Source organism: Mesorhizobium ciceri WSM4083 (assembly GCF_000519305.1).
Classification (GTDB): Bacteria; Pseudomonadota; Alphaproteobacteria; order Rhizobiales; family Rhizobiaceae; genus Mesorhizobium; species Mesorhizobium ciceri_B.
In genome coordinates, this window is sequence record NZ_JAFG01000018.1 from 1 (window position 1) to 47,708 (window position 47,708).

The 47,708-nt window shown below is 59.2% G+C and carries 39 protein-coding genes and 5 pseudogenes; 16 read left to right on the plus strand and 28 right to left on the minus strand.

Annotation, left to right across the window (positions count from 1 at the left end; translation table 11 throughout):
• The 4 genes from MESCI2_RS0123840 to MESCI2_RS0123855 all read right to left on the minus strand — a co-directional run.
• Window positions 1-857: recombinase family protein (locus MESCI2_RS0123840; RefSeq protein WP_027038736.1), on the minus strand; the 857-nt coding region annotated here is incomplete at its 3' end.
• Window positions 847-1,119 (minus strand): hypothetical protein, encoded by a 273-nt coding sequence (locus MESCI2_RS1000000138940; protein ID WP_027038737.1) that lies wholly within the window; start codon window positions 1,117-1,119, stop codon window positions 847-849. The genes MESCI2_RS1000000138940 and MESCI2_RS0123840, both read right to left, overlap by 11 nt.
• Before the next feature lie 19 nt (window positions 1,120-1,138).
• Entirely contained in the window at window positions 1,139-1,588 is a 450-nt protein-coding gene (locus MESCI2_RS1000000138945; RefSeq protein ID WP_027038738.1) for a helix-turn-helix domain-containing protein, read from the minus strand.
• 191 nt (window positions 1,589-1,779) lie between these two features.
• Window positions 1,780-2,031: a DUF5372 family protein gene (locus tag MESCI2_RS0123855; RefSeq protein WP_197031591.1), complete on the minus strand. Its 252-nt coding sequence runs from the start codon at window positions 2,029-2,031 to the stop codon at window positions 1,780-1,782.
• A 56-nt stretch (window positions 2,032-2,087) separates the two neighbouring features.
• On the opposite strand from MESCI2_RS0123855, the pseudogene MESCI2_RS01000000135265 reads away from it, so the two are divergent.
• A pseudogene (locus MESCI2_RS01000000135265) lies at window positions 2,088-2,864 on the plus strand (Mu transposase domain-containing protein); the annotation flags it as partial.
• 16 nt (window positions 2,865-2,880) lie between these two features.
• Window positions 2,881-3,663, plus strand: a complete 783-nt coding sequence (gene istB / locus MESCI2_RS0123865) for an IS21-like element helper ATPase IstB (protein ID WP_027038740.1) — start codon at window positions 2,881-2,883, stop codon at window positions 3,661-3,663.
• Window positions 3,664-3,911: 248 nt separating this feature from the next.
• On the opposite strand, the gene istB (MESCI2_RS01000000135270) is transcribed toward istB (MESCI2_RS0123865), so the two are convergent.
• From istB (MESCI2_RS01000000135270) to MESCI2_RS0123935, 13 genes and pseudogenes are all read right to left on the minus strand, one after another.
• Complete coding sequence (gene istB, locus MESCI2_RS01000000135270; protein ID WP_050596651.1) at window positions 3,912-4,733, minus strand: IS21-like element helper ATPase IstB; 822 nt, start codon at window positions 4,731-4,733, stop codon at window positions 3,912-3,914.
• A pseudogene (gene istA / locus MESCI2_RS0123875) lies at window positions 4,733-6,237 on the minus strand (IS21 family transposase). The gene istB (MESCI2_RS01000000135270) and the pseudogene istA overlap by 1 nt, the downstream one beginning before the upstream one ends.
• Window positions 6,238-6,398: 161 nt before the next feature.
• Window positions 6,399-6,617 (minus strand): hypothetical protein, encoded by a 219-nt coding sequence (locus MESCI2_RS0123880; RefSeq protein ID WP_027038742.1) that lies wholly within the window; start codon window positions 6,615-6,617, stop codon window positions 6,399-6,401.
• Window positions 6,618-7,499: 882 nt separating this feature from the next.
• Window positions 7,500-8,225, minus strand: a complete 726-nt coding sequence (locus MESCI2_RS0123890; RefSeq protein ID WP_032901261.1) for a LuxR family transcriptional regulator — start codon at window positions 8,223-8,225, stop codon at window positions 7,500-7,502.
• 656 nt (window positions 8,226-8,881) lie between these two features.
• Entirely contained in the window at window positions 8,882-10,288 is a 1,407-nt protein-coding gene (locus MESCI2_RS0123895) for an aminotransferase (protein WP_027038745.1), read from the minus strand.
• A gap of 161 nt (window positions 10,289-10,449) precedes the next feature.
• Window positions 10,450-10,947, minus strand: a complete 498-nt coding sequence (locus MESCI2_RS0123900; RefSeq protein WP_027038746.1) for an Lrp/AsnC family transcriptional regulator — start codon at window positions 10,945-10,947, stop codon at window positions 10,450-10,452.
• A gap of 68 nt (window positions 10,948-11,015) precedes the next feature.
• Window positions 11,016-12,560: a fumarate hydratase gene (locus MESCI2_RS0123905; protein ID WP_027038747.1), complete on the minus strand. Its 1,545-nt coding sequence runs from the start codon at window positions 12,558-12,560 to the stop codon at window positions 11,016-11,018.
• A 6-nt stretch (window positions 12,561-12,566) separates the two neighbouring features.
• Window positions 12,567-14,000 carry an NAD-dependent succinate-semialdehyde dehydrogenase gene (locus MESCI2_RS0123910; protein ID WP_027038748.1) on the minus strand — a complete coding sequence of 478 codons (1,434 nt, stop codon included), beginning with the start codon at window positions 13,998-14,000 and terminating at the stop codon, window positions 12,567-12,569.
• A gap of 187 nt (window positions 14,001-14,187) precedes the next feature.
• Window positions 14,188-15,114 (minus strand): LysR family transcriptional regulator, encoded by a 927-nt coding sequence (locus MESCI2_RS0123915; protein ID WP_027038749.1) that lies wholly within the window; start codon window positions 15,112-15,114, stop codon window positions 14,188-14,190.
• A 166-nt stretch (window positions 15,115-15,280) separates the two neighbouring features.
• Window positions 15,281-16,195, minus strand: a complete 915-nt coding sequence (locus MESCI2_RS0123920) for an HpcH/HpaI aldolase/citrate lyase family protein (protein ID WP_155936657.1) — start codon at window positions 16,193-16,195, stop codon at window positions 15,281-15,283.
• Between the two features lie 132 nt (window positions 16,196-16,327).
• A complete protein-coding gene (locus MESCI2_RS0123925) occupies window positions 16,328-17,479 on the minus strand; it encodes a CaiB/BaiF CoA transferase family protein (protein WP_027038751.1) in 1,152 nt (383 codons plus the stop codon).
• 15 nt (window positions 17,480-17,494) lie between these two features.
• A complete protein-coding gene (locus MESCI2_RS0123930) occupies window positions 17,495-18,748 on the minus strand; it encodes a methylaspartate ammonia-lyase (protein WP_027038752.1) in 1,254 nt (417 codons plus the stop codon).
• Window positions 18,749-18,824: 76 nt separating this feature from the next.
• The gene (locus tag MESCI2_RS0123935) at window positions 18,825-19,820 is read right to left on the minus strand and encodes a succinylglutamate desuccinylase/aspartoacylase domain-containing protein (protein ID WP_027038753.1); all 996 of its coding nucleotides are present in this window, start codon (window positions 19,818-19,820) and stop codon (window positions 18,825-18,827) included.
• A 1,177-nt stretch (window positions 19,821-20,997) separates the two neighbouring features.
• Between MESCI2_RS0123935 and MESCI2_RS0123940 the strand changes: the two genes are divergently transcribed.
• The 10 genes from MESCI2_RS0123940 (at window position 20,998) to MESCI2_RS1000000138955 (ending at window position 30,097) form a co-directional block, all read left to right on the plus strand.
• Complete coding sequence (locus tag MESCI2_RS0123940) at window positions 20,998-21,747, plus strand: electron transfer flavoprotein subunit beta/FixA family protein (RefSeq protein ID WP_027038754.1); 750 nt, start codon at window positions 20,998-21,000, stop codon at window positions 21,745-21,747.
• A 23-nt stretch (window positions 21,748-21,770) separates the two neighbouring features.
• Window positions 21,771-22,700 carry an electron transfer flavoprotein subunit alpha/FixB family protein gene (locus tag MESCI2_RS0123945; RefSeq protein ID WP_027038755.1) on the plus strand — a complete coding sequence of 310 codons (930 nt, stop codon included), beginning with the start codon at window positions 21,771-21,773 and terminating at the stop codon, window positions 22,698-22,700.
• Window positions 22,701-23,345: 645 nt separating this feature from the next.
• Window positions 23,346-24,965 carry an FAD-dependent oxidoreductase gene (locus MESCI2_RS01000000135275; RefSeq protein ID WP_050596652.1) on the plus strand — a complete coding sequence of 540 codons (1,620 nt, stop codon included), beginning with the start codon at window positions 23,346-23,348 and terminating at the stop codon, window positions 24,963-24,965.
• Window positions 24,958-26,118: an NAD(P)/FAD-dependent oxidoreductase gene (locus MESCI2_RS0123955; RefSeq protein ID WP_197031590.1), complete on the plus strand. Its 1,161-nt coding sequence runs from the start codon at window positions 24,958-24,960 to the stop codon at window positions 26,116-26,118. Before MESCI2_RS01000000135275 ends, MESCI2_RS0123955 begins: the two co-directional genes overlap by 8 nt.
• 170 nt (window positions 26,119-26,288) lie before the next feature.
• On the plus strand, window positions 26,289-26,828 hold the full coding sequence (locus tag MESCI2_RS1000000138950; RefSeq protein ID WP_155936658.1) for a transposase: 540 nt from the start codon (window positions 26,289-26,291) through the stop codon (window positions 26,826-26,828).
• Between the two features lie 13 nt (window positions 26,829-26,841).
• A complete protein-coding gene (gene tnpA, locus MESCI2_RS0123965; protein ID WP_027038757.1) occupies window positions 26,842-27,195 on the plus strand; it encodes an IS66-like element accessory protein TnpA in 354 nt (117 codons plus the stop codon).
• The gene (tnpB, locus tag MESCI2_RS0123970; protein WP_027038758.1) at window positions 27,192-27,539 is read left to right on the plus strand and encodes an IS66 family insertion sequence element accessory protein TnpB; all 348 of its coding nucleotides are present in this window, start codon (window positions 27,192-27,194) and stop codon (window positions 27,537-27,539) included. The genes tnpA and tnpB overlap by 4 nt, the downstream gene beginning before the upstream one ends.
• Before the next feature lie 66 nt (window positions 27,540-27,605).
• A complete protein-coding gene (tnpC, locus tag MESCI2_RS0123975) occupies window positions 27,606-29,282 on the plus strand; it encodes an IS66 family transposase (protein ID WP_027038759.1) in 1,677 nt (558 codons plus the stop codon).
• A 2-nt stretch (window positions 29,283-29,284) separates the two neighbouring features.
• Complete coding sequence (locus tag MESCI2_RS0123980; RefSeq protein ID WP_032901266.1) at window positions 29,285-29,518, plus strand: hypothetical protein; 234 nt, start codon at window positions 29,285-29,287, stop codon at window positions 29,516-29,518.
• Window positions 29,519-29,617: 99 nt separating this feature from the next.
• Complete coding sequence (locus tag MESCI2_RS1000000138955; RefSeq protein WP_245270446.1) at window positions 29,618-30,097, plus strand: transposase; 480 nt, start codon at window positions 29,618-29,620, stop codon at window positions 30,095-30,097.
• Between the two features lie 155 nt (window positions 30,098-30,252).
• On the opposite strand, the gene MESCI2_RS0123985 is transcribed toward MESCI2_RS1000000138955, so the two are convergent.
• Both MESCI2_RS0123985 and MESCI2_RS1000000138070 read right to left on the minus strand, forming a co-directional pair.
• Complete coding sequence (locus tag MESCI2_RS0123985; RefSeq protein WP_050596653.1) at window positions 30,253-32,739, minus strand: GcvT family protein; 2,487 nt, start codon at window positions 32,737-32,739, stop codon at window positions 30,253-30,255.
• Window positions 32,740-32,939: 200 nt separating this feature from the next.
• On the minus strand, window positions 32,940-33,230 hold the full coding sequence (locus tag MESCI2_RS1000000138070; protein WP_155936659.1) for a hypothetical protein: 291 nt from the start codon (window positions 33,228-33,230) through the stop codon (window positions 32,940-32,942).
• 262 nt (window positions 33,231-33,492) lie between these two features.
• Between MESCI2_RS1000000138070 and MESCI2_RS1000000138075 the strand changes: the two are divergent.
• Window positions 33,493-33,627, plus strand: a pseudogene (locus MESCI2_RS1000000138075) (IS481 family transposase); the annotation flags it as partial.
• 29 nt (window positions 33,628-33,656) lie between these two features.
• Here MESCI2_RS1000000138075 and MESCI2_RS0123990 read toward each other — a convergent pair.
• The 7 genes and pseudogenes from MESCI2_RS0123990 to MESCI2_RS01000000135290 form a co-directional block, all read right to left on the minus strand.
• Entirely contained in the window at window positions 33,657-35,057 is a 1,401-nt protein-coding gene (locus tag MESCI2_RS0123990; RefSeq protein ID WP_050596654.1) for a CapA family protein, read from the minus strand.
• A gap of 50 nt (window positions 35,058-35,107) precedes the next feature.
• A complete protein-coding gene (locus tag MESCI2_RS01000000135285; protein WP_050596655.1) occupies window positions 35,108-36,181 on the minus strand; it encodes an ABC transporter ATP-binding protein in 1,074 nt (357 codons plus the stop codon).
• Window positions 36,178-37,179 (minus strand): ABC transporter ATP-binding protein, encoded by a 1,002-nt coding sequence (locus MESCI2_RS0124000; RefSeq protein WP_430981682.1) that lies wholly within the window; start codon window positions 37,177-37,179, stop codon window positions 36,178-36,180. Before MESCI2_RS0124000 ends, MESCI2_RS01000000135285 begins: the two co-directional genes overlap by 4 nt.
• Window positions 37,180-37,186: 7 nt before the next feature.
• Complete coding sequence (locus tag MESCI2_RS0124005) at window positions 37,187-38,068, minus strand: ABC transporter permease (RefSeq protein ID WP_027038764.1); 882 nt, start codon at window positions 38,066-38,068, stop codon at window positions 37,187-37,189.
• A gap of 2 nt (window positions 38,069-38,070) precedes the next feature.
• Window positions 38,071-39,012: an ABC transporter permease gene (locus MESCI2_RS0124010; protein WP_027038765.1), complete on the minus strand. Its 942-nt coding sequence runs from the start codon at window positions 39,010-39,012 to the stop codon at window positions 38,071-38,073.
• Window positions 39,012-40,598 (minus strand): ABC transporter substrate-binding protein, encoded by a 1,587-nt coding sequence (locus MESCI2_RS0124015; RefSeq protein WP_027038766.1) that lies wholly within the window; start codon window positions 40,596-40,598, stop codon window positions 39,012-39,014. The genes MESCI2_RS0124010 and MESCI2_RS0124015 overlap by 1 nt, the downstream gene beginning before the upstream one ends.
• A gap of 531 nt (window positions 40,599-41,129) precedes the next feature.
• Window positions 41,130-41,762: pseudogene (locus tag MESCI2_RS01000000135290) on the minus strand (IS3 family transposase); the annotation flags it as partial.
• 309 nt (window positions 41,763-42,071) lie between these two features.
• Between MESCI2_RS01000000135290 and MESCI2_RS1000000136255 the strand changes: the two are divergent.
• Window positions 42,072-43,616, plus strand: coding sequence for a serine hydrolase domain-containing protein (locus MESCI2_RS1000000136255; RefSeq protein WP_081738871.1), 1,545 nt, complete (start codon window positions 42,072-42,074; stop codon window positions 43,614-43,616).
• 447 nt (window positions 43,617-44,063) lie between these two features.
• On the opposite strand, the gene MESCI2_RS01000000135300 is transcribed toward MESCI2_RS1000000136255, so the two are convergent.
• The gene (locus tag MESCI2_RS01000000135300; protein ID WP_245270447.1) at window positions 44,064-44,810 is read right to left on the minus strand and encodes a class I SAM-dependent methyltransferase; all 747 of its coding nucleotides are present in this window, start codon (window positions 44,808-44,810) and stop codon (window positions 44,064-44,066) included.
• Between the two features lie 973 nt (window positions 44,811-45,783).
• Between MESCI2_RS01000000135300 and MESCI2_RS1000000137290 the strand changes: the two genes are divergently transcribed.
• Window positions 45,784-47,010, plus strand: coding sequence for an ATP-grasp domain-containing protein (locus tag MESCI2_RS1000000137290; RefSeq protein WP_081738873.1), 1,227 nt, complete (start codon window positions 45,784-45,786; stop codon window positions 47,008-47,010).
• Between the two features lie 161 nt (window positions 47,011-47,171).
• Window positions 47,172-47,442, plus strand: a pseudogene (locus MESCI2_RS1000000137295) (sigma factor-like helix-turn-helix DNA-binding protein); the annotation flags it as partial.
• A gap of 77 nt (window positions 47,443-47,519) precedes the next feature.
• On the opposite strand, the gene MESCI2_RS0124050 reads toward MESCI2_RS1000000137295, so the two are convergent.
• The coding region (locus MESCI2_RS0124050; protein ID WP_027038768.1) for a transposase domain-containing protein at window positions 47,520-47,708 on the minus strand (189 nt) is incomplete at its 5' end.

Genomic DNA, 47,708 nt, shown 5'->3' on the forward strand with positions numbered 1-47,708 from the left:
CAGTCGGATCTCGCCACGCGCAGCTGCACGGACTTGAGCTTGGCATTGTAGGCTTTGCGCGTGCGTCCATAGGCGAACGCGCCGGCATAACGCGGGTTGTGCAGGATCTGCAGCACGCGGGAATGGTCGATCTCGCTCCACAGGACGTCGCCCTTGCCGATGCCGCGGCGGATACGCCGGGGAAAGAGGATCTTCTCGCCGCGCAGGCGGCGCACGACGGCGCAGGCCGAGCCGGTCTGGCGGAAGGTATCGAACAGGAGCCGCACCGTGTCCTGGATCTGTCGGTCCGGATCGAGCACGACCCGCGCGTCAGGGGTGTAGACCAGTCCGATCGGCAACGGCATCTCGAGCTCGCCGCGGCGCGCCTTGTTGAGAATGCCGCCTTGCAGCCGCGACTTCAAAATGTGCAGCTCGGCCTCGCTCATCGTGCCCTTCAGCCCGAGCAGCATGCGATCGTTGAAATAGGCCGGATCGTAGACGCCGTCCTCGTCCATGATGAGCGTGCGCGACAGGGCGGCCAGCTCAAGGAGACGGTGCCAGTCGGCATTGTTGCGTGCCAGGCGCGACACTTCCAGCCCCAGCACGATCCCTGCATGCCCCATCGCCACTTCACTCACCAGGTGCTGGAAGCCGTCGCGGTCCTGCGACTGCGCGCCGGAGAGGCCGAGGTCGCTATCGATGACGTGGACACGTTCGATCGGCCAGCCCAGCGCCACTGCGCGATCGCGCAGGGCGTATTGCCGCTTGGTGCTCTCGGTGTTCTCGAACACCTGACGAAGAGAGGACTGACGCACGTAGAGGAATGCATCACGCCGAAGATGGTCGGCGCCAACCTTCATGGCGATATCAGTAGACATGATTGCCTCGCGTCTCTGCTGCCAGCACCATGTTGGCGAGCATGTGCACGAGCTGGCGATCGTGCACGGCCGCCGAAGCCGTGGGCGGCGGTTCGGGCCGCCGATGCATCGACGGGGAAGGCTGAGGGGCCGCGATCAGCACCGCCAGCCCTTGCCAAAAGCCATGAAAAACGATGGCGCCCATGTCCTTGACGCAGGCCTGACCGCATAGGACGGCGGCGCGCAGCGTCTCGTAGAAATCCTTGCAGCCGTGCGGCAGCATCGGGGTGCGCGCATGGGGTTCACCGTTTTTTTTTACGCGCCATCGCGCGTTCGATGCTGCGGGGATGGACGCTGATACCGAGTGTCGAATGCAGCAGCTGCGCCAGGGATCGCGCCTGCAGCGGAGCACCCGTGTGCTGGTTCTGCTCGATGAGCTGCATAACTTCGTCAGTGAGCTTGTGGGCCGACTTTGGCCCACGCGTGCGCGGCAGCAGGCCGGCAATGCCCTCGCGTTCAAACGCGGCCTCGGCCTGATAGTAGGTGGGCCGCGACAGACCGAAAAGCGCGGCGGCATCGGCTTTGTTGACGCCATCCTCATGGACGTGACGCAGCATCTCGTACTTCACCTGCACGAGGTCGAGAGGATCGAAGAAGCTGGATTCACGGAACCAGGGTGCGCGGACGGCTTCGGGGCGCGTGTTGAGCGCTCCGAGCTGGCGCAGTCGATCGCGTTTGGTCTGGTTGGGCATGGTATATCCCCCTGCTTGTGTGTAAATCAAATTACGCCTCGATAGAGAGCGTGTCAATCTAATGGAGGCAGCTGCCATACCGATAGGACCCCGGACAATGCGAGTGAAGCCGGCGACTGGAACGACGGTGAATCCGGCATCCGGCGGCATAATTAGGTTGACATATGCGGCATAAATTGCCTGACACGTGTTCAGCCGCCATGGCTGCGCTCGATTTGCTCGATCAACGCCGCCAGGGTTGCCAGATCATCTGGACGCACGAACGACCGACCGGCCGCGACCTGAATGAAAACATCGGGTTCAGCGACGTCCGTCCATGACGCAAGCAGCGAGCGAAGTCGTCCCGCCGCGTCGTAGAACATGACGCGGTCCTCGCCCCAGTTCTGCTTGCGGGTCGACAGCACGAAGCGCTGGCCGCGCCACGGGTGGAACGGGTGCGTGATCTCGAACTCTATACGCGCTCGAGTGTCAGCACGAACTGCAGTCCTGGACTTGAAAGAAGGGCAAGGTCGAGGGCGCAGTTCTCATCGTCGAACGCTGGATTCTGGCGCGACTGCGCAACCGCCAATTCTTCTCGCTAGCCCTGCTCAATGCGGCGATCGCCGAGCTGCTCGAGGAGCTGAACAACCGGCCGATGCGCCATATCGGCAAAAGCCGGCGCGAACTGTTCGAGGAGATCGAGCGGGCGGCGCTCGGCACCCTGCCGGCGACGCCGTTTGAATACGCCGAGTGGAAATCGGCGAAGGTGCATCCCGACTACCATGTCGAGATCGACAAGACGTTCTACTCGGTGCCGCACCGACTGATCGGCCGCACCGTCGAGGTCCGGCTCACCCACCGGGTGATCGAGATCTTCCATGATCACCAGCGCGTCGCCTGCCATGTTCGCCGATCGCAGCGCTGCGGCCATGTCACCATCGACGTTCACATGCCCAAGGCGCATCAGCGCTACGCCAACACCACGCCCGCCAACCTGATCGGCCGGGCGGCTGTCATCGGCCCGAACACCGCGATCCTGGTCGAACGCATGATGCGCGACAGGCCCCATCCCGAGCAGGGCTATCGTTCGGCCATGGGCATCTTGTCGCTATCGCCCCGCTATGGACCCACGCGCCTGGACGCCGCTTGCGAGCGCGCGCTTACCATCAACGCGATCACCTATTCCTCCGTCAACGCCATCCTCAAAGCCGGCCTCGATCTCATGGGATCGCAGGCCGAACCGGCGAAGCCGACACCAGCCCACGCCAATATCCGCGGCCGCACCTACTATCAGTGAAGCAAAGGACGAAAGAATGCTGACAAACCCAACCCTCGATCAAATGCAGGCCCTCGGGCTCCCTGGCATGGCTACCGCCTGGCGCGAACTGGCCGCAGCTGAACAGAGCAGCGCCAATGAGTTGAGCCGCGACGAATGGCTCGGCCTGATCCTCGACCGGGAGATCGCCATGCGGGCCGACAAGCGTGTCAGGAACAAGCTCGCCTCGGCCAAGCTGCGCTTCCCCGAAGCATGCATCGAAGACATCGACTTCGCGCCCGCGCGCGGCCTCGACCGCCGCAACACCATGGCGCTCGCCCAAGGCCATTGGCTCAAGGCCCAGGAGAATTTGATCCTCACCGGCCAGACCGGAACTGGAAAATCATGGTTGGCCTGCGCCTTCGGACGGCAGGCGGCCCGGCTCGACCATTCCGTTCTCTATGTGCGCGTACCGCGCATGTTCGAGGATCTGGCGCTCGCCCGCCTCGACGGGCGCTTCCCCCGGCTCATCGAAAAACTTACCCGAGTGCATTTGCTCATCCTCGACGATTTTGGCTCCCACAGCCTCTCGGACCAGCAGCGCTTCCATCTCTTCGAAATCGTCGAGGAGAGATATCGCCGCCGCTCAACCATCATCGCCGCTCAGACCACCGTGGACAAATGGCATGACCTGATCAATGACCCCACCGTCGCCGACGCCATTCTTGACAGGATCGTTCACAATGCTCACCGCATTGCCCTGCAAGGCGACAGTCTGCGAAAGCAAAAAACGAGGCCCCTCTTGACCGGCGCCGAAAACACCGAAATCAATCAATCCTGAACTCAACGAGGCTATCGAGAACCAGCGACCCCAGGCTGTCCCGACATTACCGGAACGCCTGTCCCGTATTTAGCGGAATCGCTGTCCTGAGTTGGCGAATGCGCAGCGTGGTGTGATTTGGCTATCACGAGGGCTGTGGATCTGGCAACGGCTCAGCGACAATTACGGGAGTTGTAATTGTCGCTGAGCGGTGTGTTGGCGTGGTTTGACTCGGTCGAGTGGTGATGGGTAATTGTCGCCAGCGACAACTACACCAACGCCGCGCAGTTGTTCGGCGCGTCTGGTGTGTCGGCCGCGCTTTCCATGGCGGAGATGCGAGCGACGGCGGACCGCTTGCGGTAACTTTCTCCGTTCATTTCAAGGATGGTGGCGTGGTGAACGAGGCGGTCGATCGCGGCGACAGTCATGGCGGGATCTGGAAAAACGTCAGACCAGGCGGAAAAAGGCTGATTGGCGGTGATCGCGATGGAGTGACGCTCATATCGGTGCGCGATGAGCTCGAACAGAGCGCTGGTTTCGACCTGGTCCTTCCGGACATAGGACATGTCGTCGAGGACGATGAGATCATATTTGTCGAGCTTGTCGAGCATCGAAGAAAGGCTGAGCTCGCGCCGCGCGACCTGGAGTCTCTGGACCATATCGGTAGTGTTGCAGAACAGGACACGGCGCCCAGCGTCGATAAGAGCATGGCCGATAGCGGCGATAGCGTGGGTCTTGCCGGTGCCGGACTGGCCGAAGAGGAGAAGGTTGCCACCGCTTCCGATCCAGCCTTCGCCGGCTGCGAGCGACAGCAGGTGAGGCTTGCGGATGCCCACGGCGGCGTCGAAGTCGAACGTACCGAAGGTCTTTCCGGCTGGCAGGCCGGACTGGTCGCGATGGCGCTGGATACGCCGTGAGGTGCGCTCGGCCATCTCGATCTCGAGCAACGAGGCGAGCAGGTGGGCAGCGGGCCAGCCATCGCGGTCGGCGGTGTCGGTGAGACGCTTCCAGTTGCGGTTGACGCTGGGCAGGCGCAGTGCCGTCATCAGGGTGGGCAGGACGGCGGCAGCTTGATCCTTAGTCCTGCTCATCACAGCACCTGTCCGCTGGCCAGAAGGCGGTTGTATCCGACGAAATCGGGCGGTGGGATGGTGACGTGGTCACGGGCACGCACAGCGGGCAGGAACTCGCTCTTCAGTGCTGCGATATCGGGGAGCTCGTTGGCATCGAGGAAAGCCTCGATGCGCTGGGCCAGGGCCTCGACGCAGTTGCCGTTGGCGGCGATATCGAGGAGAGCGACCATGGTGCGGCAGGCCTGCCGGGCATCGAGGGCCGCATCGAGTGCCTGCCATGCGCGGGCATAGGCGTGGGTGGGAAACAAGGCATCTCGGTAGACCATGTAGCGCAGCGCCTGCGGCTTGCGCTTCAGGTTCGCGATGAAGTGCCGGAAATCGATACTGTGCCCCCGGCCGGGATGCCTGACGCGGATCCGGTTGGTGGTCATCACCCGGTCCGGCCCGAGGAAGAGGTCGATACGATCGTCAAACAGATGAGCGTGGAGGCGGCGGCCGATGAGGCGCGACGGTACCGAATAGATGACTCGGTCGATGCTGATCGTACTGTTGCGCGTGACGTCCGCGCTGACCAAGGTGAAATCGGTCGTTCGCCGCGGCGGCAGCGGCTTGAGAAGACGGCGCTCTTCCTCCAAAAGCTTAGCCCGGCGCCGATTCTGCTTGGCAACCTCCCTCTCGACGAAGCAGCGGTAGTCCTCGATGCTGGCGAAATCGCGGCTGCCCCGGCGACGCAGAGCTTGGTCGAGGCGCCGCTTCAGGTGGCCATGAGGGGCTTCGATCGATCCGTTCTCATGGGCTTCGCGGCGGTTGTTGCGGGTGGCGCACATTCCGTAATGGCGACACAGAGCCTCGTAGCTTCGGGTGAAATCGCACTGGGCGTCGGCATCGAGGTTCTTGTAGGCGGCCGAGAGCGAGTCGCTGCGGTGTTCCGCCGGCACACCACCCAGCTTCCACAGGGCATCCTGCAAATGTTCCGACAAGGCGGTGAAGCTCTCTCCGCCGAGCACGACCGCTGCATGTTCCCAACCGCTGCAGGCGAGACGGAAATGGAAGAGGCGATGGCCGAAGCGCTCGCCGCCGATGGTGATGCGCAGATCGTCACAGACGGTGAAGTCCGACAGCCCCTGTCGGCCGATCGCGTGATGCTGCGCGAAGATGATCTCCTTCTCGCCCCCGTTCAGCGCCCGCCACCGGGCAATCCGGCGCTCAAGGGTTCGCCTCACGCCGTCGGGAACGGTATCCTCCCCGAACTCGTCCTGCACGGTCTCGAAGATGGTAACGGACAGGATGCCATCGATCTTGAGCAGCTCTTCTACGCGCGGCCACACCTGTTCGAGAGGGTCTGGCCGGGTTCGCCAGTGGCGCTTGCGGTTCTGTTGGGATGGCAGGCGCGGATCCTTGTCGATCCGACGTGCACTCCGTTCGCTGATACCGGCCTTGGCGGCTGCAACGGCCTGGGTGTGGTGACGACGCTGAGACATGTACGATGTACCTGTTGATCGGTGATGTGGAGGCCAGGCATCGGTACCTATCGCTGCTATGTTCGATAGGTGTTCCGATACCACCACCCGGCACCGCCTGATCAGAGTCCCCCGCTGGGGGTTCTCTCATCGCCGCCGCGCGTCAAGTCCGCTCTCCGGTCGGGGCTACGCCCCTCCCTGCAAGCGGACCTGACGCGCGACCCTACCGGCCATCATAGTTGTCGCTCAACCGGCCAACATAATTGTCGCCGCGCAGGTGAGCATTTCGCAGCACGACGTGCTGCCGACCGTCAGCCGTCGTCAGGATTGCCGCCCAAGGTGGCAATGCAGCGAGATCAAACGAAAGTCTTTCCGGCGGCAATGCCTGTTGCGCAATGATGGGCATGACCTGCGGATGATTGCCTTGATTGGCGGGGGGCATCAGAACATAGCCGCATCACGCTCAAAGGAGCTGGCGAAACAGGCCTGCTCAAGGGAGCGTCAGACCGAGCTGAAAGGCTGCATTACGCCGCTGACGCTCCCGGGCCCAGCCGCGTCGGGTCAGGTGGCAGTATAGCGGTAGGATTTCTCATCCTGCCAGTCCGGCCAGTGGGCGCCGTTACCTACGAAAACCATGTCAGCCGGCCGTACAGGAAAGGCGCCCACTGGACCGCCGAGGCCATTGTGAAGGATCACAGCAAGGTTCTCGTAGGAGACACCTCAAAGGCCGGCAACGGTGCGGGTGGTACCGATTGCCTGGGGTTGACCGATCCGGGCCAGCGGCCATCCGGCGCGATGACGATATGGCGGAGCCGCCACGAGACTGAACTCGATCATGCCAGCGAGCATTTATAGGTGCCGACAGCAATGCTCCCACGCCCCTTCGGCGCAGACGATGGGAGATCAAGGGCGAAACGGCTGCCTTGCCAGAAACTCGGTTCCTCAGGTTCAGACCTCCTTCTAGCAGCCTTGAAAAGATATCTCGCGTCATCGTCGGCCCTGTCGAGGGCAGAAGGCGAACGCCGCCCCCGACGCGACCGGCGGAATCGCGCGACAAAAAAGGGCGCTTTCAGAGAATCGAATGAAACCATCTCGAAGCCGCCGGTCGTGCGCACGAGCCCTCCTTGAAGACGCGGTAGCGCAGGCGGTGCATTTCGTGCAACGCGACAATTTCCTGAAGTCCGTCGGCCAAGGCCCGTACCAGCCGGGGGCAATAAGCTCAATCACATGGTCTCCTCGCATGTATGACCCTGCCAGGAGGCCAACGTTCAACGTCGCGACTACCTGTGAGCACGCACAGGTGGATCAAAGAGGGATTCAGTTCTCAGAGAATTGATGACCGAGAAGAGCCCAGCAGCGTCACTGCTTGATTTTTGGTGCGCACGCCGAGCTTCTTCTTGGCATTTTCCAGATGGAAGGCGGCCGTGCGCTCCGTGATCCCCAAGATGCAGCCGATCTCCCAGGCGGACTTGCCCTGCGCCGTCCATTCCAGGCACTCGTACTCACGGGGCGTGAGCGAAACACCGTCCACTGCCAGGTCACCCGAAAGCTTGCGGCGAACGGCAATGTGAAAGGACATGGCCATAATTTCGAGCGCCTGTTCATATCGCTCAGCGATGCGCAGGAAGGTCGGATCGAGCCTGTCTGCCCCGAAGGTCATCGCAGCAACTCCGCCGCGGCGATCGACAAGTGGAATCGTCAGTCCGCAGCAGATGCCGAATTCGGCAGCCTCATCGAAAAGCTGTTGCTGTCGCTTTGAGATGCAGGCATGGCCGAAACCCGGTCCCCACTGAAACGGACATCCGCTGCACCTTGCCCATCCTACGACCGGGTCGATCCTTTCATATTGGTGGCGCAAGTAGTGCGACGTCCAGCCAGAATGATAATTCGATATCAGCCTGGGTTTTGTGACGCCGCCAGACACCAGAGATAGATAAGCGAATGCGCGAATGTCGAGGGCGCCGGCAGCGTTGGCCAGTGCGTTATGGAAATCGACTTCATCAACGCTCAAAGACAACTGTTCAACCAAAGTTTCGAAGACGATCTGCATTTTCTCCTGCAGCTGTTCTAATTAACCTAGGACGTTCTTGCTTCTAGCCAGCTATCACGGCGAGGAGATTCGCCCGCAACATATCGACGCTGGAGAAATTTACCGCGATGATTGCTCTCCCGACATTAGATCATGTGAAGGGAGAAGTGTGTGACCTCCACGCCGGCTGTCGTCAGCTACGCGTCTAGAGTTGCGATGGTAGGCGGTTGGCATGCGCAAAAGAAATGTCGAAGCTCGATGTACCATCGGGATGCAGATGACCTCCTTCTCAAACTCTCGATTGCTGACGCGCTACAATCACCCAAATCCAGCGGGCCAAAAAGGCGCCCTGCCAGCGGGGAGGTACACCGGCAGGGCGCGCCGCACAAACGCCCTGGTCGTTGGGCAACAGGACAGCGGCGGCAGAACTGGGTTCGGTTGGTTACCGGTTGCGATCAAAGTATCCGAAGCATGCTTGAGATCAGACGGCTTGAAATTCAGCAGGTTCGGCAGGCTCGGCGTGACAAAACGCTGTCAAACCCACCGTCACCAAGGAGCTTAACGACAGCCAGAGGTCAAAGCGTCTGGTCCCCGGGAGAGTTCTTCATAATGGGAACCACCGCATTGGTTATCCGCATATGATCGAACTCGGGCCTCGCTCTCGTTCGCTCTCAGGTTCATACCGCGCCCTCGGCCTTCAGCGCGCGACAGGTCGTATCGATTGATTTCGCGGTTGCGTCGACGATAATGTCGATCTCCTTCCGGGTGATGATCAAAGGCGGGGCAAACCCTAGGATATCGCCGTGCGGCATCGCGCGGCCGATGACACCGTTCTCGAACAGAGCAGCGGCGGCGCGAACGCCGACCTGAAGGTCGGATTCAAACGGTATCCTCTGCTTTGGATCTCGCATGAGCTCTACGGCGGAGAGGATTCCGACGCCACGAACCTCCCCGACGATGGGGTGTCCCGCCAGTTCGGCATTCATGCGGGCATGCCAATACGGTCCGACATCGCGGACATGCTCCAGGATATTTCTTTCCTTTAGGAGTCGAATATTGGCGAGCGCTGCCGCAGCGCAAAGCGTGTGACCCGAATATGTCCAGCCATGGCCGAGGGCGCCGTGCTTCTCTGTTCCTTGTTCCAAGACCGACCAGACGCGGTCGCCAATGATTGACCCGGAGATGGGCAGGTAGGCGGAACTCAAACCCTTGGCGATGGTCACGAAATCCGGCCGCATGCCATAGAGGTGGGAACCGAATTTCTCACCGGTTCGTCCAAACCCGCAGACCACTTCGTCGGCGATGAGAAGGATCTCGTACTTGTCGAGCACCCCTTGGATAGCGGCCCAGTATCCTTTTGGGGGCGGAACGATACCGCCTGTCCCAAGCACCGGCTCTCCAATAAAAGCTGCGACGGTCTCCGGGCCCTCAGCGAGAATAAGGGCTTCAAGTTCATCCGCGCAGCGTTTCGCGAACGCTTGCTCGCTTTCGCCCTCATGCGCCTGGCGATAGTGGTGCGGCGTCGTGGTATGGCGTACCAAGTCCAGCGGCAGGTCGAAGAAATTGTGGAAGAAAGCAAGGCCGGTCAGGCTGCCGGTGACCAGCCCAGACCCGTGATAACCGCGATGTCGCGAGATTATCTTTTTCTTTTCGGGGCGGCCCAGAATGTTGTTGTAGTACCAGACTAGCTTGATGTTGGTTTCGTTGGCGTCGGAACCGGAAAGGCCGAAAAAGACCCTTCGCATGTTCTGACCAAAATACTCGACCACGGCCTCTGCTAACAGGGCGACTGGCTCTGTTCCTTGACTTGCATAGACATGGGCGAACGGCAATTCGTGTGCTTGCCTGGCGATGGCCTCGGCAATTTCCGTGCAGCCATATCCCATGTTGACGCAGTAGAGCCCACCGAAACCGTCGAGGCTCTTTCGGCCTTCGGTATCCCAGATGTACACGCCTTCCGCACCGGCCATGATCCGATTTGGGGTCTCTCCTCGGCTGTGCTTGGCCAGATGCGTAGACGGATGAAAGACGAAGCTTCGATCCTTCTCTTTGAGTTGCTCGGTTCCCAGATTGCTCAACCGCATAGTCCTCTCCTCGCGATGGATTGGCGGATGGCACTCAGCCGGCCGCGTCTTTGGCAATTACCATACCGCAAACGCCTCTCCAGTTTCGCGGGAATGCACGTCCTTCGCCGACGAATTCACGGAATCGGGACCAAAAGCCGTGGAAACTAAGGCCTCGGCGTTTACCGTCCCCTTAGCGCGAACAAAGGGATTGGTGAATTGGATTTGATTGGTTTGGTCACGACAAGACTGTAATATTGATCGATCCCCAAGCCGGCCTGCAGCAGTCCCTCCATGAAATCCTGATACGCAGCCATGGAAGGAGATGCGACGCGCATCAGATAATCGATCCGCCCGCCGATCGCCCAGCAATCCAGGATTTCCGGAAATTCTCTGATCGCAGTCTCGAAGTGTCTTTGGTCCTCGAGGCGATGTCGTTCCAGCACGACCTCCACCATGACAAAGACCATGCCCCCGACGAGGGCCGGACTCAGCCGCGCGTAAAATCCCTCAATAATCCCTGCGATCTCGAGTGCACGGAGCCGCTCCGAGCAGGCAGACGCCGAAAGATGAACGCGTTTTGCCAGATCGCTTTTTGAAATCCGGCCGTCTGACTGAATCTCCGAGAGAATCCGGAAGTCCCAAGCGTCCAAGCGCGCAGGATCGGGTTTCGACTTCATGACCTTGTGCTCTTAACCCGTTGTTGACAATGGAATTGGCGCCTATCAACCGAGCCTGGCCGGAAGGCTCAAACGCCGATGTTGCGTGCGATGCTGTCCGCCGCCATGCGCTTGCGCCACTCAAGAGGCCCGGAATTGTGAACGGAGTTTCCCCCAACATCGACAGCCATGATGACAGGCATATCCTGTACCTCGAATTCATAGACTGCTTCCATGCCTAGGTCTTCGAAGGCAATGAGCCGCGCTGACTTGATCGATTTTGATATCAGGTAGGCAGCCCCACCCACTGCGATGAGATATGGTGTTTTGTGTCTCACAATCGACTCGATGGCCGCCCGTCCCCTTTCCGCTTTGCCCACCATTGCGAAAAGCCCGGTTTCGGCGAGCACCTTGTCCGTAAAATCGTCCAAGCGGCCGGAGGTCGTTGGGCCAGCCGGTCCGACGACCTCATCTCTCACGGCGCGGACGGGTCCAACGTAGTAGATAACGCGTCCCTTCAGATCGAACGGAAGCGGCTTACCGGCGTCGATCAACTCGACCATCCGCTTGTGGGCGGCGTCACGGCCTGTCAGCATCTTTCCGGAAAGAAGGAGCGTTTCGCCGCAGCGCCACGATGCCGTCTCTTCCTTGGTCAAGGCATCGAGGTTGACCCTTCGTACACCGGCTGGATTCAGTTCGTCGGTGCCAATATCGGGCCATTCGCGCAAGTCGGGCGGCTGAAGCCTGATTGGTCCAGAACCGTCCAAGGTAAACTTCAGGTGCCGGTTGGCGGCGCATTGCGGAATGAGTGCCACGGGCTTAGACGCCGCATGGGTAGGATAGGTCGCAACCTTGACATCGACGACTGTCGTTAGGCCACCAAGGCCTTGGGCGCCGATGCCCAGCGCGTTAATCCGTTCATAAAGTTCAATCCGCAGTGCCTCTTCCGCGCCTGAAGGCCCCCTGGCAATCAATTCCGCCATATCGATCGGCTGATTCATGGCCTCCTTGGCCACCAGCATCGCCTTTTCAGCGCTACCACCGATTCCAACGGAGATCAGTCCGGGCGGACACCACCCACTGCCAAGCGTCGATACTGTGTCAACCACCCAGTCCGAAACGGAGGCGCTGGGGTTCAAGGTGGTAAAACGTGCTTTGTTTTCTGACCCGCCGCCTTTTGCGGCAATGGTGATCTCAATCTGGTTACCTTGTACAAGGTCGACGTGGACGACCGCCGGCGTGTTGTCACGGGTGTTGACGCGTCCGGCGAGCGGATCGGCAACGATCGATGCCCGAAGGGGATTGTCCGGATCGAGATAGGCCTGACGGACGCCCTCATTCACGAGGTCTGCGAAACTGACCGTTGATTTGATGCGGGTGTCCATGCCCACTTTTGCGAAGACCACCACAAGGCCGGTATCTTGGCAGATCGGCCGCCGCCCGAAGGCCGCCATGCGGGAGTTCAGCAGAATCTGCCCTATGGCGTTCTTTGCCGCTGGGCTCTGTTCGCGCGCGTATGCCTGCGAAAGAGACCGGATATAATCTGGAGGATGGTAGTACGAGATGTACTGAAGGGCGTCGGCGACGCTCCTTGTGATGTCCTTGCCGGCTATGGTCCGTGTTCTTCTACCCACGAAAACTTATCCAAATGATCCGAGGCCATTTACCATCTTGAGGATTTGAAAGCTTCGCACCCCCTGCTCACCGCCCTCATATCCATAGCCGCTTTGCTTGACGCCTCCATAAGGCGCGTCCGCGGAAACCCCTTTCAGGTAATTCACACTGACGGCGCCTGCAGAAAGACTGCTGGTCAGCTTTCGTTGCGTATCGGCAGCGTCCGTGAAGAAGTAGGCGGCCAAACCATACTCGGTGGCGTTGGCCTCCTCGATGGCCTCCTCTAGTGTGTCGAAGGGCGCAATCGTAAGGATCGGTCCGAACGGCTCTTCATGCAGCACTCTCGCTTCCTTCGGCACGCCCGTCAGGATGGTTGGCGGCCAGTAGAAGCCCGGTCGGTTGAGCCGGGTGCCACCGGTTTCGATGCGGGCGCCGCGTTCGACCGCATCCTTGGTCAGGCGTTGCATGGCTTCGATTCGCCGCGCGTTCGCCATCGGACCCATGTCCGTTGCAGCGTCGTCTGGTAGCCCGATCCTAATCTTGCGAGCCGCATCCGTCATCCGGGACAAGAATTCCTTATAGAGAGACCGAGCGACAAGAATCCTGCTGGGCGCATTGCAGCTCTGGCCCGCGCACTCGAACTTGTATTCCGAAATAGCCGGTACGGCTTTTGCCAGGTCGGCATCCTCGCACACAATAACCGGGGAGTGCCCACCGAGTTCAAGGATGCAGCGCTGCAAATTGTTCGTTGCGAGCGTGGCCAGCTGTTTTCCAACGGCCGTGGAGCCCGTGAAAGTCAAGACCTTCACGATTGGCGAACTGAGCAGATGCCGCGATATATGCACCGGCAAGCCGAACACCAGATTGAGCACGCCCTCCGGGATGCCTGCTTGGCGCAACGATTCAACGATGTGGACAGCCACGCTCGGGGTCTCTTCAGCCCCTTTGAGGATCACCGGGCAGCCTGCCGCCAGCGCGGGGGCGAGCTTGCGGGCGATGAGAACGGCCGGATAGTTCCACGGCGTAAAGGCAGCCACCACACCGAGCGACTCCGGGACGATCATCCGGTTCGGCCCCAACGGTATCGGGGCCGACAGCTCTTCGGCGTGCGTGCCGTTCCACTCCAGTGTTTCGACGGCGCGCGCGTACTCGCCTGTCGCTTCGGCAATCGTCTTTCCCTGTTCGGCTGACAGGTCCCTGGCTGCTGCTTCAATCTTCGTTGCCAAGATTCTTGCGGCTGCTACCAGGATCTCGCCACGTTCTTTTGCAGGCCGTGAACACCAAGCCTTGCGGCTGCGTTCTGCCGAAGCGAGGGCCTCATCCAGATCCGACACCGTCGCCGAGGCCACCGAGGCACATACCTTCTCCGTCGCCGGATTAATCACCGGCAATGTGGCTCTACTACCACCGGCTCGCCATTTGCCGTCTATAAAGAGCTCGTTGCTCCTAGCGTCGGACATGCGCGCTCCACTGCTCTGATTTGCTAGGCGAGCACCTTTCGATGTCGAAACCGCTGAACTCTCGCCTGAGCCAGTTTCATCGCGACGGTCGCGGCGGGTCAAATATCGATTAGTGCCGAAATCCATCTGGAATCCAGATCGATCCAAACCGATGGCAAAAAGGGCGTGTTTTATAGATCGACGGCTGTCAGGCCGCGTCAGGACCGGATGCTGCCCAGCGGCGGCTGTCTATTAACTCTCTGGCGACCTTCGGAATGAGCTTGCGTATCGCGGAAACGGCCGCAGAACGCTCATCTTTCGGATTTACCGCAAGCACAACGGAGCGGGTAATCACCGGATCGACGATCTTGACCGTCCGGACCAGCCCTTGAGAGGCTTCTTTCTGAACCGCAGACGGGGCGAGAATAGAATGGGCTTTCCCCTCTATGACCATGTTGATGATCGTTGAAAGCGAGTCCACTTCAAACTTGACGTCCAGCGCGCAACCGTGTTGTGCGACGACGTCAGCCACAGAACGCCTGACATTGTTGTTGCGCATGGGAACAGCCAGCGGGAATGCATGCAGGTCAGCCAGAGATATCGCATCTTCGAAAGGCGGCTCACCGGACGGGACCACCAGACAAAGGTTTTCGCGCGCTAGCACCGTCATGCGCCCTACACTGTCTGCGGTGCGGTAGAGAACCGCCAGATTGAAGCGTCCAGCAGCCATCCACTCCTCTAGCGGTCCAGTCATACCCTCGACCATTTTGAGGGACACCTTGGGCAGTTCGTTTCTTACCGACTCAAGCAGCGGGCCGCTTAGGACTCGAGCAGCTCCAGACGGAATGCCAATAGTCACCTCTCCCGCCGGGGAAGCAGTTGTGTTGGTCAATTCCACCTCGGTAAGTCGAATTTCCCTGAGAATCGCCCGCGCCCGCTCGAGGAGCTTGGCTCCCGACGCCGTGACACTCACGCCGGTCCTATCGCGTACTAGCAACTGGGTGCCGAAACCTTCCTCCAGTTGGCGCACATGTAGGCTCAGCGCACTCTGGGCGACATTGAGGAAGCCGGCGGCCTTCGTAAAACTGCCTGCTTCGACCACGCCAACGAAATATCTTAACTGCCTGATTTCCACCGGTACTCTTCCGAGAGCCAACTCCAATTTATGTAATCTATCTCGAAATGCGATGGCGCGACAGCAATAATTGTGCCACGCTGCAGAGACCCTCTGGCGCGAGGCAAATTGGAGGGTCGTGGCTTTTTTGTGATGTCTCGTCCGGTCTCATCAATTGGCGGAGGTCTCAAACCACCAGCTCGGCTTGCGGGCCCAAGGCAATGATTTCACGGGCCCTTCGAATGACCGGTGCATCGACCATCTTTCCGTCCAAGGCAAAAGCACCTCTGCCCCGCGCCGCGGAATCGGTTTGCGCCGCGACGACACGATGAGCCCACTCGAGTTCTTGTGCGCTTGGCGAGAAAGCCTCATTGAATATGGCCACTTGTGTCGGATGGATAGCCAAAGCTCCAACAAAGCCAAGCCGCCGCGCACGCGTCGCGGCTTCACGAAGTTTGTGAGTGTCCGAAAACTCGCCGATGCTCCCTACGAAGCCCAGTGGAAGCAAGCCGGCCGCACGGGCGGCAAACAGAACCGAGAGGTTCGGTGTCAGCAGAAGGTCGAATTCCGGTGAGCCACCAACAGCGGCGCTGAAGTCTTCTGCACCAAGTGCCATTGCGACCATCCTGGGATGAGCCGAAGCAATAGCCGCGAGTTTTTGCAAGGCGCTCGGGGTCTCGATCTGGGCAAGGAACCGGATGCGTCCCAGCGGAAGATTTCTTTCCCCTTCAAGTTCTGAAACTGCATTCGCGATCTCTAGAACCCACTCCGCCGAATCCGTCTTCGGAAGAACAAGTGCATCGACGCCTGCCATGACGGCTGCATCGAGATCGGCCGCCAGCGCGCGGAAACCACGGTTCACGCGGACCAAAACAGAGGTGCCCTCGCCCGCGACCTTTGCCACCGAATCGGGCAGCTTCCTCCGTGCCTCGCCCTTCTGATCCTGAGGAACGGAATCCTCCAAGTCGAGAATGACGCCATCTGGACCCCGCTTACGCGCCGTCTCCACATATCGCTGAACGTGAGCGGGGACGAAGAGCAGCGATCTCCAGCGTGGTACAGATATCTCGCTCCCAACGGCTTCCCAGGTGTCCTTGATCATAAAGTCACTCTGCGCCCGGTTTTAGCGAGGGCGGTGCCAATGAGTACTGTTGGCGGCCGATACGCTGAGACGACCGGAGGGACACAGGCTCTTTGGGAATCGCGTGCGCACTCACCTTGCCGGGACGCGCTCTCATGCTGATGCGGCTCTGTCTCGCAGAAGCCCCAGGACCTCCTCGCGGACAGCCTGGGTATGAGCGCCGAGAGCCGGAACAGGGCGTAGCGAGGGCTGCTCATAATTGAAAATTGCCGCCGGCGCGATCGTCTCGACGCTTCCTTCAGGCGTGCCAATCTCGACTCTGCGGACATGTGGATGTTTTGAAACGTCCGCCACTTCGCTCAGTCGGCCATATGCCAGTCCGGCCGCCTCAAGTTCCTGCATTGCTCCCTGGCAGGATAGTTCAGAGAACCGCCGTTCAATGATCTTATCAAGTTGCGCACGGTGACTGAGGCGCTCCATATTATCAGCAAAACCAAGTGCACGTGTAAGTTCCGGCTGCTTGAGGAACTTCTCGCAAAAACTCACCCATTCGCGGTCATTCTGAACCGAAAAGACGATGTCCTTGCCATCGGCACAACGATAGGCGCCATATGGCGCCAGTGACGGGTGTTTCACACCGGCGCGTTCCGTGTGGTAGTCGCTATAGTCGTTTTGCAGAACCGGAACATTCATCCAGTCAGCGACAGCATCGAACAGTGACACCTGAATGCTGGTCCCTTCGCCAGTGACCTCGCGGTGATACATCGCCTGAAGAATGGCGCTGTGCGCTGTCATGCCCGCTGAGATGTCACAGACCGAGACCCCGACACGCGCGGGTCCTTGTTGATTGCCGGTGATCGCACATAGACCTGTTTCGGCCTGGACGATGAGATCATAAGCCTTCAAATGTGAATAAGGCCCTTTGTCACCGAAACCCGAGATGTCACAGGTTATCAGGCGCGGAAATCGGCGACGCAGGTCAGCAGATCCAAAACCCAGTTTTTCGATGCTGCCCGGCTTCAGATTCTGGATAAAGACGTCAGCAGCGGCAATGAGCGTGTCGAGGACCTCGCGGTCCGCCTCCAACCTCAGGTCCAGACACACCGATTCCTTACCCCGATTTAGCCAGACGAAGTAAGCACTCTGCCCTCGGACCAACTTGTCATAGCTTCGGGCAAAGTCCCCTTCAGGCCGTTCGATCTTGATCACCCGGGCACCGGCATCCGCGAGCCGAGACGACGCGTAAGGTGCGGCCACGGCCTGCTCCACGGCTACGACAGTGATCCCCTCAAGAGAGTTCTGCATGCGACACCGCGCCTCTCATCCAACGTTTTTGGCTCGAACTCGACGACGGTTCAGCATCGCCAGCAATCGGTTCTGCTCGTTCCCGACGATGGAATATGCCTCGTCGACACCCATTCCGGGCTTCGCAAGCATCATGTCGGCCTGGGTTGCCACCGAGACGTGGACAGAGGCCTGGGCAGAGAGATCTGTCTCGGTACAGCTTCCGCCGACATACGCCCCTACCTTATTCGCCTTGCAGATGAGAACGGCGCGCGCCGTGTCGGCAATTGAGCCGACGTCGGGGGTCTTGATTTGAACGAGGTGGGCGGCCTTCGTTTCGGCGAAGAGCCGAATATCCTCAAGCGTATTGCATCTCTCGTCCACGGCAATGCGTGCGCTCGAACCTCGGTCGTCCAAAATCGACACGATCTTGGCGTAGTTCTCAATCTGAGCTTGCGTCGAACCGAAATCCGCCGGGGACTCGATGTTGAGCAAGAAATCCGGGACGGTATCTGCAACCTTGCAGATAAAATCGGCAATGCTTTGCGGATCCAGGCCGATTTCCTGGCCGATCCAGCCGTATACATCGAAATGAAGCACCGGATGATACCCCGGGTGGCCGAGTTCGCGCGTGCGCGTTGCAACCCACTTGACGAAGTCAAGGAAAGTCTGGCCGCCTGGGCCGAATTTCTGCCGTGAATTGACCAGGCCATGGGGAAGCACATCCACCGACTTCAGGATCATTTTGTCGACGTTGATTTCGCGAGCGTCACCGCTTTGGCAGTAAATCGGGACCTTACGTATTGGCAGCGGGAGATTAAATTCACTACAAACGATTTCCGCCATTGTCTTACGGTGAAGATGGGCTGCTGCGCGAAGGAGCGATTGGCTGACGCCATACTCAATCGCGAGAGGTAGCCGCTTGTCTTCGAAGGGCTGGAAAACTTTCGCGCACGAATCAAGGTAGCGAGACGCATCGACATCAAGAAGCCGTCGTGTCACAACGCGCGACGTCAAATCCGAGATTTGAGCGGTTTCAAACACAGGATCGCGCCCGCCAGCACCAGAGTACTGCACGTTCATCATGTCGCCCCAAACAACGGTTTCGTCGGCGAGCACCAGCCCGATGCTGATCGAAGATGCTGGAATGCGAATGGAACTGAACCCACGCGTCGTCGGTTCGCCGACATAGATGAAGCCGTCCTGGGTTGCGCCCGAGACAATGGCAGCTTGATCGTCGTAGAAGAATGCGCCGTTGCCAGGCGCAAGGAGGACGTCTTTGATCTGCAATTCGGTCACTCGATTGATCCTGACGGGATTAAATTCTCAGCTACTGACACGCGAGGCGGTAGCTGCCACCCTCCTCTCATTTCCTACGCCGCCGCGCCACGAGCGCTACCACTTTGTTGGCGTCGACATGTGCCCCTGATGCTACGGCCAAGACGATGGAGGTTTCGGGCGCGCGGATATCAATGGACTCAGCGGACAGCGAATCTATCGGATGTAGGATACCTATGAGATCTCCCTGCTTCACTTCATCCAGCACCGAGCAGCGAGGTTCGAAGATGCCGGGCGCGGGGGATTTCAACTCATCGGACGGGCGCGTTTCGAGCGTTTGGCAGAACTTCTGTTGACGGAACGTTGGGTAGTCGGCTTTGCCCTCGACCAGCCCGAGCGAGATGAGCGCGTTGCGCACTCCAGCCTCGTAGATCGCGAGATTGTCCGCTCCGACCGTGCCGCCGCCGAATTCAGTGCAAACAAATACCTTGCCCTGGTTTTGGGCCGTAATATCAAACATTCCAGCCGTGTCGTTGTGTTGCCAGATCAATGTCAACGGCAAATTGAACGCTTCCGCCATTCCCACCGTCCTAGCCATAAGATCGGGATCGGCAATGGGGTGCGTCGTGGCCGCCGGCGGGAAATCCCAGGTTGGTCCGAAGCTGTGCAGATCAAACACGGTGTCGGCCATTGGCAACAATACCCGCGAAACCGCATCCGCGATTCGTTCAGTCACTGACCCGTCGGCGCGGCCCGGAAAAACGCGATTGAGGTTCAACCCGTCGAGGGGAGTATTGCGGCTCCATGCCTCCACGGCCAATGGATTAAGCACCGGTAGGACCATGACTCGCCCACAGGTTTGCGCTTCTGGCAGCCACTTAATAAGCCGCCGCGCGACAATTGGCCCCTCCAACTCATTGCCATGATTTCCACCGGTGACAAGTAGGCGCGGCCCCTCTCCTTTATTGAGACTGAAGACCGGGAGCGAAAGCTCTCCACGGTCGGTACCCCCCGGGACAATAAGATGCCCCCTGCTCACGCCGGGCGTATCGAGATCAAACGTAAGATGTGGTGCTTCCCTCATGGCTCAACCTTCTGCGAGTATTTACGCGACCTGCGCCCGGTTTGCGATAGCTGTAGCGCGTTTGCATTCTCCCGCTCGCGAAGTATGGCCACGACCTGTTCGCTTCGCCAATATAATGTCCCGGACGGGTGTCATCGTGTTTTTAGATGGTCCTGCCTGGCTTGATGGAACTGCACTGTTACTTTCTCAGAAGAATTGGAACCGTGACGAACAGTTGGTTCCGCGCACCCCAGAACCCAGCGGGCTTGCCGGCGGACACGGGCCAGCCCTCAGGATCGTGTCAAGCTTGTGCAGTACTAGAGCGTTCATGACCGAACGCTAAGAATCGCATTGCCCGCGAACGTGCTATGGCTCCATCGGCTCTCGGCGCTGGACACTCCGACGTAACCTGCAAAAGGTTACCCAGTGGACGGAGATTCCCACGCCACCTGGACGGACTACCTTCGCCTGACACCGTCTCCCGCGTACGACAAGAACTTGATGATTTTCAACCTCAAATCGCGGTCTCGATAGACAGACAGGCTTTGGCCGCAAAACCGAGTCATTAAAGCTTATTTCCCCCGCGACTTCGCGGGTGAACGGCCTGTATCTAACGCTTGCACCAGGTCACGACTGATCACGCTATACTTTGTAAAGAGCGTTGATGCGGCCAGCTTCTTCGTAGCAGCCTGGACGCTGCAGGATTCCAGCTTCTTGAAAACGCCGGCCGTGAACCGATTGCAGCTCACGGTTCGGTGTGCCAGCGTGGTAAGTGTTGGGGACGAAGACCAGCGAGGCCTCTGCATGAGGAGGCAGCGCGAGAATTCTGAACGTCGTTAAGGCCGATCGGACATCTAATCTATCTCGATTCCAGATTATAGGGATAGACAAGCTGGATTTGACTTGAAGCGCCCAGCCCTTGATGCTTGTCTGAAGAGCTGTCAGCCGCAACGAGGGTGCAGTTCCACGTTCATCTTGTCAGATTTGTCTTCATGGCTATCTGGCTAATGGCGCCTTTTGATTTCTTGTAGCTGAATAATCGTAAAAAAAGCGGCCGGTGCGGCCATTCGCATGGATTGGTCTACGCCTCGACCGCATCGCGCCGAGAGCGCTACCTAGCTGCACTAAGACATGCAGGCAGGCGGGTGCGGGCCTCCCTATCGGCCAGCGTACTCTGGACTTCGAATAGGAGAAGCAAATGAAGATCCTTTTGCCCGTGAAGCGCGTTGTGGATGCGAACGTGAAGGTTCGCGTGAAGGCTGATGGTTCGGCGGTGGAACTCGCCAACGTCAAGATGGCGATGAACCCCTTCGACGAGATCGCGGTGGAAGAAGCGATCCGGCTAAAGGAAGCCGGCAAGGCGGAAGAAATCATCGTCGTCTCGGTTGGCCCGCAGCAGGCGCAGGAAACCCTGCGCACCGCTCTCGCCACGGGCGCCGATCGCGCCATCCTGGTCAAGACGGACGAACAGACCGAGCCGCTGGGTGTCGCCAAGGTGCTTAAAGGCGTCGTCGACGCCGAGCAGCCCGGGCTCGTCATTCTCGGCAAGCAGGCGATCGACGATGACTCGAACCAGACCGGCCAGATGCTGGCGGCATTGCTGGGCTGGGCGCAGGGCACCTTCGCCTCCAAGGTCGTGATCGACGGCGACAAGGCCATGGTGACGCGCGAAGTCGACGGCGGCCTGCAGACGGTGGAACTGAAGATGCCGGCGATCGTCACCGCCGACCTTCGCCTCAACCAGCCGCGCTATGCCTCGCTGCCCAACATCATGAAGGCCAAGAAGAAGCAGCTCGACGAGAAAAGCCCGGCCGACTACGGCGCCGACGTCAAGCCGCGCCTCAAGGTTATCAAGACCGAGGAGCCGAGCGGCCGCAAGGCAGGCGTCAAGGTCAAGAGCGTCGCCGAACTGGTCGACAAGCTCAAGAACGAAGCCGGCGTATTGTAGGCGATCGGGAAAGGAACAGACAAATGGCAATTCTCCTCATCGCGGAACACGACAACGCAACGCTTTCCGACCAGACCGCCAAGGCGCTTTCGGCCGCCCTGCAGATCGGGTCGGACGTGCATGTGCTGGTTGCCGGCAAGGGCGCCAAGCCGGCTGCCGACGCCGCTGCCAAGCTCAAGGGGGTGAACAAGGTGCTGCTCGCCGAGGCCGATGAGCTTGCCGAGCGCCTGGCCGAACCGACGGCAGCGCTCATTGTGTCGCTGGCGGGCGCCTACGACACCATCATCGCGCCGGCGACGTCGTCGGGCAAGAATGTCGCGCCGCGCGTGGCTGCGCTCCTCGATGTCGCGCAGGTGTCCGAGATCATCGAAGTCGTATCGCCCGACACCTTCAAGCGGCCGATCTATGCCGGCAACGCCATCCAGACGGTGCAGTCGAGCGACGCCAAGAAGGTGATCACGGTGCGCACAGCCTCGTTCCAGGCAGCCCCCGAGGGCGGCTCGGCGGCGGTCGAGACCGTCAAGGCCACGGCCAATCCCGGCCTGTCCACCTTCGTCGAGAACAAGCTTTCCGAGACCGACCGTCCGGAGTTGACCTCGGCCAAGATCATCATCTCGGGTGGTCGTGCGCTGGGTTCGGCGGAGAAGTTCCAGGAGGTCATCCTGCCGGTCGCCGACAAGCTCGGTGCAGCCGTCGGCGCCTCCCGCGCCGCGGTCGATGCCGGCTATGCGCCGAACGACTGGCAGGTCGGCCAGACCGGCAAGGTGGTCGCTCCGGACCTCTACATCGCGGTCGGCATCTCCGGCGCTATCCAGCATCTCGCCGGCATGAAGGATTCGAAGGTCATCGTCGCCATCAACAAGGACGAGGAGGCGCCGATTTTCCAGGTTGCCGATTATGGCCTTGTCGGCGACCTCTTCCAGATACTACCCGAGCTCCACAACCAATTGTGAGGCATCGATGTCTTAGCTGTGTTCTGGACTTAGCCTGTGAGGACCTGTGCAGGGGGGCCGCCATATTTGACTTTGGACGGCGTCAAGCCGACCTCGTGGTCCTTGCTCGTTACATGCAAGCATTGGCGGATGGACGATCGACTCGGCCCTATCCAGTAGGATCGCAATGTTCATCATTCCTTTTCTATCTCGATTAACGGGCAAAGCCCTATGTCAGGCCCTTTCAACGCGGGTAAAGTCGCTAGGGCGACGGCTCGAAATATCCCCGATCTCGACGAAGGATCGATTTCGAGGGCAGGAAGTCGAGAAGGCATACAGTGACCGTGGCGACCTTGTTGCAATTGCGACGATGTCACTAACTCGGGCAGGCTTGCCGCCTTACGATGACTTCGTTTCATCTCGAAACCAGATTAGCCCAATTCATAAACTGAATTTGACATGAGGCCTCATGGCAAATGAACTTCAACGGCAGAATAGATGACGAAGACTTCAACTGGTATGTTCAAGTGACGAGCGCTGACGCGTTGTCCAACCCATGAAGCGACCGGGTGGACGTCCGTGGGTCTTCGATGCAATCTGGAACCGTGGCGGACGAGTACCTTCCATCTCAAGGCGAATAATCAACAGCACTCAATAGCCCGATCCATGAAAATTGATGAAAAGTCCGTTGCAGGCAAAGAGCTGATCCTACAGGAACAAACCCAACTCCTGGTAATTGGCGCGGGTCCTGCCGGTCTGTCCGCTGCCATTGAGGGGGCTGGGCGAGGCCTCTCGGTCGTGCTCATTGATGAGAACCCGGTCCCCTACAAGACGATGGGTGACGAGGTGCCGCTGCACTATGGACAGGGCATGTCTGGTGTAGCCCGCAACCGTAATGCTATGATTGAGGCCTTCGTCACCTCCGAGCCACTGATCCAAGTAGCATTCGACGCTGGTGTGGATGTCCGGCTCGGCACCGCCTGTTGGGGGCTTTATGCAAATGGTCCCGGTGTCCACTGGCTGCCCGGCACGGTTGCCGGCTTAGCCGATGAAGAACGCGGCTGGCTTATTGGCGCGGATTACGTCATCGTCGCGGCGGGCCGGCGGGACATGGGGCTTGGCTTTCCCGGCTGGGAGAAGCCCGGCGTAATTGGCGCCACGGCGGCGATTACACTCGCGACGCGGTTCGGAGCCCTAAACCCTCGGAGGGTGGTGATCCTCGGCACCTCGGCAGAGGCACTGACTGCTGCCGCAGCACTTAGGGACGCTGGTATCGAGATCGCGGCGATCGTGGAACAGGCGGCCGAGCCCGTCGGTCCCGACCACCTTGTGACCGAATTGCACGCAGCCGGGTGCGAATTCCTGACCCATCATGTCGTGCGCGAGGCGCTGGGGCGAGCATCGGTCGAGGGAGTGCTAATCGCCGCCGTTGACAAGACCGGTCGAGCCGTTGGCGAAGAGCGCCGAATCGACTGTGAGGGCGTCGTGTTGGCGGTCGGCACGACTCCGGTCGTCGATCTCCTCGCCGCGCTGGGTTGCCATATCACTTTTCAGCCGGAACGCGGCGGCTATGCGCCGAAGGTGGATGCGGATCAGCGTAGCAGCGTCCACAACATTTTCGCGGTCGGCGACTGTGCCGGCATCTGGCCTGCAAAGTCGCTCGACCGCAGCATCGCCGCGGGGGAAGGCCTACGCGCTGTCGGCGCCATCCTTGGGGAAGACTTTGGGTCGGCGGAGGTCTCTGTGCCCGATCGGCCCGCCTATGACTTGTCAGCTTATCGCATGGCTTGGGTACGCGCCAGCGTCATAGGGGCGCGCGGGGACTTCCACGTATGTCAATGTGAGGAGGTGACCGCACGCGAGATCCTCGAGCTGCGTCCGCCACGCTATCTCGGCTGGCAAACCGACCGCCGCAACGACCGGTCACTCTTGTCCCTTCTGGACGAAGCCCCCCCAAATCCCGACCAGGTCAAGCGGCTCACGCGCGCGGGGATGGGACCGTGCCAAGGACGGCGTTGCCGCGAGCAGATAGCGGCCCTCCTCTCGCTGCAGGCCACCGCGCCTCTAGCAGATATTCCTCTCGCAGGATACCGCACGCCGGTGCGCCCGCTGCCGCTGGCGATCGCAAGCCAGCTCCGAGAATCGGCTGATCAGGCCCAACATTGGGAGCTATGGTTCGGAATACCCTCGCAATGGCAACCCCCATGTGAGGTTCCCGAATTTTATACGGTTGCGGCCGATGAAGCGACCATCGTGGTGGATGATGAGCGAGGCGGCCATGACTGAGATCAAAGGCGCGTCAGTCGTCATCGTCGGCGGCGGTGTTACAGGGCTGAGCACCGCCTGGTGGCTGGCACAATCCGGCGTCGACGTACTAGTTGTCGAAAAAGGCATCGTCGGTTGGGAGGCGTCTGGCCGCAATGGCGGCGGCTGCGGGCACGTCACTTCGCCTCTCTACCCAGAGATGCTGCGGCTGTGGCCGGTCATGGATGAGCTGCTCGGCTACCCGACAGAGTTCTCGGCGAATCGGATCCAGGTCGCCGTGACCGAGGAGCAATTGGCGGTCCAAAAGAGCAGCGCTGCTGCTGTGGAGCGTCGGGGATACCGGTGCGAGATTCTTGACTCGAAGCAACGCCGAAAACTCATTCCCCTCGTCGGCGACAACGTTGCCGGCGCGTATTTTTACCACTTCGGCGGGCACGCTAATCCACACCGTACGGTCCAGGGCTATGCTTGGGGGATGCAGGACCATGGGGGCCGGCTGATGCAACACTGCGCGGTCACGGGGTTCCGCACCGAAGGTGAGAGGGTGGTAGGCGTCGAGACGGAGCGTGGCCTGCTTGGCTGCGATCAACTCGTTATTGCAGCCGGTCCACACACTGGTCGCTTGTCCGCCACGTTGGGGCAGGAGGTGCCAATGCAAAGCGCACGCGCCGAGATGATCGTTACTGAGCCTCTTCCCGTGATGGTCTATGGCGGTGTGGACGGGAATGGCCTCCACGGTAGGCAGACGCTGCGCGGCAATCTCGCCTTTGGAGGCGGCCCGCACGAATGGCTGGACCTTCCCCAGCGAGGCGTATTTGCCAACCCCTCGACCCCGCTGATGGGCCATATCGGCCGCCGTTTGATTGAGATGATGCCGAAGGCCGCGCACGCCCGCATCATTCGATCATGGGCCGGTGTGATCGAGAACACACCTGACGGGCGTCCCGTGATCGACCGGCTCTCGACGTTTCCTAACGTGGTTGTTGCGACTATGTCCAGCGTCGGCTTTGGTCTCTCGCCGTCCAGCGGGCGAGCGATCCGCGATGTGGTTGTCGACGGCACGTGTAGCTTCGCGGACATTTCCTCATTCAGGCTGGCGCGTTTCGCGAGACTTGAGTCCGACTGGCGTGAATTGCAGGGATGGGTTGCGCTCGCGATGGAGGAGGCTGCATAGAGCAGTGTCCGACGGACACGCTCTCTGTTTCTTTACTCGGTATGGGCTCCTAAGAGACCTGTGCGCGGGTGTCTGGACTGGCGTGTTGATCTATCTCTCAACCAGCACAATGGATTGAGGGATGCGATGTCACGTCGGCGCATCGGTCAGGAAAAGTTTGGTTCAAGGCGATGCTGCTGTCGCTCTGGTACGACTTGTCCGACGTCAAGCTTGCCGAGGCGCTGGACGACAGAGGATCGTTCCGACGGTTCTGCGGGTTTTCGGCTCAAGAGCCGACACCTGAGAGAACGGCTTTCGTGCGTTTTCGAAAGGCCCTTGTGGTCCATGGTCTGGACAAGACGCTGTTCGACGAGATCACCTGCCAGCTCAAGGCCAAAGCGATTCAGGTGAAGACCGGTACACTTGTCGATGCGACGATCATCGCCTGGACCAGTGAGGACGACGAAGAGGGCCATTGGGTCAAACATAAGGGCCGACCAGCGTTCATGGCTTCAAGGCCCATGTCGGTGCCGACGCCGATACAGCTCTGGTTGAGGAGATCGCTGTCACGCCCGCCAACATCAACGAGGGCAAGGCCGGTCCCGATGCTCCGCCTGACAGCCCCGGCGAGGTGTTTGCCGACAGCGCCGTACGGCTCCGGTGAGGGCCGCCTTGCGGGAGGACGGCACGGTACCGATGCTGCGCTCTTAAGGTTGTCCTTACGAGCGTAGTTAGAAGCACAGCATGAGCCATGTGACGTTATTGACCGGGCCGGAGCGGCGTCGTCGTTGGAGTGAAGAGGATCAGTGCCGGATACTGGCCGCGGCATTCGCGCCCGGGGCCACAGTGGTGGCGGTGGCGCGTCAGTACGATGTCGCGACCAGCCTGATCTATAAGTGGCGCCGCACGGTGAGAGCCCGCGAGACGGGCTTTGCCGAAGTTGTCGTGGTTCCCGATGAGCCTGTCGCCGCTTCGGTGCCGGCGGCGGCACCAGCGGTGATCGAGCTGGAGATCGCCGGCAAGGTGCGGCTGCGGATTCCGCTGACCACGCCGCCGACACTGGCGGCGGCGATGGTGAAGGCGCTGGGCGTTTCATGATCCCGGTTCCGAGTCAGGTGCGGATCTGGTTGGCGGTCGGCCGGACCGATATGCGTCGCGGGATGCAAGGGCTCGCTCTGCAGGTTCAGGAGACGTTGGGCCGGGATCCGCATGCCGGCGATCTTTATGTCTTCCGCGGCCGCAGCGGCAACCTGATCAAGATTATCTGGCATGATGGGCTCGGCATGTCGCTGTATGCAAAACGGCTCGAGAAGGGCCGGTTCCTATGGCCGTCGCCGGCGGATGGTACGGTTTCCATATCGCCTTCTCAGTTGGCGTACATGCTCGACGGGATCGATTGGCGCAACCCGCGCCACACGTTCCGACCTGAGCGCGCGGGCTGAGTTTTTCTTTGAGTTTGCGCCATTTTCCGCGAGTCAGCGGACGCGTTTTATGATTCACTCCAGGGCATGGTTGCCACCGCCCAGGATGCTGTTCCGGACGATATTGGCGCGCTGAGAGCAGCGCTGGCCGCGGCGCTGGCAAGAGCCGAAGACGAGGCCGCGCGCGCTGCGCTGGTCGAGGCCGAACTGGCGGTCGCCAGGGCCAAGGCATCGGATGATGCGGCGCTGATCGCACATCAGGATCTGACGATCCGGAAGCTGCGGCGGGCGCTGCATGGTCAGAGTTCTGAACGTTCCGCCCGCCTGCACGACCAGATGGAACTCACCTTCGAGGAACTCGAGAGCACGGCGACGGAAGACGAGATCGCCGCCGAACAGGCCGCGGCCCGGACCACCGAGGTGGCGCCTTACGTGCGCAAACGACCGGCGCGCCAGCCATTTCCCGAGCATCTGCCGCGCGAACGCGTGGTCGAGCCGGCGCCGAGCGCTTGCCACTGCTGTGGCGGTCATCGGCTGCGCAAGCTGGGTGAGGATATCACCGAGACGCTGGAGGTGGTGCCGCGGCAATGGAAGGTGATCCAGCACGCGCGGGAGAAGTTCACCTGCCGCGACTGCGAGGCGATCAGCCAGGCTCCGGCGCCGTTCCACGCCACCCCGCGCGGCTGGGCCGGTCCCGGCCTGCTGGCGATGATCCTGTTCGAGAAGTTCGGCCAGCATCAGCCGCTCAACCGCCAGGCTGAACGCTATGCCCGCGAAGGCGTGCCGCTCAGCCTGTCGACGCTCGCCGACCAGGTCGGCGCCGGCGCCGCAGCGTTGATGCCGCTGTTCAAGCGGCTCGAAGCCCATGTGCTGGCCGCTTCACGTCTGCACGGCGACGATACGACGGTGCCGGTCATGGCCAAGGGCAAGACCGATATCGGCCGATTATGGACCTATGTGCGCGATGACCGACCGTTCGGCGGCGCCGATCCACCGGCGGCGGTGTTCTACTATTCCCGCGATCGCCGAGGCGAACATCCCGTGGCGCATCTCGCCGGCTGGAGCGGCATTCTGCAGGCAGATGCCTTTAGTGGTTATGGCGATCTCTATGCGACGGGTCGTCAGCCGGCGCCTGTTCTGGAAGCCAGCTGCTGGGCCCACAGCCGGCGCAAAGTGTTCGAGCTGGCCGATATCGAAGCGGCGGCGCGCAAGAAGGCGCGCGGCGAGAAGCCCAACCTGGTCTATCCGCTCGCGGTTGAAGCCGTGAAGCGCATCGATGCCCTGTTCGATATCGAGCGCGAGATCAGCGGCCTGTCGCCGGCCCAACGCCACGCCGTGCGCCAGGAGCGGAGCGTGCCGCTGGTCACCGAACTCGAGCGCTGGATGATCGAGACGCGCGACAAGCTCTCGAGCGGACACGATCTGACCAAGGCCTTCAACTACATGCTGCGCCGCTGGTCATCCTTCACCCGGTTCCTCGACGATGGGCGGATTTGCCTATCGAACAATGCAGCCGAGCGAGCCCTGCGCGGCATCGCTCTCGGCAGAAAGTCCTGGCTGTTCTGCGGTTCCGATCGCGGCGGACAGCGCGCTGCCGTTTTCTACAGCCTGATCGTCAGCGCCAAGTTGAATGACGTCGACCCTCAGGCCTGGCTCGCCGATATCCTGGCGCGCATCGCAGCCCACCCAGCACAGCGGATCGATGATTTGCTGCCGTGGAATTGGAGGTCCGCAAAACTGCGGACCCAACCAGCGGCGGCCTGATCATGCAGCGCAATAAGGTGCATCACGTCTACACCGTCGAACGCGTCGCCAGGGACCTCGGCGTCAGCGAAGCGCTCATCCAGGACCTGACCCTCGGGCTCGAGCCCGAGGACGGCGTCATCTGGGTGTACGGGGCCAACGATGGCGACGGGACCTTGGCCTTCACCGATGAAGGCATCGAGGAGGTGAAACTCCTCCTCGAAGAATATCATCGCGTCTCCCCATCGAAAGCTTGACCCCAGCACCGCGGTGCTCATGCCTGCCGGATACGCACCTATGCGGTCTTCACCGGATGCGTACACAGCGCCTATCGCGGCAACCATTTCGGCGACGCGGTGCGTGCCAAGGGCGGAACGCCACGCATCGTCGCCACCGGCATGTGGGGACGGGATGAAGCCGCAACACGGGCACGCCTTGAGGCCTGGAACCAACCGATCCACCGCATTCGTGGCCCGATCGAGAAGATTTTCGGCACATGGAAACGAAGCTACGGCTTTCGCCGGATGCGATGGCGAGGGCTTGCAAAGGCAGGCGTTCAAATTCGCCTCACCGCCATCGCCTACAATATGAAACGCGGTTTGAAGGTCATGGTCATCGCTATTTATAGCGGCAAAAACACCATTGGCGCTCACACGAGAGCGTCAAAGCCAGAGCCGACGACGTCGGCGCTGATATCGTTGCGCCCTTTACGCTGGAAGCCGAGAAGATCAACCAAAATCAATGCAAAAAGCTTCCAGCGCACAGGTCTCCCTAATTTAAGTCTCAGCAATAGGTTCGTTCCGACGGCAGACACCTGCTTCCGCCTTTCTTGGTGACAAGGCGCGTAAACTGGCGCGAGAACGTATAGCAGAAGTCTTGCTCATATTGTCAGCCCTCACGGTCTTCAACATCGGAAGTCAACCATCGAAGCTGCCCGCGAGCTCCGATGGTGTTGACACGGGTAGAATGTTGAGCGGCTCTAAATGGCAGCTCAGGCCCGCACCCGGTCGCTCCCCGGGTCATACATCGGCTTAAGCGAGACGTCCGCAGCAAAGCGCTCACCCGCGATCTCGATTTCGTAAGAGGAGGAAAGCAGCGCTTCTTCGCTTTCATTCCTGCAAGGTACATATCCAAGGCCTGTGGCTCCGCCGAGCGTATGCCCGTAGTCTGCGGATGTGATTGTTCCTGCGACCCGACCGTCTCGGAAGATGACTTCGTTGTGATGCATCAGTGGAGTGGGATCTTTGAGCAGAAACTGCACCAGCCGACGCTCAAGCCCTGCCTCGCGTTTTCTCAGTACCGCATCTCTCCCGACAAATCTAGGCTTTGCTGTCTTTACGGCGAAGCCCAATCCCGCTTCGAGCACATGATCATCGCTGCCAATATCTTCACCAAACCCCCGATATGCCTTCTCGATGCGGCACGAGAGAATGGCATGCAGCCCACACGGCTTGAGTCCGATATCCGCGCCGGCCACCTCGATTGCTTCGAAGACATGCGCGGCTTGGTCGGTTGGGACGTAGATCTCCCAGCCTAGCTCGCCAACATAAGTCACTCGATGCGCCCGCGCGACGCCCATGCCGATCTCGATTTCCTGGAAGGTTCCGAACGGATTGTTCTTATTGGAAAAATCATTCGGGCTTACTCGGCCGAGGAGTTCGCGCGAACTCGGTCCCATCACCGCCAGAACGCTTTCCGAAGCCGACATATCTGTGATAACGACAAACTCGTCGCCTAGATGCCGCCGGAGCCAAGACAAATCGCGATGTAATGAGAAGGCCGAAACGACGAGCAGGAAAGCAGTCTCCGTGAGACGACTGACGGTGAGGTCGCTCTCGATCCCGCCGCGCTCGTTTAGCATTTGCGTATAGACTATCCGGCCGACCGGCACGTCGATGTCGTTGGAGCAAAGCTGCTGGAGGAACCTGCAGGCGTCTCGCCCCTCCACACGGATTTTTCCGAATGAGGTCAAGTCGAAAATACCAACACGTTCGCGTATCGCCACGTGCTCGTCGCGCTGATTATCGAACCAGTTCTGGCGGTGCCAGGAGTAACGATATTCGCGCTCCTGTCCCTGCCTGGCAAACCAGTTGGCTCGCTCCCAGCCCACCGCCTCGCCGAACACCGCGCCCCGCACTTTAAGATGCTCGTGAATTGGCGAGCGTCGAATACCACGCGATGTTGTCTTCTGACGGGCGGGGAATTGGTCGGCATAGGTAAGCCCCACAATCTCCGTTACACGCTCACTCAAGTAGGAACGATTCTTTTGGAAAGGTTGCATTCGACGGATGTCCACGCCCGACAGATCGAATGGCGGCTCGCCGTCATTCATCCACTGCGCCAGCGCTAAGCCCGCGCCACCCGAGGAAGCTATCCCGCCGGTGTTGTAACCGCACGCTACCCAATAGCCCCGAAGTTCGGGAACTTCCCCCAAGTGATAGCGATCGTCCGGTGTGAAGCTTTCTGGCCCATTGAAGAAGGTGCGGATACCGGCCGTGGCCAGGATCGGCATTCGCTTCAGAGCCTTCTCCATAATAGGTTCGAAATGCGCAAAGTCCTCAGGCAGCTGATCAAAGCAGAAGCTTTCCGGGATACCATCCATTCCCCAAGGCTTCGCCTTCAGTTCTACCGCCCCAAAGAGAATTTTTCCTGCATCTTCCTTGTAGTACGTCTGCTCGTCACGAACACGAAGTACCGGCAGTCGGGTCAGCCCTTCTATCGGTTCTGTGACCATGTAGAAATGTTCGCAGGCATGCAGTGGAATCGTGACGTTGCTTCTCAAGCCTAATTCCCGCGCCCACATCCCAGCGCAATTTACGACGTTGTCTGTTTCAATTACCCCTCGCTCGCCATCCTTCTCCCATGTCACGCTCGACACCCGGCCGTTCCTCGTCTGAACACCAGTGACTTGCACACCTTCAAAAATGGCAGCGCCGCGCATACGTGCGCCTTTGGCGAGCGCCATCGTGACATTAGTTGGATCACATTGCCCATCATTAGGAAAATGGAGCGCAGCAGTAACGTCAGATACATCTACATAGGGGTATACTTCCTTAAGTTCATCCACAGAGAGCTTTCGCGCCTCGGCACCAACTGCGGCCGCGAGAGACAGCTGCCTGTATAACTCGTGCTTGCGCTCTTCGGTGAGTGCGATAGACAACGATCCGCCGCGGCGAAGACCGGTCGCAATTCCTGTTTCGTCCTCCAAGCTCGAGTACAGTTGCATTGAATACTTATAAAGGTTTGGCGTTGAAGCAGTAGGCGGCTCACTCACTAAGCCGGCTGCATGCCAGGTTGTGCCACAAGTAAGCTTTTTGCGTTCAAGCAGAATGACGTCCGTCCATCCGAGCTTTGCTAAATGATATGCGATAGAGCATCCCGACACCCCGCCCCCGATAATGACAGCTAGCGCTTTGGAGGGCAGCGACTTCTTTTCGGACGACTCAACAAACTCGCTAACTTCTGGTGAAACACTCATTGAAATTTAAGCTCCAGTTCTGTTTGTTTTTCCGGCTCTCTGAGCCGCGGCGGAAGCGGCGCCGATCAGGAAATCGCTAAGCGAGCCCGTAACAACGGGGAACGATCACGGGCGCCGCAAGGAAAACCTATTGTTGCCGGCATGATGCTGGGACGGCAAAGCGGGAGCCAAAGCGACAAAAATGGAGCAACCGTCGACACTCAGGGAAGCCTGCGAGGGCGGGAAGAAAAAGTTTTGCGGTTATCAAAGCGGAGGAAGCCGAACCCCTCACGCGCAATGCGAAGGTGCTTAAGCCGCCAGCAGGGGAAGTGTTCCAGAATTCCCGACAATTCGTGACGTTGGCGAGACGACCAAACCGCCGAAAAAAGCGAAGCCAATCTCTCGTTCATAGTGTTGTTTGGCCAACAACGGAACTCGCGATTTTGCTGCAGGTGGCGGCGCCACGCGGTCGCCTTGTTCTGCAGATCGTGGTAGGGCACGACAGTTTGCATCTATAGTTCCAAAATCAAAGGCTCAGTCGCACTTGGCACATTCGTTCGATGATCAATCGCTAGGCGGCTTCCGTCAAACGCTGTTTATGTATTGTCGGCATCTAGAAACGAGATGGCAGCTACGCCTGATGCGATCTCGCGAAATGGACAACCGGCACTCCGGGGACCACCCGGCAATGTTTGGCTGTAGACCTGGTATCAGAGACCTAATTTAGTTGTTGGATCCCAGCTAATGGGGCATCCGTGTCGCACGAATCAAAGGATGCCCCTATGGGGCCAGGTTCTTCATTGGAGCGCCACGACGACAGAGGCGATCCGTCGAGTGATAAGGCATAATCAAGCCAACCTGAGGACGCTTTCGAAGCGCTACGGGATTAACCCTAAGACGGTCGCGAAAGTGGGAAGAAGCGGAGCCTGGCCGAGTTATCAGGGCGAAGTCGGACTCAATCTGATGACTCCAACGTCGTTCTCGATCGCTATTTGGGTTCCAAACGGGTCCGAGAGCTTCTGAAGACGCTCCAGTATGTCATTTGCTTGCGACCCAGTGACCAGCTGCGGGATGCCCCGGTTGGCAAACCTCTTCGAGTAACCGAGCTCGACCGGATAAAGCCGCAATTTAGCAAGCTGGTTGTGCTCAAAGCAGCTGACTGCGATAACGCTCTCATAATAGACCGGGGCGGCGAGCGCACCTACAAACCCTTCTGCCGTCGGATATCCCTTTGCCTCTTCGTCGACCGTCACCTCGGCATCCGTGTCGACTCGCGGGTCCCTGCCATAGGCCTCGAACATGTCAGCCCCGACGGGCGTCCGGAGGTCATCATAGAAGAAATTCCCCAAGCTATAGAAGACGGGCCGCCCCTTGAAGATCTCAATGCCGCGCAAGAGATGTGGTCCGTGTCCGATATATGCGTCTGCCCCCGCATCAATAAGCTTATGCGCAAGTGATTGTTCATAGTCAGCTGGCTCTTGGCTCCAATTCCCGGGGTTGTGACAATGGTTCGTGACGATACAGAAGTCGGAGAACTGCTTGCCCCGGCGAACGTTTCGTAGAATGTCGGCGACATCGCGCGGGTCTGCTTCGTAGCTGTAGCCAACCTTGTTGCCTATCTTATATGTCGTCCCGTCGACCATGACCCGGCTCGAATCCGTTTCGCCGGCCTTGTGGTCTGGCAAAGCATCACGTACCTGCCTCAAACTCTCAAGCATCTCCGGCGGCACGACGATGCTTTTGGCTAAACGAAGTGCATTGAGCCCTGGTCTGCCGGGAGCCTCGCCGGCGGAATCGCACGCTCGAGACATTGGCGCAAACGATGTAGCCAATGACACCAATGCCGCGCGACCGCGTGCGGTTTCCAAAAAGCGGGCGGCGCCAGCTTGTGCGAGATTCTCGCCAGCACCTGCATGGACGATACCGCTCTCATCCAGCACTCGGCTCGTCTCGCGCATGCCTTCAAGACCCCAGTCAAGTGTGTGGTTGTTCGCGCGACCGACGATGTTGAACCCCATCGTCTTCAAATCAGGTCCCAGTTCCGGTACACTGACGTGATACGCACCGCCGTGCTCAGCCTCCGGACTTCCTTTGAACTTTCGGATATCGAAGATCAGGGTTTCCATGTTGCCGAAAGTGACATCGGCATCACGAAGAATCTTGACGATGTCGCTGAAGCCGGGATGTTCGTATCTGGTCAGTGGTCGCGATACGATGAGATCGCCGACTGCCACCATCGTGAAGCCGTTCGCGACGTTCGTTGCAATCGAACCGACCGTATCATAGTAGCCACCCAGTTGCCCCAGATGAGAACCGATCTGGTGTGTGTATTCTGCCATTGTTTTTTCTCTTCTTTTGCTGAATTTGGCAAACAATGCTCGGTGTCGTGTCAGCGCGGCACTCGAGATGCTTGAGCGGAATGACTTTCTGACATAGCCACAGGATCGAGCGTATGATCGCCCTTTACAGCCGGCTGGATCGGCATGCCTGTAGCCGGAGCGCGCACATGACAGGCCACGACGCGCCCGTCCGCCATTGGCACCAAAGGTGGCACTTCGATGCAGCAACGCTCGATCGCGAGCGGGCAGCGCGGGTGGAACGCGCACCCAGTCGGCGGATTGATGGGGCTAGGCACCTCACCCTCCACGGACGCCTCCAGCCGAACCCGCGTCGGATCCGGAACCGGAGCGGCGGCAATCAGCGCCTCGGTGTAGGGATGGACCGGTTTTGCGAAGAGCGCCTCGCTCGGGGCGAGCTCCACGATCCGCCCCAGGTACATGACGGCAACGCGATGCGCGATATGCTCCACGACGCCGAGGTCATGTGAGATGAAGACGAAGGCGATGCCCATCTGCTGCTGTAGATCCAGAAGCAGATTTAAGATCTGCGCCTGCACGGAGACGTCGAGGGCTGACACCGCCTCGTCGGCGATGATGAGTGAGGGCTTGAGCGACAGCGCGCGTGCAATGCCGAGCCGCTGGCGCTGACCGCCCGACAATTCGGATGGGAGCCTGTTCATCATCTCAGGCGCCATTCCGACTTGTCGGAGAAGGTCCGCGGCGAGTGCCTGGCGCTGCTTCCGGCTGAGGCGCTCAAAGTTCTCGACAGGCTCAGTAATGATCTGTCCAGCCGTGAGGCGCGGATTTAGCGACGAGTAAGGATCCTGAAAGACCATCTGCATCCGACGGCGCCAGGCGCGAAGCGCGTCCTTCTTGAGGCTCGCAATATCGGTCCCATCTATTAGCACCCGCCCGCCCGTCGGCTCTACGAGCCGCATCAAGAGCCGCGCGACGGTGGACTTGCCACAACCGGATTCCCCAACGATACAGAGCGTCTCGCCTGCCTCGACGGAAAAGGATACATCCTCCACCGCCCGGATCACCGGAATGCCTTTCTTGAAGATTCCCGCGCCGAGAGGATAATGCTTGGTCAGATTTTCGACTTTCAGCAAAGGACCACTCATGCGCCCATCACCTCTTCGGCGCGCCAGCAAGCCGCGGCGTGGCTCGACCCGACATCACGCAGGACGGGCGTGTTCTCGCGGCAAATATCGATCGCGAACGGGCAGCGAGGCGCGAAGCTGCAGCCCACAATGGGCTCGCGCAGACTTGGCACGATGCCGGGGATTTCCGGAAGGCGGCGCTGTCGGCCGCGCCGCCGGTCAGGGACTGAGCGCATGAGGCCCTGAGTGTAGGGGTGCGCCGGACGCGCAAACAGATCTAACACGTTCGCTTGTTCTACGATCCGGCCAGCATACATGACAATCACGCGTTGGCATGTCTCGGCTACAACACCCAGATCGTGCGTGATGAACATGACGGCTGTTCCGGTGCGCTCTTTCAGATCGACGATGAGCCGCAAGATCTGTGCCTGGATAGTGACGTCGAGGGCCGTCGTCGGCTCGTCAGCGATCAACAGTTCTGGTGAGCAGGCGAGGGCCATGGCGATCATTGCGCGCTGGCGCATCCCGCCTGACATTTCGTGAGGATAGTTGTAAACGCGACGCTCGGGGTCAGCGATGCGGACGAGACGAAGCATCTCCTCGGCCTTCGCCATGGCAACGGACCGCGAGGCCTTGGTGTGGATCTGAACCGCCTCGGCGATCTGGCGACCGACAGTATAGACAGGGTTCAGGCTCGTCATCGGCTCCTGGAAGATCATGGCGATCTGGTCGCCGCGAACCTTTCGCATCTCCCGATCGGACAGTTCAAGAAGGTCGGTTCCGTGAAATAGAATCTCGCCACGGACGGTCCTGGCGGATAGCTTCGGCAGCAGGCGAAGGATGGAGAGAGCGGTAACACTCTTTCCGCACCCGGATTCGCCGACGACGCCGAGCGTCTCGCCTTTTTTCACCTGGAAGCTGATGCCGCCCAAGGCGCGGGTGACGCTTTCCTCGCCGTAAAAGTGCGTCTCAAGGTCGCGAACGTCGAGAAGCACATCATCCTCTGCAGATTCTCGCATCAGCATGTCAGTGTCTCCGCTTTGAGCGGGGATCGAACATATCGCGCAAACCATCCCCAAGCAGGTTGACCGCAAGGACCGTCACGGCAAGGCAGATACCTGGGGCGAAGATCGTCATCGGGGCTATGCCCAGATACAAGCGCGAACTGGCGATCATGTTGCCCCAGCTCGGAATCTCGGGCGGCACGCCCACGCCAAGGAAGCTTAGACCGGCTTCTGTCAGAATCGCATCTGCACAGACGATGGCGCTCTGGACCATAAGAGACGGAATGGTGCTCGGGAGGATATGGCGGCACAACACCTTGGGTAGGCGCGCGCCGCCGCAGAGCGCGGCCTCCACATAGGGACGCTCCCGCACACCTAGAACCACCGAGCGAACCAGCCGTGTGATGCTTGGCAACTGGGGTATCGTAATGGCGACGATGAGGATGCCGATCCCGGGGCCGGTAAGGGCAATGAGCGCGATGGCCAGTAGAATCGTTGGGATCGACATCAGGGCGTCCATCAGCCGCATGACGACGTTATCAAAGCTGCGGACATACCCAGCGACAACACCGATCAGGAGCCCGGCCAGAGTCGCACAGACCGCTGAGATCAACCCGACCATCAAGGAGATGCGCGCCCCGATGATCGTTCGGGCAAATACGTCACGGCCCAGATTGTCGGTTCCGAACCACATCTCGGCGGAAGGCGGCTGGAGGCGTCGGTAGGGATCCATATTCACCGGATCTCCGGCGTAAAGCGGGGCGGCAAGCGCCAGGACGATCAGGAGCAAAAGGAGACCGCCGCCTATCAGGACCTGCGTGTGCCGTCTTGCGAGACGGGACAGGGTGGATATTCGGAAACGGCCCGTCGGGACGTATTTAACTGGCGCAGAGAGGAGCGTCATAATCAGTACCGGATACGGGGGTCGACTAGAGTGTAGGAAAGATCGACCACGAGGTTGATGAGCACGTACAGGCCCGAAACGAGGATGAGCACGCCTTGAATGAGAGGGTAGTCGCGGCTGTCGAGTGCATCGACGACCAGGCGTCCGATACCGGGTATGTTGAACACAGTTTCCGTGATGACGACGCCAGAAATTAGATAGGCGAAGCTTATGCCGATCACCGTCAGGATTGGAACGCCTGCATTCTTCAAAGCATGGTGGAAAAGCATGGCATAGGACGAAGCACCCTTAGCGGCGGCCGTTCGCATATAGTCTTCCGACAGAACCTCTAGTATGCTCGCGCGCGTGACCCTGGCGATGAAAGCTATGTAAGGAATACCTAAAGCCAGTGTAGGCAGGATCAGATGCACAAACCATGGCCCAAAGCCGTTTTCGATTGGCTTGTAGCCCTGGACCGGCAGCCAGTGGGTCCGAATAGAGAATATGTACAGGAGAAAGAAGCCAACGACAAACACCGGGACAGAAAAACCAAGTGTCGCGAAGACCGTTAGGATGCGGTCAACAAGACCGCCCGCTCGCCACCCGGCAAGAATGCCGAAGGAAACCCCAACCGTTACCGAAAGGATGATCGTCAGGATCGAAATAGAAATGGTCGGTTCTAGCCGCAGTGAAATGAGCTCAAGAACCGGTCGCCCCGATAAAAGTGAGGTCCCAAAGTCGCCGGCGAGGATGCCGAGAACCCAATGCACGAACTGGACTGGCATCGGCTCGTTAAGTCCAAGCTGTTCGCGGATGGCGGCGATCACCTGTGGCGAGGCCTTGTCGCCTGCGATGATGGCCGCTGGATCACCAGGCGCCAGCCTAAGAAGCAGGAAGACAAAGATCCCGACCATCGCCATGACGGCGATGGTCGAAACTAACCTGCGAAGGATATAGGCTGCCACTAAGCTGGAACCTTCTGCATGTTCCACATTGCTGTGAGCGCCGGCATTTCGATGACACCGGTGAGCGTCTTGCGGCGCGCGATTGGCGCAACGGCTGAGCCCAGTAGAACGGTGCCAACGATGTCCCACTGTATACGTTGCATCTCCCGGGCCAGTGCCTGGCGCTCTTCAAGTGTTCCGACAACTGCCCATTTGGCCCGAAGAGCCTCATATTCGTCGCTCTTCGGCCAGCCGTACCAACCCTGCTCGCCATTCGCGCTGAGAGTGGGATTGCTGACCGGAGTGCTGCGGTCATAATCAGACTCGTTCGTCATCATTATGCTCCAGCTGCCGTTCGTCAACAGCTGCGTACGCGTCGCGGAGTCGGCTGGAACCAGGTCGACATTCATCCCAATTTTTCGCAGCGTAGCCGCCAGGAACTGCTCCATAACGTTGGCAGCGGCCCAACTGGTGTGTTGGAGAATGACGACTTTCTCGCCCGCGTATCCAGCCTCGTTAAGGAGCTGCTTGGCCTTTTCTGGGTCGCCACCCTTCTTGTACCACCCCGTATTTTCGTCGTTGGTATAGGGCGTTCGATTCCCGAAAAACGAAGTAACGGGGCTGATGTATTCTTGGGCGATGGCGGTACGCATGACTGCCTCCTGATCGATCAGGTGAAGCATCGCTTGGCGCGCCTTGACGTTATCGAACGGCTTCTGCAAGCAGTTCATGCGCATGAAATATACATCACCGGCCTTGTTCAACGCCTGGAGTTCAAGGTTGGGGTCGCTCTTGATCACTGGGTAAAGATCGGCCGATGGGCTTTGGAGGAAATCGACCTCGCCCGACTGCAAGGCTGCAAAGGCCGTCTGCTGATCGGAGATATTCTCCCGGATGACGCGATCGACATTCACGACCTTCCCGCCGGCGAATCCGTCGGACGGCTCCTGGCGCGGTATATACCTTTCATTGCGATCATAGGTGTAGCTTGCGCCTGGTTTGACGAGAGCTTCATTGAACTTGAATGGCCCTGATCCGATATTCGATGTTACCGCCTCAGTTGCTGGGCGAGTCGCATCTTTTTCGCGCATGATGAACAGGAGCGGCGTAGACGCGCTCGCCAAGGTTTCGATAAGTAGCCCCAGCGGCTCCTTGAGCGAGATGGTGAAGGTCTTGTCATCCTGCGCCGAGATGTCCGTTGCCCGCTCCACGATCAGCCTTCCGCCGGAAGGCACCTGACCCCAGCGACGAATCGAGGCGACACAGTCTGCCGCAGTGACTGGAGTGCCGTCGTGCCAGGTCAGGCCATCCCGAAGCTCAAACGTATACTTCTTCTTATCGTCGGAAACGCCCCACTTCCCAACCATTTGGGGCTGAGGCGTCAACTTGGAATCAAGCGCAAACAGCGTGTCGTAGATCGCCAGGCCGTGATTGCCACTTTCGTAAGTCGTGGAAATGATCGGGTCGAAGGTATCGATGTCCGACATCACCATACGCACCGTCCGGGCCTCGGGGGGCGTTGTCTGTGCTCGCAGGACAGATGGGATCGATATAACCGTTCCGGCGGCGATGCCCATCTTAACGAGGTGGCGTCGAGAGATTGTCATGTTCATTTCCCCTTCTTGGTTCAGCAGCGCGATTAATGCACGCGCCTGTCCGCTGGTTGAGTATCGAGAGAGCAGAGCCGACGGGACCTTGCTACCGAGTGGACGTCGGCCCAGATCCTGTGGCCTTCCTGCAAGTCCGTCAAGGAAAGGCCATTGGGCCTTCCAAAAGCATCAATGGCCGCTTTTTCGGCGCCTCAGCCCCACTGCGGATCGCAAACCAACTCGGCCGGCGACGGAAGACAGCGCCCGACGGCGACACCGGACAAGTCGAGTGCATTAAGCGCCTGCTTTCCTACCCGAAAGAGCTCATTATTTCATCCCGTTCTGCGGTTTGCACTTCTCACTACTAGATTTTCAACTGCCGCCGGGTTTACGTCAAATTCAGTGTGTATATCGCGTCCATCTGGTTTTGAGATGCTCAGATCAACCTACTGCCCCGCAATTCGGCTCGGTGTATTCTGGACCGGGTTTGTGGCTGACGTGCTCCCCATCTTTGGATCGCCCCGGGCAGGAACTTCCGGGGGTGATGGCTCAAGGCGGAGCGGCCGCCGATGAGCCTTTCATAAGCGATATCGGCGGCTTGTTGCCGATCGCGCTATGGGGTCGGACTGTGTTGTAGTCCTTACGCCATTCCTCCATCTTGGCACGGGCGTCGTCAAGGCTCAGGAACCAGTGCGCGTTCAGGCATTCCGCGCGGAACTTTCCATTGAACGATTCGATAAGGGCATTGTCCGTTGGCTTTCCCGGTCGGGAGAAGTCTAGTTCAACACCTTTCTGATAGGCCCACAGGTCGAGGTCGCGGGAGATGAACTCGGAGCCCTGGCCGACCCGGATCGTCTTCGGATAACCGACCTTCCGGCATGCTCCTTCGAGGGCCACGACCACATCCTCGCCGCGGTAGCTGAACCGCGGATCGACCACCGGCGAGAAGCGCGAGAAAGTGTCGACGACGGTGAGCACACGGATCTTGCGGCCGGTCGCCAGTTGGTCGTGAACGAAGTCCATCGCCCAGACCTGGTTGCTCTGCGTCGCATCGGTGCGATCCTCCCGCAGCTTCGCCTTTACCCGACGCTTCGGCGTCTTGTTCCTGAGCTGCAAGCCCATCTCCTTGTAAAGACGATAGATTCGCTTCGGTGAGACCGCCCTATGCCCGTGACGAACTCGACGGCAAGGTCTGTGGCTCTCGCTGTGCGTGTCCTTCGACATCGATGTTTGGAAAGTGCGATGCGACCCGTACAGGCCGCATGTGCGTCAACCTCAATCTCGTTTCTAGATGACCATAATATAAAAACTGTGCTTGACACATCGCATCTATCGCCTTTCTGATCATCGCATCTATAACCTTTCTGATCTTCGAGTAACGCTTAGATTGCACAGCGCCAATTTGGGGTTCGAAATACTGGTCGTTAGCCATCAAATAATATCGAGCGTTACGAATCGGTCTCCAATAGGCAAATCACAGGAAACGACCATATGACTACGCCACGTATCGGCTTTGCTAAGCGTGTCGATGCATTGTTCGGAAAATTCAGCGGACCTGAAATGCCTGGCGCTGTCGTCGCGGTGACGGAGCACGGTCGCGAGATTTTCGCTAACGCCTATGGTCTGGCGAATATAAATGACGACGTGCCAATGGGCCGTAAAACCATCATCCGCATTGGTTCCCAAAGCAAGCAGTTCACCGTGTTGCTGATCCTGATGTTGGAGGCTGAAGGCAAGCTAAGCCTTGAGGACGATGTGCACAAGCATCTGCCTTATGTGCCCCGACTTGAGCACCGGGTTACACTCAGGCAACTTGCCTCCAACACCAGCGGGTACCGCGACTTTCTGGAGGCCATGTTCGTCAGCGGGCGGTCGATCTACACGCCGTCAGACCGTCAGACGATCCGTGATATCATAGCTAAGCAGGACGCGCTCAACTTCAAGCCCGGGAGTGCAATGATCTATTCGAATTCCGGGTTCTTCATGTTGTACGAGATCATCGAGCAGATCGAGGGCGCGACCTTCAACGAAGTACTGCGCAAGCGCATCACCGGCCCGCTCGCCATGCACGACACCTCGCTCATGTTGCGCGACGGCTCGGTGATGAAACGGCTGGCCTCGCACTATACCAAGCGCGCCGAGGGCTGGGCCCATTTGGGCTGGGGGGTGGAAGAAGACGGCGGAGGCGGGATAGTTTCGACGCTCGACGACATGGTCGTCTGGCAACAGAATCTTATCAACCACAAGGTCGGCACAGCGGAAATGTATCGACGGATGTCCACGCCGTGCATCTTCGACAATGGAACCACCGGGTTCTATGGGCTCGGGCTGGTGACGGACGTCTATCGGGGCCGCCGCGCGGTCGGCCACGGCGGTTCAGTTGCCGGTGGAAAGTCGCAATCGATGCGCTTCATCGACGACGGGCTCGGCATTGTCATCATCGCCAACAACGACCAGGTTCCTGCCTTCGCCGTTGCGCGCCGTATCGCCGACATTTATTTCGGCAACACCGCGCCAGCGCGGATCGAACTTGCTCCCGGCCGTTTCCGGCAGGAAGCCGGGAGTGACGTGTTTGAGCTCGTGGCCAAAAACGGCGTGCCAACCTTCCTCAGTTCCGGTGGTGCGACCGGGTTCGATTTCGGCCATCCTGGCGGCGCGAAGCCCGAGCGCGGGATTACGGATCTTGTTCTCAGTCCACGACCGGACGGTAAACTCGATGTCACGTTCTGCGGCACACCGAGGGTCTACGCACCCCTGGGCGAAGAAGCAAAAGCGACCGCTCCGCTCGCCGGATACTACGCCAACGAGGCGCAGGGCCTTGAGGTCGAGATTGAGGGCGACGCACAACGTGGCAATTTCCGGCTTCGCTCCAATCTTGGCGCGATGGACGCGACCATCGTCGCAGCGGACAGCGATCTTTGGTTCCTGCTCCAGCCCGAAACCGACCTGCCTTGGGCGGCGACGCTGAGCGTCACCGCAGACGGTTTCGAGATGGACACGGACTGGATCAAAAAACTGCACTTTACGCGAGTCTGAGCAGGCCGGCATCAGCGAAATCCACCATATACCCGCGCGTGTGTCGAAATTCTCCCCCTGAGGTTTCGACCCGCTTCGCCGGATGGGCCGAGCTGATACTCACGTATGCAGGGTGAGCCACGAGGGAGTATTGCGAAGCACCCGCTGCACAGCGGTGGGCCACGTGGGGAACTCCCGTCGCTAGTTATGTGGCCGAGCCGGTGCGGCCGACTCCCGCCCTCTAGACCGAGGACAGCCCCGAGACGAAGACACCGAAGGTCGGTACCCACCCGTGGAGGAGAGTCTGATCAACCGTCGTCTCTGAGCTCCACCCCCCGCCCTGTGCAGATTCGGCCGATCCGACTGCTTCGCGAACCTGCCAAGCAGGTGAGCCTTCTTGCCTTCAACCTTGACAGGGAACATGAGAGCTAACTGTCGCGGAATAAGGGTTCAGTGGCGGGTCGCGGATTACACGCTAGTTCTACGATACACCGAGATATGCCGTTTGGACACATCGGTGAACGCACCTTTTGCCCAATCTTCCCATCGCTCCGCCAGCTCGAGCCCGACGCATTGGGCCATGGTGTCGAGCTCTTGGTGATAGACGTAACGAATACGTTGCGGGGAACGCCTGAGGGATGTACCAGAAAACCAGAGGGAAGTTGACGTCAAATTTTGTTTTAGTGAATCGTGAACTTCAACATTGACAAGTGTATTCTCATAGTCCAATAGATTAGCAATCACCCTCTGACCTCTGATGAAACCATCCAACACTGGCACAGGCAACTCTATAACCAACGCACCCTCTTCATCTAGCGCCTCCGCGGCAGATCTGAGGCAAGCTATTTGCTCTTCACGCGTAGAGAGCAGCGTGAAAGTGCCAAAAACACAATAGACCAGATGGTAACGTTGCTCTGAGCTGAAATCGGCAATGTCCCCCTTCCAAGCCTTGATCTGATCGGTACGGTTGGCGAGAAGTTTCAGCATGCTTTCCGAATTGTCGATGCCTTCGACCTTGACGCCGTGTTCGCTCAACGGCACCGCTACGCGCCCGTTACCAATGCCAAGTTCGAGAGCACTTCTTCCGCAAGAAAACCTCTCAAGGAAGGCTGCGGTTTCACCCGCCTCAGCAACCTTACCAACCAATGTAGTAAATTTTTCATAAGTCGAAGCTGAATTCTCGTCATATATTAATTTGTCATGCATATCAATCATGATTCTCTTGGGTCTGTCGTCCGTTTCTACTTAGAATTACTCTGGATGAATCACATTTTATGCCTCTCTGCCCTGCCCTATAAAACTTGAACTTTCTGCTTTCCTCTTGAAACCAGCCTGAGCGGGTGCGCTGTTGTGTGATCTCGCAGAACAAAGCGCAAGCGGTATGCCAAATTGAAAACGATCAAATTCAATGGCCTTGGGTATTGGCGTCCGAATCCGTATGTATGCAACAGCACAATTTGTGCGTTTCCGGTCGGCACCCGAACTCGCGCTCCCACCCACGTTGACACGCCCAAGTCTATGGCTATTGCCATGGCCGAAAAGACTCCGTTCGCCTTCACGGCGGATCGACACTGCCGTCTGTTTCATCGACACGTCGAGACCGGTATTCTTCCATGGCTGTTCTCCGTTGATGCTGGCCCGGCGTCCAGTCGTGAGCCCGTATTTTTTCCATCTTGTCGGGGAACAGCTACCCTCCAGCTTATGATCGGCTCCAGGGCGCGTCGCTCCCCCGACTACCCCATCTGGACGGCTCTCCCTTACGTGCTTTCGACGGCCACACTTTGGCACGCTACGGGAGCGGAGGCCGTCCACCACATCAACTGACTGGCGCCATTCCGGATTGCCCGAGACTAGTCAGCTCCGTAGCTAGTTAGGTACAGCACTCAAAATGAGAAACTTTAGCCTATATTCGTTGGTACTTAACGTCCGTTGCCAGCTGACGTTCCGGCTAACGTTGATTAGGGCCGCTTGACCTCCCAACCTTCAATTTTCGAGATACTCTCCTTGCCACACCGTCAGCGATGAAACGTTGCAACAAATCATTCAAACGAATTTACAGAGTCTTCACGATCTCAAATGGTGGACGGTGGTACGTTCACCCGAATTGTAGTGGAGACACGGCCAAGAACGGTGCTGTCGGTTTGCGTTCCGGCGCCGCCGCACAATACGCAATGTTGGGAGGCAGATGATGACAGAAAGAGCGCTTATACTTGTTGAGGCCACTAGGAGCAATGGTCTACTATACGTCCAAGCGGCCCAACGTCTTAGTCTTCGTCCAATTGCTCTGTCGGCCGATCCAGCCCAGTACGATTATCTAAAGTCGGAGGGCGTTGAGGCGATCCGTGTCGATACCGACAATCTTGGTGCGCTGATCCGGGAATGCTCCCGGGTTCGTGCCACTTATGACATTGCTGGCATTACCTCCTCCGCAGAGTCGTTCTATGCGACAATCGGCAAGCTCTGCCGGCATTTTGATCTGCCGGGCCCCAACCCTGAATCGGTCGAGCAATGCTGCAACAAATTCGCTCAACGACAGCTCCTCGCCGAGGCCGGCGTCCCAGTACCCGCTTTTCGTTTGGCAGCGAATGCGAGTGACGTACAAAGCTGTGCCGCGGAGATCGGCCTGCCGGTCATTCTCAAGCCGGCCGTCGGCAGCGGCAGCAGGGGCGTCCGGTTGTGCCGCAATGTTGATGAGTTGGCCGAACATACGGGCTATCTGTTGGGTGGTAAGCAGCTATGGCGGTCTTCGCCAAAGATACTAGTCGAAGAGTTCGCACAAGGCCCGCTTTATGTCGCTCATCTAATGGGCAATGAGATCATTGGGATTGAAAGCTCTGATTTTGGCTGCCCACCGCATTTCGTCTGTCGAGGCGGCATCTTCCCCGCCCTGCTAACTGATGAGGTTCATGCACGTATGACCGGTGTTTCGCTGAGCTGTTTGCGAGCTCTGGGCCTTGGCTGGGGGCCAGCGAACATTGAACTCCGGTTGACGGAGTGTGGCCCAGTCGTCATTGAAGTCAATCCGCGTCTTGGGGGCGGTCCTCAGCACATTCAGCTAGCTTGCGGTATCGATCTCGTCAGAGAGCACATCAACCTTGTCGTCGGTGACGAATGCGATTTGCACGAAAGGCAGTCGCAAATTGCAGGCTGGCGGTCTCTACTTCCTGATCGCGATGGCACCCTCGATTGGATAGATGGCGAACATCGGGCGGCTGCCGTACCAGGTGTCGCCGAGGTCAAATTGCATGTTGGACCCAAGACGTCGATCGCCAGGAACGGCGATTTCCAAGACACTATGGGATATATTATAGCGTTCTCACGCGGCCATGCTGCGACCGACGCAGCACTTCAACGGGCCATCGACTTGATCCATTGGTCGATCTCACCATCTAGCTGTGGCTGCGTGTTTCGGTAATTGCCGGACACCCTTTTCGCTAAATCCCGGACAGTGATTTCAGCAATTCGCGGACAGCGATTCCGCTAAATCCCGGACAGTTTTCGGGAGCGGATTTTACGGTCGGTTCTCGGCTGCGCCCTCTGGCATTTTGGCCTCTCACGATGACGTTGAGAGGGGCCATGCCGAGACGGAAGCAAGCGAGACGAACGAGCGTGAGGGATATCCAAGCGATCTTGCGCCTGACCCATGAACAGGGTCTTTCGGTGCGTGAGGTGTCGGAACGGCTCAAGATCAGTAAGACGACAGTATCGACTTATTTGCTGCGGGCGCGGGGAGGCCGGGCTGTCATGCTGGCCTCTGCCGCCGGGCCACGATGACGCGACACTTGAGCGGCTGCTGTTTGGCCGTGCCGGTCGTCCGCCGCAAGACCTGAGCGAACCGGACTTTGCGCGTACGCATACGACGAAGGCCGCATGATTGGCACGCGCGCGTGTGCGCGGCGGGCTCTATGATGACGTTTCGTGAGGTCAGGCGGCCTGCTGATCGGCGGGCTTGTCGGCTTCGCGCAGGCGCTTCCATTGCCAGGGCAGTAGTTCGTGCAGACGCGAGGCGGGAAGATCGGCAATGCGGGCCAGGACGTCGGCGAGCCAGGCTTTCGGGTCGACGTCGTTGAGGCGTGCCGTGGTGATGAGGGTAAGCATGACGGCGGCACGGTC

Coding starts and splice junctions, on each gene's coding strand:
- MESCI2_RS1000000138940 (WP_027038737.1), bottom strand. CDS start 1,119: ATGCTGCCGCACGGCTGCAAGGATTTCTACGAGACGCTGCGCGCCGCC.
- MESCI2_RS1000000138945 (WP_027038738.1), bottom strand. CDS start 1,588: ATGCCCAACCAGACCAAACGCGATCGACTGCGCCAGCTCGGAGCGCTC.
- istB (WP_027038740.1), top strand. CDS start 2,881: ATGCTGACAAACCCAACCCTCGATCAAATGCAGGCCCTCGGGCTCCCT.
- istB (WP_050596651.1), bottom strand. CDS start 4,733: ATGAGCAGGACTAAGGATCAAGCTGCCGCCGTCCTGCCCACCCTGATG.
- MESCI2_RS0123880 (WP_027038742.1), bottom strand. CDS start 6,617: ATGCCCCCCGCCAATCAAGGCAATCATCCGCAGGTCATGCCCATCATT.
- MESCI2_RS0123890 (WP_032901261.1), bottom strand. CDS start 8,225: ATGCAGATCGTCTTCGAAACTTTGGTTGAACAGTTGTCTTTGAGCGTT.
- MESCI2_RS0123895 (WP_027038745.1), bottom strand. CDS start 10,288: ATGCGGTTGAGCAATCTGGGAACCGAGCAACTCAAAGAGAAGGATCGA.
- MESCI2_RS0123900 (WP_027038746.1), bottom strand. CDS start 10,947: ATGAAGTCGAAACCCGATCCTGCGCGCTTGGACGCTTGGGACTTCCGG.
- MESCI2_RS0123910 (WP_027038748.1), bottom strand. CDS start 14,000: ATGTCCGACGCTAGGAGCAACGAGCTCTTTATAGACGGCAAATGGCGA.
- MESCI2_RS0123920 (WP_155936657.1), bottom strand. CDS start 16,195: ATGATCAAGGACACCTGGGAAGCCGTTGGGAGCGAGATATCTGTACCA.
- MESCI2_RS0123925 (WP_027038751.1), bottom strand. CDS start 17,479: ATGCAGAACTCTCTTGAGGGGATCACTGTCGTAGCCGTGGAGCAGGCC.
- MESCI2_RS0123935 (WP_027038753.1), bottom strand. CDS start 19,820: ATGAGGGAAGCACCACATCTTACGTTTGATCTCGATACGCCCGGCGTG.
- MESCI2_RS0123940 (WP_027038754.1), top strand. CDS start 20,998: ATGAAGATCCTTTTGCCCGTGAAGCGCGTTGTGGATGCGAACGTGAAG.
- MESCI2_RS0123945 (WP_027038755.1), top strand. CDS start 21,771: ATGGCAATTCTCCTCATCGCGGAACACGACAACGCAACGCTTTCCGAC.
- MESCI2_RS01000000135275 (WP_050596652.1), top strand. CDS start 23,346: ATGAAAATTGATGAAAAGTCCGTTGCAGGCAAAGAGCTGATCCTACAG.
- MESCI2_RS0123955 (WP_197031590.1), top strand. CDS start 24,958: ATGACTGAGATCAAAGGCGCGTCAGTCGTCATCGTCGGCGGCGGTGTT.
- MESCI2_RS1000000138950 (WP_155936658.1), top strand. CDS start 26,289: ATGCTGCTGTCGCTCTGGTACGACTTGTCCGACGTCAAGCTTGCCGAG.
- tnpA (WP_027038757.1), top strand. CDS start 26,842: ATGAGCCATGTGACGTTATTGACCGGGCCGGAGCGGCGTCGTCGTTGG.
- tnpB (WP_027038758.1), top strand. CDS start 27,192: ATGATCCCGGTTCCGAGTCAGGTGCGGATCTGGTTGGCGGTCGGCCGG.
- tnpC (WP_027038759.1), top strand. CDS start 27,606: ATGGTTGCCACCGCCCAGGATGCTGTTCCGGACGATATTGGCGCGCTG.
- MESCI2_RS0123980 (WP_032901266.1), top strand. CDS start 29,285: ATGCAGCGCAATAAGGTGCATCACGTCTACACCGTCGAACGCGTCGCC.
- MESCI2_RS0123985 (WP_050596653.1), bottom strand. CDS start 32,739: ATGAGTGTTTCACCAGAAGTTAGCGAGTTTGTTGAGTCGTCCGAAAAG.
- MESCI2_RS1000000138070 (WP_155936659.1), bottom strand. CDS start 33,230: ATGCAAACTGTCGTGCCCTACCACGATCTGCAGAACAAGGCGACCGCG.
- MESCI2_RS0123990 (WP_050596654.1), bottom strand. CDS start 35,057: ATGGCAGAATACACACACCAGATCGGTTCTCATCTGGGGCAACTGGGT.
- MESCI2_RS01000000135285 (WP_050596655.1), bottom strand. CDS start 36,181: ATGAGTGGTCCTTTGCTGAAAGTCGAAAATCTGACCAAGCATTATCCT.
- MESCI2_RS0124000 (WP_430981682.1), bottom strand. CDS start 37,179: ATGCGAGAATCTGCAGAGGATGATGTGCTTCTCGACGTTCGCGACCTT.
- MESCI2_RS0124005 (WP_027038764.1), bottom strand. CDS start 38,068: ATGACGCTCCTCTCTGCGCCAGTTAAATACGTCCCGACGGGCCGTTTC.
- MESCI2_RS0124015 (WP_027038766.1), bottom strand. CDS start 40,598: ATGACAATCTCTCGACGCCACCTCGTTAAGATGGGCATCGCCGCCGGA.
- MESCI2_RS1000000136255 (WP_081738871.1), top strand. CDS start 42,072: ATGACTACGCCACGTATCGGCTTTGCTAAGCGTGTCGATGCATTGTTC.
- MESCI2_RS01000000135300 (WP_245270447.1), bottom strand. CDS start 44,810: ATGATTGATATGCATGACAAATTAATATATGACGAGAATTCAGCTTCG.
- MESCI2_RS1000000137290 (WP_081738873.1), top strand. CDS start 45,784: ATGACAGAAAGAGCGCTTATACTTGTTGAGGCCACTAGGAGCAATGGT.